The sequence below is a fragment of the Anaerocolumna jejuensis DSM 15929 genome (assembly GCF_900142215.1).
Lineage (GTDB): Bacteria > Bacillota > Clostridia > Lachnospirales > Lachnospiraceae > Anaerocolumna > Anaerocolumna jejuensis.
This window is the reverse complement of the sequence record NZ_FRAC01000012.1, coordinates 173,015-230,685: the sequence shown is the minus strand read 5'-3', so window position 1 is coordinate 230,685 and position 57,671 is coordinate 173,015. Positions and strand designations below refer to the sequence as shown.

Sequence of the window (57,671 nt, the reverse complement as noted above, 5' to 3'; positions counted from 1 at the left end):
TGCCACCCCATGCTCCTGCAAACCTCTCAGATAAGCAGAAGACAGAGTTGAAACTATCTTCGGGTCAGAGGATAAGCTTTCATAGGTTCTTCCCCATCTGGGGTCCTGACCCACAGCCACACAGGGAGCAAAATTCCAAAGAGTGCCTGTAAGCTTCATCTCCTCCGCAACAGCAGCTCCCATCTGGTACATCAGATCCGCATCATTGGCAGCTCCCAGGCCGATATTATGAGGATACACCACAGCACCCTTTATGAGATTCTGCCCGTGTACTGCGTCTACACCGTATAAAAGCGGTATGCCCAGTCTTGATTTCATAGCCGCTGCCTGAATATTATGTATCATGCTGTTCCAATCTGACAATGTATTTTTACCGGGATAGGATCCGCCGCCGCTGAGGACGGAACCAAGGGCAAGCTTTGTTACTTCACTTTCCTTCACGGTGTTCCTTTCGGCTTGCAGCATCTGCCCGGCCTTTTCCTCTAAGGTCATCTGGCTCAATAATATCTCAACTCTGACTTCTATGGATTTCGTAGTATCCAGATAGCCCCTGTCAATAGAATCCGCTTTCGTGGGTTCCGCCGCCTTGGTTGTTGCCGAAGGTCCTTCCTCCGTAATATGCTTTGCTTCCTGCTTCCTGGTTTCCTTATTTTGAAAGCCGGTACAGCCTGTCAACAGACATATAAAAGCTAAACAGAATAAAGCTGCCCCACTTATCTTGCTCTTCCCCATATTCTTCTCCTATCCTGATACTTACAACCATTATAGTAAAAAGAATCTGTCATTTCAAGTAGGCAGCCCTATGAATATACCTTTATATAAAATATTCAATGGATTTCTCCGGTGTTATTCTGGATTTTGCATTATATAAAAGCATGGCTTCCCTGTTTGAGATATTGCCAAATGCATAAGTCCTTGTACTTTCCTCATTAAAAATATCCATCCTGACCTTACGGTTCATCCTTCTGGGTTCATTATTTACCTTTATAATATTTACGCCGTCCACAGAACTGTCGTAATCATAGGGATCAAACAGGCAGACATACTCTTCCTCTATCCCGGTCAGCAGAACATAATGCTGATAGCCTTCCAGCCAGCATCTTATAATTACAGTTCCGCCCTGCTGCAGGCAGCCGATAATCCTGCTGTTCTGCTTTATCCATACCAGCTCATTCAGGAGCATTTCCGTATAGATTGGAAAATGCTTGGTCTCACCGAATTGGTTGAACCATTTGGATAAATACATCATTGCCATTCTTGAGGTACCGCTCTTACCGGATTCTCCTTCGCTGTTATATTCGTCCAAGGTGTATAAGGAGATTGCCTTTAATATGTCCGGCACAATTTCTTCCCGCTCAAAGAGATATCTCATAGCATTTAAGAGCGTGGTCGGTCCGCAGTCATATTCCGATGTCTGATAACTCAATACATTTTTCATGTTAACCCCTTTCACGGATGTCGATTCATATTTGATATTCCTTGAATTCCCGGTGAAAAAATTGCCGCAGCTGCAACCAGACACGGCATTTGTTTCTTTATTATTTACTGGAAGGATCAAATGCATCCCTTAACGCATCCCCAATAAAATTAATACTGATGACCAGAAGGATTATCACAATGCCGGGGGGCAGCCAGAGCCAGGGTTTGGAGGTTAGAATGGATAAGGACTGGGCACCGTTCAGCATATTTCCAAGACTTGCCTGGGGCGGCTGGATACCCATTCCTAAAAAGCTCAGGGCAGCTTCGTCCAGCATGGAGATAGCAATGACGGAAGTTGCATACACCAGTATGGGTGCTATGGTATTGGGAAGTATTTCTGAAAACAGTATATACCTCTTTGGCATTCCTGCTACTATATCGGCCTGAATATAGGGCTTTTCTCTGATGGAAAGCACATTGCCCCTTACAAGCCTTGCTACTCCCGGCCAGTCTACAAAGCCAAGGATTAATATAATCGTATTAAGACCCGGCTTAAAGATTGCTGCTGCCACAAGCACCAGCAATATGTAGGGAAATGACATGACCATGTCCGTAAACCGCATTATAATCATATCCAGCACTCCGCCAAAATACCCGGACAGCAGGCCAAGTATTACTCCTATTACTGTTGAGACCAAGGTTGCCGCCACTCCTACAAAGAGTGATATTCTCAAACCGTATAACAGCCTGCTCAGAACGTCCCTTCCGACCTGGTCCGTTCCAAGAAGAAAGGATTTTGTCGGCGGTGCGCCAAAATCGCCCACTACCTTATTGGGGCCAAAAGGGGCAATCAATGGTGCGAGCACAGCACAAACTACGGCAATGACAACAAACACCAATCCTGCTGCCGCAAGCCTGTGTCTGAAAAACCGTTTTAATACCCTTCCGCGAATGGCCTTTTTGCCACTGTTATCTGTCTTTTTATTCTTCATCCTGTTCCTCTTTCATACAGAGATTTATTCTGCTTAATGCTTCCTTTTAAACCACTTAATTCTGCTATCCCGCTGCTATTTATACTGAATCGTCGGGTCCGCAATGGCATAGAGGATATCTGTAAGGAGATTAGCCGCCAGAACCACAAGGGCCGATATCAGGCACACTCCCATAATCACAGGGTAGTCCCTGTTTATAATTGCGCTCATGGTCATAAGTCCAAGACCCGGCCAGCTAAAGACCTGCTCAATAATAATGGCTCCTCCAAAAAGGATGGGAATTTCCATTCCAAAGACTGTAATAACCGGAAGCAGGGCATTGCGAAGCCCATGCTTGTTAATCACCTTAAAGTTCCCGATTCCCTTGGCCTTTGCAGTCCTAAGATATTCTTTGTCCAGAATTTCCAGCATGGAGCTTCGGATATAACGGATATTATTCCCTGCCATGGAAGAGGCCAGCACAATGACCGGCATAACCATATGCTTTGCCACATCCAGGAAGCCTGCCTTTGTTCCCAGGGTGAACATACCGCTGGAAGGCAGTATTCCAAGCTTGATGGTGAATACATATATAAGCAGCAGTGCCAGAAAGAATCCTGGTACACTGGTTCCCAAAAAGGAAAGGGTCACTACCGTATAATCCCCGGGTGAATACTGCTTGACCGCACTGTAGATACCGGCTGGTATTGCAATAATCATACTGACGATCAGAGAGGTTCCCATCAGCAAAAGGGTGGGACCGATGTAAGTCTTAATCATATCGGCTACCGGCTGGTAATTTTTCATGGAAACTCCGAGATTTCCATGGAGAAGCTGTTTCAGCCACACAAAATATTGGATATATACAGGTTCATTAAGGCCAAGGGCAATCCTCTTAATCTCCACCGCTTCCTGGGATACTCTGGCTCCCTGGAGCATCTGCAGAGGATTTCCCGCAAGGCTCATCAGAAAAAAATCAATTATGGTAATGCCAAACAATACCGGAACAGCAATAAGAAGACGTTTTATAATATACTTAAGCATCCTCAGCCTCCTTTCTTACTGGTTCTTTCATTAGAACAGGGCAGGCTGCAAGATGACTGCTATCCCCGTTAAGGACAAGAAGCTCCGGCTCTGTTCTGCTGCATTCCTCCGTAGCAAAAGGACACCTGGGGTGAAAGCGGCAGCCGGAGGGAATATGGTTCAAAGAAGGAATCTCTCCCTTTAATACAAGCCTTTCCCTGTCTCTTGCTTCAGGATCCGGCACCGGCGCAGCACTTATGAGGGCTTTCGTATAGGGATGCACAGGGTTTTTAAAGAGCTCACCGGCCTCTGCTATCTCTACAATCTTTCCTAAATACATTACCGCTATCCTGTTGCTTACATACTTTACCGCATCCAGGCCGTGACCTATGAAAAGATAGGTAAGCTTAAGCTCCTTCTGCAGTTCCTTCAGGAGGTTAAGTACCTGTGCCTGAATGGATACATCCAGCGCGCTTACCGGTTCATCACATAGAATTATGCTGGGCTTGAGGGACAGTGCTCTTGCGATACCAATTCTCTGCCTTTGTCCGCCTGAGAATTCCAACGGATATTTATACAGGGCATTCCCCGGCAGTCCGACCATATCCATAAGCTCACGCAGTCTGCCGTCAAGCTCTGACCTGCTTATCAGCCCGTGATACAGCATGGGAGCCGCAAGGATATCCCTTACGCTTTTTCTTGGATTCAAGGAAGAATAGGGATCCTGAAAGACCATCTGTATTTCTCTGCGAAGACTCTTTGTAAGCCTGTTCCTGTCAGAAGCAATATCCATCCCTCTATAGTATATTTCGCCCTCCGTAGGCTTTTCCAGCGCTGCCAGCTGCTTGCCTATGGTGGATTTTCCGCAGCCGGATTCCCCCACTAATCCAAGAGTCTCTCCTCCATATATTGAAAAGTCAACCCCATCCACAGCCTTGATTACATCTACCGTGTGAGGAATGATTCCTCCCCGGACAGCATAATGCTTTTTTAAGTGGGTTACCTTCATAAGGGGCTGTTCCTGTAATTCCATTGATATGTTCCTCCTGTCCGCCTGACAAGTTCAAATAGACCTCAATCCGGGCATACCGCAGTCCTGCCTGCGGCGCTGCCCGGATCTGGGTGATAAGTACTTATTTTAAATAGTATAAATAATAAGATAATCTATTATGCGTGAAAAATCCAGTCGAAAATTATAATTTTTCATATTTCCAGCATCGGATGGAATGAGCCATCTCATCCTCTGCCTGCCTTAGCTTCTGGGGAAGACTGCAAGCCTCCTCAGCAAAGGCACAACGGTTGGCAAAACGGCAGCCCCTGATACGGTCATAGTCCTCCGGAACGGAGCCTTCTATAGGAACCAGCTTCTCCTCTTCCTCTTTCCTGACACCGGGAATGGAACGGAGCAGTGCTTTGGTATAAGGATGCCCCGGGTTATGAAAGAGCACTTTCACAGGTGCCTCCTCCACCACCTCACCGGCATACATTACCAATACCCTGTCCGCCATTTCAGCGACCACACCCATATCATGGGTTATCAGAATAACAGACATGGCAAGCTCCTTATTCAGGCTTTTTAACAGCTCCATTATCTGGGCCTGTATCGTTACATCAAGGGCGGTCGTAGGCTCATCCGCTATTAAGAGCTTCGGCTCTCCGGCAAGAGCCATGGCAATCATGACTCTCTGCCTCATTCCACCCGATAAAGTATGGGGATATTTCTGAAGCAGTGCTTCGGTATCCGATAACCCCACCTTACCGAGGAGATATTTTGCCTTTTCCTCCGCTTCCTTTTTCGATGATTTTGAATGGCTTTGAATGGCTTCCAGCATCTGGTTCCCTATGGTAAAGACAGGATTCAGGCTGGTAAGGGCATCCTGAAATATCATGGTTATTTTACTTCCCCTGATGTTATCAAGCTCTTTCTCCTTTTTTCCGAAAAGCTCTTCCCCGTCAAAAAGGATACTTCCTTTGTCAACCCTTCCGTTCTTTCCAAGAAGCCCCATAAGGGAAAGGGTCGTTATGCTTTTACCGGAGCCTGACTCTCCTACAATGCAGAGAATCTCACCCTTATCAACGTGAAAGCTGACATCAGAGGCACCGGTAAAGACTTCCTTTCCACTGCGAAAGCTTACTTCCAAGTTCTTTACTTCCAATAAATGTGTCATTCTGTCACATCCCATTCATTTACGTTAATAAAGGAGCCGTATACATCCGGTGTTGCATTTACCAATCTCTTATTTACAGCACCCATGGCACTGATTACATAGGCTGAAATCATTGGCACATCCTGCTGTACGGCACTGTCAATGGTCAGGTATTGCTTTTTGATCTCGCCTGCATCGCTGGTCTTCTGTGTTGCTGCCAAAGCATCCGTTATCTTGCTGTTGGCATAGCCGGTCCATCCGTCTGCTGATAACAGCCAGTTAACGTCTGGATAAGGGTCCACCGGCGCATAGGTATACTGTACTGCCATAAGGTCAAAATCCTTGCTTCCGGCCTTGGACATCAGGGTTGCTAAATCTACCGTATTTACCTGAAGCTTGATGCCGATATCCGCAAGACTTGCCGTAATATAATCCGCTGCCTGGGTAAAGGTGGTATCACCGCTGTTAACATAGAACTGCAAAGGCTTGGAGGAATCCCAGCCAGCACTTACTGCTTCCTTCACCAGTTCCTTTGCCTTATCCGGGTCATAGGCCGTAGGTGTCAGGGATGCATCGTAAAAGGGACTGGCACTGGATAAAAAGCCGTCAACTACTTCTCCCTTGCCGTTCATAAAACCGCTTACAAGCTTATTTCTGTCAATACCATAGAGTATTGCCTGGCGGATACGGACATCTGTTACAGCGGTTGTATTAAAGAATATGGACTGGTTGGTAACCGGAGCTCCGTAATTTACCGTTACATTGGATAAGCCTTCCACGCCCTTATAATCCTCTTGCAGAATACCGCCTGTTGTCTGCTGTACAAAATCAATCTCACCGGACTGAAGCCCTGTTAAGAGCTGTGCGGCGGTTACAATCTTAATATTGAGCTTATTGATTTTAGGTGCACCCTTAAAGTACTTATCATTGGCTTCATAGGATACATAATGCTGTAAATCCACATTTGCAATTTTGTAGGGGCCGTTTACAACCGTAGGTGCATTGAACCAGCTGTAGGAAGCCAGCTGGTCCTCCGGTACATCCTTTAATATGTGTTTCGGAACCGTAAGAATATATCTTCCATAGGTATTTTCAAAGGTCGTAAGTGCCATGTCATATTTGGTGGTGAACTGAACGGTTTTGTCATCAATTGCCTTTACGCCCTTAATTTCGGTAGCGCCTTCCTTTACAAAGCCATCGTCCCCTACTCCCTCAAAGGCATAGAGTGCCATACTGGCATTGGCAAGTTTAGGGCTTGCAAGCTTTAATACCGTATAAACCACATCATCGGCCGTAACCGGTGTTCCATCGGACCATACCGCATTCTTATCAATATTTACGGTAAAATTTCTATTATCCTTTGTCGTAATGGAAGATGCTAACATTCCCTGGAATTCCAGCTTGCTGTTAAGCTCTACCAATGGAAGGAATTCAAAGGCTACGGCATACTTTAAGATTTCTGTCGCATCCATAAGAAGGGGATTTACACTGGTCAAGGTATCTGTCATACCGATATTTACAATTTTCTCTTTGTTTCCCGCATCCTTACTGCCCTCTGTTACTCCTGCCTTATTGTTGTTTGTCTTACTGTTGTCTGTCTTGCTGCCGCAGGCTGTCAGAGTAATGATCAGCAGAAAACTTAATAATAATGCCGCCGCTCTTTTGGTTAATCCTCTTTTCATAAAATATCCTCCTGATTAGTATAGTTTATTGTATTCAATAATTCATATATGTTTACTATAAATTAAACTGTACTTGATTTTACTACCAAGGGAAGTTTTTGTCAATCTATAGAATAAAACGGCACAGTTTTTTTTAAGCCACTGTGCCGTATTTTTCCAAAATATTAATCGAAAATCTCATTTAATACTTTCCTGCTTGTTTCATCCGTTAAGAAGAGTATATCGTCCTCTGCCTGGATTACAGTGTCGCCCTTTGGTATAATGGTCTTATCCTGCCGGTTTACAGCAATTAAAACCGATTTTTTTGGAATTGGCAGGTCTTTTACCAGTTTATTCACTGCCTTTGCATTCTCTGATACCTTTATCTGAACAATGGCATAATCTCCTCTGCTTAGTTTAAAGAGGGTGAACATGCTCTTTAAATCCATTTCCTCTACTACGAAATGTCCCATCAGGTCAGCCTGGTTTACTCCGACATCCACTCCCATACTGCTGTTATAAAGCCATGCATTCTTAGGATTGTTCACACGTGCGACCACACGGGGCACTCCAAATTCCATCTTCGCAAGAGTTGAGACCACCAGGTTTACCTCATCTGCTCCTGTAACTGCTGCTACTACCTGCGCATCCTCTATCCCTGCTTTTTCCAAAACGACAGGATCGGAACCATTACCAAATATCAATGCCTCAGCGGGAAGTTCTTTTTCCAGCTTTTCAAATACACGGTCCCTGTGCTCTATGACCTTTACCTCATGACCGTTTGACAATAAGAGGTTGGCAAGATAAGAACCTACCTGTCCTCCGCCTATGACTACAATTTTCATCCTTACTCACTCCTTTCAGCCCAGACCAAGCATTGACTTCAGTTTACGAGTTGCATTGCCCATCACTGAAAGGTAAAGAATATCCTCAGATTCCAGTACGGTTCCAAGGGTCGGCATAAAGGTTTTACTGCCACGGCTGATGGAAACCACCTGTATCTCACCGATTGCGCTGATTTCCTTTACCTGATGCCCTACCAAAAGAGCAGGAACCTCAATTCGAACCATATTTACACTGCCATTTCCCATTTCATACACGCTGTCCAGATGGTTGTGGGTAATAAATTCCGTAGCCCTTTCTATTCCCCAGGTAGTAGTGGATATGGTCTGTATTCCAATTCTGTGGTATATTTCTGCTTTTCTTGCATCATAAAGCCTTGCGATTACTCTGGGAACATGATAGATATTCCTTGCAATCCTTGCAATTACAGCATTTGCTTCGTCACTGGCAGTACAGGACACTACGGCATCTACCTTATCAATTTTCGCTTTGCTAAGAACATCCTTGTCAAAACCAATACCTACAACCTTTGTTCCATTAAAATTCTTCCCCAAGCCTTCAAATGCTTCCGGATTCGAATCAATTACGGTAACTGTATGGCCTTTTTTCACCAGGTTCAAGGTCAGTCCCGTACCCATTCGTCCAAGTCCCACTACAATAACTTTCATGTCCTTCACCTCTCTATTTATGATTTTTTACGAAGAAAGTATTTCCTTATTTCCTCCACCACCAGAATAATCGGCGGCCAGATGCACAGGAACAGCCAGTCTGTGACATTTAAGGGAGCCGTATGGAATACCTTCTGTAAAGGCGGCAGATAGATCAGTAATATAATCAAAATAACTTCAACTGCAATACCCAGGTTAACGCGCTTATTGGAAAAAATTCCGTTTCTAAATACCGACTGCTTTTCTGTTCTGCAGTTAAACACTGCACCAATCTGACAGAATACGATTGCCGCAAGGCTCATGGCTGTTGCTTTGATATAGACAGGGTCATTTCCTCCTGCCAGGGGTACATTAGGCCATCCATTCTGTATATTCACAAACAGATAAGACAGACCGGAGCCCAGGGAGCCCAATAAACCATACCAAAGAAAAGCTTTCGTAACAAGCTTTCTGTTCAGCAGCGGTTCCTTCAGGTTTCTCGGCGGTTTGTCCATAATTCCCGGTTCCGGTATTTCTGTTCCAAGGCCCAGCGCAGGCAGCATATCTGTTCCAAGGTCAATGGTAAGTATCTGCATTACCGTCAGGGGCAGCGGAATAGCACCTCTTGAAAATAAAAACAGGGCTGATGGTACTGCTTCCGGCATATTGGAGTTTAGAATGTATAACAGGAACTTTCTGATATTGCTGTACACGGCCCTTCCTTCTTCAATAGCATGAACGATGGACGCAAAATTATCATCTGTAAGTATCATATCCGCAGCTTCCTTTGCTACGTCTGTTCCGGCAATACCCATTGCCACACCGATATCCGCCTTTTTGAGGGCAGGGGAGTCATTAACACCGTCTCCGGTCACCGCTACGATCTCACCCATTTCCTGAAGGTTGGTTACTACTCTTAATTTCTGCTCCGGCGCAACTCTGGCAAAGATGATTTCATCCTTTAAATATTCCTTTAAGGTATCATCAGAAAGCTGCTCCAATTCAAGTCCCGATATAACTCTTGGATTCGGTCCTTTTACAATGCCGATACGTTTTGCAATGCTTTCAGCCGTTAATCCATAATCTCCCGTAATCATTATAATACGGATTCCGGCTCTTCTGCACTCTTCCACCGCAGCGGCCACCTCTGGTCTCGGGGGGTCTGCCATAACTACAAGTCCGATAAACACCAAATCCTGCTCAATAATTTCCGGAGTGTAGGCACTCATGGCCTTGGGCAGATTATCCTCTTTACGGAGAAGCCTGTAAGCAACCGCAAGAACTCTGAGGCCTTCCCTTGCGTACCTGTCATTGGCTTCCATAATCCGGCTGCGCATTTCCTCTGTCATTGGCTTGGCCTCACCGTTAATGCGTATCCACTGGCTTAATTTCATAACTTCCTTAGGGGCACCTTTGGTGTAGGCAATACGGTTAGTTCCGTCCAGGGGCTTTTCCAGCTGATGTATTGTTGTCATTCTCTTACGTCTGGATTCAAAGGGAAGCTCCCTCAGTCTTGGCATCTGTGTACATAATTTTCCGACATCAAGGCCTGCTTTTCTTGCCACTACTCCAAGGCATGCCTCTGTAGGGTCACCAAGTACCGTATAGCGTAAATTCTCCTCGCTGGGAGGAAGAAGCCTTGCGTTGCTGCAAAGAGCAGCTGCCGACAGGAGCAGCTTGATATCCGGATTATTATCCGCTGCTATCTTCTTATTATCATCCAGCAGTTCTCCCTTGGGCTCATAACCCACTCCTGTTACCTGGATTTCTTTTTCTGCCAGCCACAAATGGCTTACTGTCATTTCATTCTGGGTCAGGGTACCTGTTTTATCGGTACATATTACAGAAGTACTGCCCAGGGTTTCAACAGAGGAAAGCTTCTTTACCAACGCATTTCTCTTTGACATACGCTGCACTGCCATGGCAAGGGCCAGTGTAACCGTGGGAAGCAGTCCCTCCGGTATAAAGGCTACAATCATACCAAGTGCAAAAATAAAAGATGCGGCTACCTTTTCCTTTACAAAAAAGATTGCGGCAACAAAAAAGAAAATACCAAAGCTGATTGCAATGACGGATATCTGTTTCGTCAGCCTGTCAAGTTCCTTCTGGAGCGGGCTCTCGTCTGCTTCCATGCTCTGTGTAAGGTTCGCTATCTTGCCAAATTCCGTTTTCATTCCGATTTCTGTTACAATAGCCTTACCGTTTCCTTCCGAGACATTCGTTCCGGCAAAGATAAGATTTGGTGTTTCTGCCTTTGTCAGATCCTCACGAAAGATTGGATCGTTTATCTTTCTGACAGGATTTGATTCTCCTGTCAAGGTAGACTGGTTGACCTGTAAATCGCTGCATTCCAGAATTCTTGCATCGGCGGATATTTTATCGCCTTCTTCCAGCAGAATAATATCTCCAATAACCAGATCCTCTGCTAGAATTTTCTGCTCTTCCCCGTCTCTTATGACTCTGGCATAAGAGGGCAGCATATTCTTAAGTGCTTCTGTTGCCTTTCCTGCTCTGTGCTCCTGCATAAAGCTGAACACACCATTAATGATATTGACCAGCCAGATTGCTATGGCCAGCTGGGGCATACCTGCAAAAAAAGCCACGGCACCGCCTATCCATAATAATATGGCCATCAAATGGGTAAAATTCCCCAGGAATATCAGGATGACCGATTTTTTCCTTTTTTCTTCAATCAGGTTCTTGCCCTGTTTTTTCTGGTAATCTATCGCCTGACCGCTTGTAAGTCCTGCCGGCGATGAGCCAAGAAGCTCATATACCTTTTCCGCAGGCAGCTTCGATACATCTGCCTTGCTTTCTTGTGAGTTTGCTGTTTCACTCAATGTAAAAATCCCTCTTTTCAATAGTACTCATATCTTTATCAGTCTTTTGGTTCTGACAGCTACATTATATGTCTTCCGGTTTAAAAATACAATCCTAACCTTTACATTAAGTATTTCTCTCTTTTATCCAATTCAAACACCTTAATTCTCTTGTTTTTAAAAAGAGAAAGTACTATAATTGTCTAAAACTCTTACAAAGGAACTGAATTGCTATGACTGCCGATGCAAAAAAGAAACAAGCACTGCTGCTTGCTGTTGTAATATTATTCTGGTTTGCCCAATATGTGTACATCCCTTATCAAACGCCTTACCTTCTGTCCATACAGGTTTCCGAAGCTTTTCTTGGAAGCATCCTCGGTGCCTACGGCGTCACCCAGATGCTGATGCGGCTTCCCATCGGGGTAATGGCTGACTCCGTCGGCAGGCATAAAATCTTTATACTCTCGGGAACTCTGGCGGCAGGGGCAGCTTCTCTTATCCGCTTTTTGCTGCCGGGAGGCACTGGATTTCTGGCTGCTAACCTTCTATCCGGCATGGCATCTTCCATGTGGATATCCTTTATGGTTATGTACACCGGTTTTTTCCCGGAGGAAGAACAGCAAAAGGCAACCGGAAGAATTATTTTATGCAATAATTTTGGAATTTTACTGGGATTCCTGATGAGCTCCCTTCTTTATAAAAATTTTGGAATGAGCCTGTTATGTATCTTAAGTATAGCAGCAGGTGTCTTAGCTACCCTCCTGGCCTTCTTTTTAAAGGAAGAGAAAGGAACAGGCGCATTTTCACATATTTCCTTTGCTTCCCTAAAGGTCTGCTTACATAAACGTCTTATATTGTTCAGCCTGCTGGCGTTAATCCAGCAGGGAGTCCAGATGTCAACCGCAATGTCTTTTACCGCGCAGATTTTAAAGGAAAGAGGCGCCTCCGCGTTTCTTATTGGATTTTCCTCTATTATCTATATGGTGTCCGCCGTGCTGACCTCCGCTTTTTCCTCCTCGAAAAAGGCTGTTAAGATTGGATCGGGAACTTTGATACCCATAGTATTTTTTACCTTGGGCTTATACTGCATTCTGATTCCCATTACCCCTTATATCCCTCTGCTCCTTGCCTTACAGCTTCTTCCCGGTATGGCAACGGGAATATTATTCTCCAATCTGACCGCAGAGGCCATGAAGGGAATTCCTGCGAAAATAAAATCCACTGCTATGGGCTTTTATCAGGCCGTGTATGCTCTTGGGATGACTCTCTTTCCCATGTTCACTGGAAGTCTGGCAGCGGGCCGTTCCTATCTTGCTGCCTATATCCTGTTAGCCCTTGCAGCCTTTGTTGGCACGGCAGTATCCTTGATTTATTACTGTCTTAAGAAACCTGCGGCTTAGTACTCAGGGAAGCTGCCCTTGTGAAATTTTCCCGGAAGAATTCCCCTGGAAACTCCACGTAAGACTACTCTGGAAACTCCGCATAAGACTACTCAGGAAACTCCGCGTAAGACTACTCAGGAAACTCCGCGTAAGACTACTCAGGAAACTCCGCGTAAGACTACTCAGGAAACTCCAATTTAGACTCCCTCAGATACTCCTATCATTAGAAAAACATATCAAAATCTTTTTTCTCATAATTCTTTATAATACGTCCGTCTTCCATCAGCATCATCCTGTCGGCGATGGATAAGCTGTCCGCAACATTCAGTGACAGTATGATAATTGTGATTCCTTTTTCTTTTAATTGGTAAAGCAGCTCCACGATATGTCTTCTCAGATACATGTCTGCGTCAGCAAAGGGCCGGATACATATCAGCAGGTCAGGGTTATATAAATGTACTCTGTAGTATACCAGATTATACAAAGACGCCGGCTCCAGCTCCTTAAGATTACCCGTATAGATTTCCCTGCCGACATAGCTTTGATACTCCTCTACAATACTCTCCAGAATCCGGGGCTTTATAACAGAACACCCCAGTTTCCTGTCGGAAAGGAAGGTCAGATTTTCCAGATAATTCATATCCCAAAAAAGCATGGTCCTGATCGGATTTTTATTAATTGTCATAATTCCCTGCTGCAGGGCTTTTCTGGCCTCTTTGTGGGTATATGGTTTTCCCTTGTAAATAATACTTCCGCTTAACACCTTACTTCTTCCATATATTAAATCCAAAAAATCCTCGTGAATATCACTCCCTTTATCCAAAAGGACAACGCATTCCCCTTTTTGTACGGAAAAGGATACCCCCTTCATATTCTTTGAACTGACCTGTTTAAAGGTAAGTATTCCGGCTGCTTCTCCCGGTATGGGCTCTCCCACCTCAAAAGGAATCGTATAAGGTAAAATATGTTCCTCCACCATTTCCTCTTTTGACAGTATCTTGATGATTCTGGCCTCACTCACCAGTGCAACCCTGTCACTGATTAAAAAAACCTCTTCATGATGATTTCCTAAATACAAAAAAGCAACGCCAAGGCTGCTGTATTCACGAATGTATTCATAGTATTTCATAAGCTCCACCCGGCTTAAGAAGCTTGCTAAATCCCTTAATACAATAAGCTTGCAGTCAGCTACCACTGCACGGTATAATTCTACCAGGCACCTTTCGTAATGTGTCAGCTCATAAGCAGGCTTCTCCGGGCTTATACCGGAAAGTCCCTCGGGAAACAGGCGGTAAAATTCCTTATTCAGCCTGCTTTGGTTTATGATATGCTTCTTTAATCCCTTGCGCATTACAAATATATTTTCCGCAACCGAAAGATTCCCTATTAAACCGTTGTTGTGGCTTATCACATAAATCTGATTCATGGACATACTGCTGTATTCATAATAATTTACCAATTCCTCTTTGTAATAAATCCTGCCGTATTCAATGGGATAATTATTGCACAAAAGCTCAATCAGTTCGTCTTTTCCGCGGGAAGTCAAAAAAATCATACCCATAATCTCACCCTTAAATATATGAAGGTTGATATTATCCAGGCAGACTACGCCATCTTTTTTCCTTGTCACATTTTCAATTCTCAGGATTTCCTCTTTCATGGCTTTCCTTCTTCCAATCTGCTATTCTGTATGAAAAGGTATGGTAATCTCAACATCTGTTCCTTCGTTTTGTGTGCTGTAGATATATAACCCGTATTCGTCTCCGAAGAGGAGCTTGATTCTGCTGTTAACATTGATTAGTGCTATCCCGCTTTTTCCGGTGTCTTCCTGCTTCATTCCATCAAGGGAAATTGCCCTAAGCTTCTTATTTAATGCAATTACCTTCTCCTCCGGCATCCCAAGGCCGTTGTCCGATATGGTTATAATCAGCCGCTTTCCTGTACCCTCAATTTTAATGCGCACGATTCCTTTTCCTATTTTTTCTTCCAGACCGTGATAAATAGCATTCTCTACCACAGGCTGAAGCGTAAGCTTTGGAATCCTGGCGGACAGCAGCTCCTCTTCTTCACTGCCGGTATCAATGGATATGCTCAATCTGTCTTCAAAGCGGAACTGCTGGATAATAAAGTAGTTCTTTACGTTGTTCAGCTCCTCTTCCAGGGTGACCAAATGCTCCACGTGGGATATGGTGTAACGGAAAAAGGAAGAAAGTGCCTCCGTCATACGGGCTACCTCGGATATACCTGCACACAGTGCTTCGCTTCGTATTCCTTCCAGCGTATTGTATAAAAAATGCGGATTGATCTGATTCTGCAAGGCCAGATATTCTGCCTGCTTTTTGGATGCACTGATCAGTTCCTTGGTATTTAGCATTTCCCGAAATTTATTATTCATTTTTTCCGTTGCCGGGCATAAAGGATAACGCAGTTCGAATATCCCCTGTAAGATATAGCCCTTTGAAAACAGCTCCATCATCTTTTTTGTTTCCCGGTAAGGCTTAAACACCAGCCGGTAGTATCCATATAAAATCATAAAATAGATGAAAAACAGGAATAAAAGTATGGTAGGAAATATGTCAAGGCCCGAGGCTGCCGGCAGCCCTAAGAGCAGCCCCAGGGTAAAGACTGCCAGAAATACAGTTAGTATGGTCTGACGGTATATAAGATATTTTCTGCCTTCTCTTTTCATCATGACCCCTTTCGTAAATGCGGAACCTTTTATTGCTCCGATAAAATGGACTAAAATCCCGAATATTTTTCCTAGGCATACAGCTTCCTGAATTCATTTGGTTTTAGTCCCGTATATTTTTTAAAGCACTTTGCAAAATGCTTCATATCACTGTATCCGATTTCCTCGCAAATGCTGGCAATACTCTTATCCGTTTCTCTTAACAGCCTCTTGCATTCATTCATCCGGAGCATTGTTACATATTCTAAAAAGGTAAACCCGGTTTCCTTTTTAAAAATGGTGCTGAAATAGCTGGTGTTAAATCCTACCTGGCTGCTGACCTCCTCTAAGGTAACGGAATTTTTAAAATTACTTTCAATATACTGCTTTGCAATACGGATGGGGCGGATACTTGCCTGCTTCTTATCCTCCAAGACCTGTTTCATGGAGTCTTCCAAAGTTTTTTTAAGAAGCCCGAACAATTCCTGTATACTAACGCAGTCATCCGCATTCTCATTGAATTCCGGCAGTAATTTCTCTCCTCCTGAAATCAGAATGTTATTTTCCTTTAAGGTCAGCAGATATATATTCAGTACCTCCTTTGTCATCTGTAAAATCTCATGCCCGGTAATTCCCGGATATTCAAGAAGAATTCTTCGAAGGCCGTCTATTTCCTTTCTCACCTGTTCCAGCTCCAGCTTCTCTATACTGCTTATCATCCTTCGATTGAAATCCCCGAATTCTCTGGATTCCGTAAAAGGACGGCTGTCCTTCTGTTCATATTCCAATACCTTCAGGCTTCCCGGAATAATCCTCTGCTGGATAGCGTACAGGGCTTTCTTCAAGGATTCTTCTGCCTGCTCCATGTCACTTACCGCATTGCCTAAACCGACGGTAACCTCGACCAGGTTCAGAATGACATCCTGTGAGATCACCTCATTGACAAAGGCTTTTAGATTCCGTTTAACCGTAAGCTGGTTTTCTTTCCTGTAATTGATAAGGCCAAAAAGGATATTATTCTGAAAGCTGCAGGCATAATCATATGTAAGCTCATGGAACAGGCGGTAAAACCATTCTCTGGCCTTTCCCTCCAGGGCAGGATAAATTTCCCTTTCCGCCGCTTTTACATGGTAGAATTTCAGGCATACCACCTGAAAGACACCCTCCTTAAAATTATAATTAAACTCGGAATTAACCGTTTCTATCTTCAGCTTCTGCTTCTCCACCAGGTTCTTAAAAAGCATGCTGGAAAAGCTGTTGCGAAGCCTGCCTTTATTAGCCGCAAGGTCCGTTACGATCTGCCTGCTGGTAATCTGTGAATCAACCCTTGCCTGCAGTTTATCCCTCATCCGTGAAAGGGTGACCTGCAGCTCTTCCCTGTTTACAGGCTTTAAAATGTAATCGTTGACGCCGAATTTGATTGCCGTCTGGGCATACTCAAAGTTCCTGTGCCCGCTGATTATTATAAATTCCAGCTCCTTCTCCACTTCTCTGGCTTTTTCAATCATCTCCAGGCCATTGAGGCCGGGCATGCGGATGTCTGATATAATTAAGTGTGGTCTATATTCCTTAATCCTGTCAAGTACCTCCATCCCGTCTCCGGCCGTAGCAACTACTTCCATACCGTATTTATCCCAATCAACCAACATACGAATTAATTGACATACTTTTTTCTCATCGTCTGCTATGATTACTCGAAACATCCCTACACCTCTTCAGCAATTTTAATTTTGAATACCTTTTACAGACATAATGTTTAAGCTATTTTGTATAATACTCATTCTGTTTTATGTATATGTTTTATAAATATTTTACAATAATCATACTATAATTTCTAAATAATGGCAAGCTTCTATCCGGTCAAAACCCTTTCTTCCCCAATTAATTTCCAGGCTGCTTTCTTCTTTTCCATACGAAAGAGCTAGCGTATCATAATACACCTGTCCTGCAAAAAGGTATTATAATACGCTATCTCTTTATTGTTATATTATTTATGAATTCTGACTATTTTTTATAATCGGCTACATTATCCTTTGTTACGGCTGTAACACCGGTATCCAGATTCTCGCCTGCCTCTTCTCCCTTTATTGCTTTAATAGCTGTTTTCACGCCTTCATATCCCATTGTAGAAGGGTTCTGTGCCATAGCTCCTAAGAGATTTCCCTGTTCAATCAAATCCAATATAGCATCGGAGGTATCAAAGCCAATACCGATTGCCTTGCCTCCTGCCTCTTTGATTGCATTTCCTACACCGACGGTGGAGCCTTCATTGCAGCCATATAATCCTACACACCCCTGAGCCAGGAAGTTGGATGCCGCATTCTGGGACTGGGCAGCTTCTCCTTCGCAGTACTGGGTTTCCAGAATTTTAAACTCTGTACCATCAAAAGCGCTGCGAAAGCCGTTCTCTCTCTTCATGGTGGAATCTGTTGAGGTATTAACACTGATAATTCCGATATCACCGGAGGTAATATTCTTTGCCTTTAATGCTTCGATCAGCTTTTCTCCGGCTGTTTTTCCGGCTGCTTCATTATCGGTGCTTAAGGTTCTGACAGCAGGATAATCTGCCGGTGAATCCACATAAACAATCTTTACGCCTGCAGCTTCTGCTTCTTTTAAGGATTCGTTCACAGCTGTGGGTCCGTTTGCCGCCAATAGAATTGCCTGGGCACCGTCTGCTACCGCATTGTTGATTTTCTCAATCTGCTGGGCATCATCCTTCTTATCCGGTGCGGACCATTTGTAATCCACTGTTACACCGCCGGATTTCAGTTCATCCACTGCCTTCTTGCAGCCCTTATCCACGTTGGCCCAGTACTGGTCCATCTGATCCATTGTTATGAGATAAACCTTATAGCTGTCACCCTTTTTACCGCCCTCTGTAGCTGCAGTCTCCTTATCCTTACCGCACCCCGTAAGCATTGCTGCCACCATTGCCGTACATAATAAAACACTTAATACCTTCTTTTTCATCGTAAACCTCCCATTTTTTATAATATAAGCAGTTTATAGCACTGCCTTATACCTTAATTGCTTTATTGTGGAACTTTCCGCTCCGGACAATTACATCGAGCAGTACGGAAACAATTACGATAATACCTATTACAATATTTCTGATTGCTACCGGTGCCCCGACAAATTGCAGTCCATTCTGCAGTACTCCCCAAATGGCAGCACCTATAATGGTTCCTAAAATATTACCCTGCCCTCCCAGGGTCGATACTCCGCCGATAACCGATGCTGCTACGGCATACAGTTCATAACTGTTTCCGGCATCCATGGTACCCATTCCGCTGGTGGCGCAGATAATCAGGCCTACCGTACAGGCACAGATACTGCTGACAATATATGCCTTAATCGTTGTTCCCACGATATCCACACCGGAGAGCTTTGCTGCTTCCAGATTACTTCCTATGGCGTAAATATGCCGTCCTGACCTTGTCTTGCTTAAGATAAAGTCAAAAATCACCCATAAGACCAGGGCTATCCATATGGTATTGTAAAGTCCAAGGGATTTACCGTAATAAAAGAAATTCCGGAAGCCTTCCGCCTTTTCCCCGATGGAATCCGTATTATAATTATTGTTAACAATCTGTGCGATTCCTCTGGCAATGGTCATGGTACCAAGGGTTGCAATAAAGGGCGGAAGCTTGAGCTTAGCCACCAAAAGTCCGTTGGAGATACCTACCAGTATACAAAAGAAAAAGGTTAAAAGCACCGCTGTCCAGGGATTCATTCCCTTTGTCATAAGGGTTGCCGATACCATACAGCTCATACCTACAAGGGAACCTATGGATAGATCAATGTTTCCGGTTATCAGGACATAGGACTGCCCTACGCCGATTAATAGTACGGGAGCTATCTGCCGGAACAGGTTCCCGGCATTTCTCCCTGAAAAGAAGTTCGGATTTAATATGCCAAATACAACACAAAGTATGATAAGTCCTATTGTAACCGTTATTACCTGCCCCATGCCACGGGATGCTTTCATTTTTTTTGCTAAATTCATACCTGCCTCCAGTCTTTCTTGTCTGCTTCCTTCTCTTCGAGTTTGTTATCAAATTTCGTAGCATAGGATAGAATGATATCACCGGTTGCATCCTTTGTATCAAGTTCTCCGGTAATTCTGCCGTCACACATCACCAGTATCCTGTCACTGATTCCCATTACCTCCGGCATTTCAGAGGATATGAACATTACCCCGACCCCCTGCTGCTTTAACTCATTCATGATATTATATATCTCAACCTTGGCAGCTACGTCAATGCCTCTGGTAGGTTCATCAAAGATGACTACTCTTGAACTCCTGGCCAGCCACTTACCTACCACGACCTTTTGCTGATTACCTCCCGACAGGCTTTCTGCCCTTACGGTATCTTCCGGAAGCTTTATCTTCAAGCTCTTAATTGTCTTGCTTACCATCCCGTTTTCTTTTGACTTATTCACTACGCCCAGTAAATTACAAAGCAAATCCAGATTTGGCAGGGAGATATTTTCTTTTACGCTTAATTTTGTGCACAATCCGTCCTTTTTTCTGTCTTCCGGGGCAAGGACAATCCCGGCCTTTATTGCATTCTTTGGCTTATGTATTATCACCGGCTCTCCATCCAGTATGATGTCACCGGAATCCTTGCTGTCGATTCCGAAAACCGCCCTTGTCATTTCTGTTCTCCCGGCTCCCATAAGGCCGGCCACTCCCACAATTTCCCCTTCACGCAGCTGAAAGCTAATATCCTTTACCATCTTACCCGCGTTCAGATGCTTTACCTCAAGAATTGTTTTGCCCCGCCGGCTTTCCACTCTGGGGAACTTATCCTTGATTTCTCTTCCCACCATGTAAGTAATGATTTCCGGCAACGTAGTACCTGCAAAGTCCATACTCTTGATATACTGCCCGTCACGGAGGATGGTCACCCGGTCAACGATATGGCTGAGCTCCTCCAAACGGTGGGATATATAGATAATGCCGCACCCTTCCGCCTTTAACTGCTTTATTATATGAAATAATTCATTAATCTCCTTGGAGGTCAAAGCCGAAGTCGGTTCATCCATGATCAATATTTTAGCCTGGGTTGAAAGTGCCTTGGCAATTTCAACCATCTGCTGCTTGGATACGGACAAATCTCCCACAATGGTATCGGGGCTGATATCCATTTGAAACCTCTTTAATATCCTTTCCGTTTCACGCTTCATTTCATTATCTGAGAGTATTCCGGATTTTAACTTTTCTCTTCCAAGGAAGATGTTCTCTGCCACCGACAGGTGGCTGCACATATTTAATTCCTGATGAATAATGGCGATTCCAAGCTCTCTGGCCCGTTTGGCTGTCATATCTTCCACTTCTTTGCCATAGACCTTAATGCTTCCGTCATCCTTCTGATATACACCGCTTAGTATTTTCATCAGTGTTGACTTACCGGCTCCATTTTCACCAAGTAATGCAAGTACCTCTCCCTTATACAAATCCAGTGATACCTCAACAAGCGCTTTAACTCCTGGAAAGCTTTTATTCATATTTCGTATTTCCACCAGTTTTTCCTGCATTTTTATCCCTGTCTTTCCTGCTTACTTTTCTTGTTTGTTTCTGAAGAAAGTATATCATTTCCATGTGAAGGAAAACAGGGGTATCCCTTTGGATTTTAAGGGGCATTTATTGTATCTATTCTATCCTGTAAAAAAATAAGGACCTGCCGCAAAAAGAGCAACAAAGAGGCTGTAGCAAAATGAACTTTTCATACAAAATATGGATGCTGACCAAGTGGTCAGGAATCATATCTTGTTGAATTTTAGTGTTTTGCGACAGCCCCTGAAGCTTTTTTTTGCAGCAAGCCCTTTTAAACCAGCTATCCATTTTTAATTTTTAGTACCAAGCTCAAAATCACACCAGAATACCACGCCGCCTTCCCTATTATAGACCCCATAGGAAAAGCCCTGGGATTCCTGGATAGCCCGGACAATGGAAAGTCCAAGTCCCGTTCCGGTATCCTCTCTTGTCCTGGCCTGATTTAATTTATAAAAGCTCTGCCACAGCCTTGGAAATTCCTCCTCCGGAATGGGCGGGCTGCTGTTATACACAGAAAGCACCGCTTTCTCTTTGCAGGTGTCCTGCATAAGGGATACCTTAAGCTGCTTTTTTTCATCCGCATAATTTATTGCATTCATGACAAAGTTCGTTATTACCTGTCCGCTTCTTTGCCTGTCGGCCTCAATAACAACACCATCCTGTATATCAGTCTTAAGGCAGAGTCCTTTTTCCTTTAATACTTTTTGATATTTATCAAGCTGTTCCTTTAAGTCCTCTGAGAAGTCAAAGCTTTCTTTTTCTACGGCAAAGCCCTCCTGCTCCAGCCTGGACAAATCCAGCAGCTCCTTTATCAAAGCATCCATTTTATCCGTTTCTTCCATAATAACATCACAGTAGAAGTCTCTTCGTTCCGCATTGTCCGCAATATTTGCCCTAAGCCCTTCCGCATAGCCCTGTATTAAAAAGACCGGCGTCTTTAGCTCATGGGATACATTGGCAACAAATTCCCTGCGGAGTTTTTCCATATGCCTTTCCCTGTCGATATCCTGACTAAGCTTTCCGATTGCTTCTCCCAGTGCGGAGGACAGCTCATTGATACTTTGGGAAAGCTCTCCCAGCTCATCTTTTGTATGAATCTGCAGGGTCTTTGAAAAATCAAGCCTTGACATTCGTCCTGTAATGTCGTTCATTTCCTTTATGGGCTTTGTGAATTTACCTGATATCAGCAGAGTAAGGAGTGCCGTAAGGAATACTGTAAATAAACCGATAAAAAATGTAAACCGGTTCGACAGGGAAGCATTTTCCGATATTTCTGCCATTGGAACCCATATCAGCAGAATCAGCCCGTCCTCTCTCTGAATCTGGTAACGGAGAGTGTTAATGTCATACCCTGGGTCCTTTGTTATCATAAAAAAGGAATTCTCATCCTGCCTCTTCCATTCCTCAAACTTACCATGGGGCGGAATTCTCATATCATAATGAACCGGTCCGGCTATCATTCCGCCATGCATGTTCTCCGCAGGGTAATATACCTCTCCCCTGCCATTGCCGATAACAATGGTCCCTCCCAGCTTCTTTTCCAAGGAATTTATTTTATTGACCAGGGAAGTCTCTTTAAAAAATTCCCTGCCTTTTTTTATTCCCGATTCCTGTCCGTAATCCTCTATGTAAGCTTCCAGCTCTTTGCTGATTGTCATTAAGGTATTCTTCTTATGATGGATATAGTACTTTTCCGCGAAAAAGGTATTAAACCCCAATAGAAGTGCTGCAAATATAAGAATCGTAGAAAGCATATAGGTAAACAGCTTCATACGTATCGATCTTCTGAAATTAACACCCATGCTTATCCCTCAAATTTATAGCCAAAGCCCCTTATAGTGGTAATGGCATCTCCTTTTGTCTTCAGCTTTATCCGCAGCCTGTTGATATGGGTATCCACGGTCCTTAACCCTCCGTAATAATCATACCCCCATACCTGCCGGATTAACTGCTCCCTGGATACAATCTGCCGGCTGTTTTGTACCAGCGTGATTAAAATACTGTATTCCGTGGGACTTAAGCTTATTTCCTCCATTCCGACCTTTACCTGATGACAGCCGGTGTCTATCATTAATTCCCCGAACTCCAGGGGCTTCTCCCTAAGACTTCCTTTATCCTGCCTGCGAAAGAAGGCTTTCAGCCTTGCGACCAATACAGTGGGTTTTACAGGCTTTTTAATATAGTCGTCCGCTCCGATTTCAAAGCCGTGGACTTCATCAAAGTCCTCCGCCCTTGCTGTCAGCATGATAATCGGAACCTGTGAGACCTTGCGTATTTCCCTGCAGACTGTCCAGCCGTCATATTCCGGAATCATTACATCCAGCAAAAGCATATCAATTTCCTGTATTCTGCTGTGAAACAGCTCCAGCGCCTGCCTGCCGTCACTGGCTTCCATTATCTTATACCCTTCTTTTTCAAGAAAATCCCGAAGAAGAATCCTGATTTTAGGTTCATCATCCACAAGTAATATGGTTTTATCCTGCAGCATATCGGTACCGCCTTTTCCCTTCGTAAATAACCTGTTCTAAACTTTCTATAGCAGTATAACAGGAATATGTGGTCAAAGTATGAAAAGGATGCTGTACTTTATAATCCATTCAGTACAACATCCTTTTTTACATCACATATGCTCCTATTGCATACCCCAGACCTGTCTGCGGTACTGCTAAAATAATGGAGTGTGAAAATGCTTATCTTTCAAATATGCCAATTCATAAGGTGAGCATGCTTTTACTATTAATTGCGTTACTAAATTTCACTGCTCCATCCGCCATCCTCATCACCTTCCAGATAGCGGTAACTGTTCTCATAAGAGTTCATTGCCTGGAGCCTTGCAGCGGCTGCCTGTGACAGTACTGCATTTGCTTCCTCCGCACTGATTTCTCCGTCTCCGTTGGTATCATACTGGGAGAAGAAATCCTCTGCATCCGGTGCATCCTCAATTCCCAGTGACGAAACCAGCTTTTCATATTCATCAGAGGAAAGGCTGCCATCACCATCGGTATCAATCTCGGAAGGAAGGGAAGTCTTGGAAGGCACATCCTCTACGCCTGCATTTGCTGCTCCCTGCCTTACTTCATCAACACTGATTTTTCCATCCTTGTCCGTATCGTAAAGATTGAAGAAATCCTCTGAACTTAAGGCATCCGTAATGTTATTATTCTTAACAAAAGCCTCATATTCCTCCACAGAGATTACCCCGTCACCATTGGTATCCGTGCTGGAGGAAAAGCTATCCTCGGAATCCTCATCTTCAACAGAAGGCGGAGGCGGCATCATTCTGCCGGTATTCCCGGCACCCAATTCTTCCGAAGTGATTTCTCCGTCTCCGTCAGTATCATATTTTGCAAAAAAGTCCTCCGCACTTAAGGCATTCTTAATTCCAAGCTGTGAAATGAGGTTATTGTACTCATCTTCTGAAATGGTACCATCTCCATCTGCGTCTAAAGTGCTGCTATCGCCATCCTTGGCATCTTCCTTAATCTCCTCTTGTTTGGCAGAGCTGCTGTTCTGCATTAATCCCATGATATCCCTAAGGGAGAGTGCTCCTTTTCTTACGGACTTACCTTCCTCCGTAACAAGCGTATCGTCAGTTACCGTACTATCGCTGCTCTCTGTTTTCTTTACAAGGCTCCCTGTTTTCTGATACCAATGGTTTGAACTGGAACTAATTGATTGGATCATATTTTTGCTCCTTTCAGTAATGTTTATTACTCTACATACATCGGAGCCCAATGTTACAGTTGTGTCACAGGTATATACCAGTTTTATTACAATTTATAATTGATTCGCCCAACAAATGCCCTGTTTCAATATCAGCAGGCAGTTTGTACAAAATAGAAGGCATGAATGCGCCTATGGAAATGTATTAGAAGTCCTTTTCTCTGAAGCTTTTGTGCTATATCCTCAAACAGATTGTCTGAGCAGCAGCGAGTTATCTGCTTGAGGATATGTCCAGCACAAAAGCTTCAGAGAATTAGGACTTCTTATACATTGTAATCGAAGCATTCATGCCTTCTATTTTGTACAAACTGCCGTCCCCTTGTGAAAATCTGCCTTTACCCAGGCAAATCACAATTATTTTGAAATCTCCAAATGAACAGCCCCAATCCCATCCTTCTCATTTGGAAAACTGCATTGATGGTAAAAAATCTTTTCCTTTCCAAAGCTGTATGCACTTCTCTGTACATAATCCCCCGTCCTATTATTATGCAGCGTCTCCTCCACAATCACATAATCCGCTTCCGGTGCCGCCTTATATCGAATCGTAGTACTGCCGTTATTTTTAAGCTCTGCGGACGCTATGACCTCATCCTTCCTGTTCATTTCCTTTATCACAATTTTCTTTGCCGGGTCAACAGTTTTTAAGGTAAGCTTTATGGATTGCTTCGTATACTTTTTAGTAAGCCCGTCGTTGCGCATTTCCATGACATTGTCAAATTTGGTACTTGTAGAAGTATTCACCGTATCTCCGGTAAAGGAAGTTCCCCTGGCATTTTCCAGCATGGTATAATAGGTTCCATCCCCTTTCCTGTAAACCGGATAGATATAATAGCTTTTTGTACTATCAGTCGGAACAAGGAAGGTCGCTTCCGAAATGGTTTCTGTCTTCCCGTCGTTATCCTGCACATTCTGCCCTACATTCGTAAAGCCGTCATCTGCCATCAGTACGGAATTTTCCACATTTTCTTTTTTCTCGGATATAATTCCAAAAAAGTACCCCTTTACTCCCTCAAACCTGACGGTATTGTCTTCCTGCACTCCTTTCACAATGTCCTTTCCTTCAAAAAGCGCCTTGCCGCTGATTTTTACCCCGCCCCCCATAGAAGGTTCCATGGCCGTATTATCTGCTTCTTTATTGATTTCTTCTCCGTTAAAGGCTAAAAAAGCTCCGCAGAGAACGTCATTTACAGAAAGCTTTCCGCCTTCTTTATCCACAGCCAGCCGGCAGCCAGTAAGTCCTGACAGCAAAGCGAAAATCAGGATGCCAGCCGTGTACCGGTAAAATCTAACTCTCTTCTTCATAATTATCCTCCTTCAGTTCTCCGTCACAGTCCAGAATATCCCCGACATTGCAATGAAGATAATGACATATTTTATTCAGTGTTTCAAACCGGACACCCTTTGCTTTTCCGCTTCGTAATACGGACAGGTTTGCCTCTGTTATCCCAATAAGACTGCATAATTCCTTGGATGTCATACGGCGTTCTTTTAAGATATCTTCCAAATGAACCTTTATAGCCATACTATTCCTTTCCTGCTTTCTGCTCTTTATATAAATAACTCATCATTTTCCTTCAGTTCCTTTGCCTCTTTAAAATAGGAAGCCAAAATCATAGAAAAAAGTGCTGTTATCAGAGGAAAAAATGAAATGTTCACAGTAAAAATAATGTTATTCAGCTGCTTCGCCAAAAGAAGCTGTAGGACGTTGAACAGGATATTGCAGCCGACCGTAGCATAGATACACCTTTTGCCTGCTTCCCCCAGGTTTATGGCGGCTTTCTTCTCTTCTTCCGTTAAGTGCTCCTTCTTCATGGCATCCGCCAGCTCTGCTCCGCTAAGAAAGATCATTACTGAAAATACCACCGGAATTCCTGATAAGATATAGTCTATAAGGGGATAAATCTGCGCTGTTTGGGAGAAGGCTTCCCCTGCTGCCTTTTCAATTGCCTGGAACATTTTTACCGTATTATAGTAAAAATACAGCACCGTATAAAATCCTGCTCCCGCCAGCAGGAGCTTTTTCAGCAGCCCATTCATGGATAAGCTTTTATGGTAGGAAGCGGGTAAAAATGCAGCTTCCGCAAAGCGGATAAATAAATAGCCCAGCCAGAGGCTGATATAGAATACAACCAGTGATACCTTTAGAGCCGGAAGCATTTCCGTATTATCCGTATAGGAAAAAAATCTTCCTGTCATTGTTAGCGGATTGATAAAAAAGTAAAATAAATAGAACTGGTAAGCTGTTATCAAAAGCAAAATAATATCTGCCTTATTCTTCTTTCCCCTTTTCCTGTTAACAAGCAGGAAAACCAGCGGAATCAACGATAGTCCAAAGTACAGGATAAAGGCAATTACATTTGTAAAAGCAGAATGAAAGGACAGCCGGCCAAGCCCCCTTCCAAGCAGATTAAAGGGCAGAATCAGCAGATATGCCCCGTCTTCAAAGGAAAATCCATAAAATATAATGCATGCCAATACAAATGATAGAATAGCCGTTACGACCAGCCCTATGCGAATTTTCTTCATTGCGACCCCCTTATTTTACCATAATTATTGTTTTGCAATAATTATATACTTAAAATTATTGTTTGTCAATAATTATATGAAAATAAATTATCGTTTATCAATAATTTAAATACTTCTGGAACTTTTTCACAGGTTGATTTATAATATTTACAATTACTTTATTTCATTAGCTGGCGGAAAGGATTTGTTATGAGTAGCAATTTTAAGATAAAGCCGATTGTAAAGACTGTCATAAAAAATGTTAAAAAATTATTTGGAAAGCTTATAGAAAAAATAAAATCCTGGGAGCATCGTAATTTCAGAGGAACCGGGAAACCGCTTGCTCCTTTTACAGATATCATTACCGGTATCCTCCTGGCATTGATGTTTCTGGAGTCCGGTTTGCCAAAGTTCCTGGGAGTCTTACTGGCTTTTGCTGTTTTCTTTCTTTTACTGAACCTGCTGCGGGTTATTTTACTCCCCTTTTTAAAGATAGCTCAGAAGCTTTCTGCCAGAAGCATCTATCTCCTTGTGGAGCTTTTTCTGGTGCTTTCTTATTTATGGGAGATTTCCTCCGGCAGCGGCGGCGATTCCGCTTACAAGCTCTCCCAGGTCCTGGCTGTTTTTCTGGCATTGGCTTTTCTCATTTTTATAAGAAGCTTCTATGCGGTATTCGGTTTACATAGAAAGAGCCCCTCCCTCCTGATAATACTTACCTTTTCCTTCCTGATTACAGCAGCAGGGACCTGGTTTGCAGCAGGCAGCGGCTTTTCCTATCCTTATGTCAGTAACTACCTCTCAATCCAGAAGGACAAACAAGCATCGGGAACGGAAGAAGCGCCTGCCTTCGGTCCCCTGGAAACAGCCTCCATCGAATACGGTATCGGAGGGGAAGAAATAAAATCCCGAAATACCAATCTTTCCAGTTATGTTGATTATACAGGCTTCTCCAAGAAATTAAGGGATTTCTACTGGGGGTACAGCATCGATACGGTCCCCTTAAAGGGTAAGGTCTGGTATCCCAGGGAGGGACAGAATTATCCGGTTATGTTTATTGTTCACGGGAACCACATTATGACAGCAGACTCCTATCTGGGTTATTCCTATCTGGGAGAATATCTTGCCAGTTATGGCTATGTTGTGGTATCCGTAGATGAAAGCTTTCTAAACGGCTATCTTGACAAAGGCCTTTCCGGGGAAAATGATGCCAGAGCCATTCTTCTGCTAGAAAATATGAGGGAAATGGAGAAAGATAATAACCAGAAAGATAATCCCTTATATAATAAAATGGATTTTGAGAAGCTTACCCTGGCAGGCCACTCCAGAGGGGGAGAAGCGGTTTCCATCGCCGCACTCTATAACACCCTGAAGGTCCTTCCGGATAATGGAAATATACGTCTAACCTACGATTTTGATATTAAGTCCCTGATAGCCATTGCCCCCTGCTCCGACCAGTACCGCCCTTCCGGCAGGGATGTGGAACTGAAAGATGTCAATTATCTTCTGATTCACGGCTCCAATGACCAGGATGTTTCCTATATGATGGGGGAAAAGCAGTATCACAACATTTCCTTTACCGGTGTCAATGATTATTTTAAGGCCTTTCTTTACATAGCAGATGCCAACCACGGGCAATTTAACTCTGAATGGGGAAGATTTGACCTTAGCACTCCCTTTCATATGATGCTTAATACAAAAAATCTGATTTCTGAGAATAAGCAGCAAAACACTTTAAAAACAGCGGTGAAAAATTTTCTGGATGCCACTATAAAGCAGGATAATGAGGCAAGGAGCTTCTTTAGTGACTACAATAAGCTGCGCTCCCAGCTGCCGGAAAACCTCTATTTGAACGGTTATGAAGCCAGTACCCTGCAGAACCTATGCAGCTACGAGGAGGATACGGACCTTACAACAGCCACCGTAGAAAATGTCAGCCTTTCTTCCCTGGGTGCTTCCTACTGGTATGAGACCAGGCTGTTTTATGAACTGGACGGCCCGGACAGGGATAATTATGCTCTGGCCTATGCCTGGAAGAATTCTCTCAGTTCTTATTATGAAATGCAGTTCACCCCTCCCTATGAGGAAAAGGGCAGCTTTTTTCAGTTTGATATCATGGATGACAGGGAATACCCCAAGGGACAAAAAAAGATTTCTCCCCTTGATCTGACCGTAAATATTACGGATACAAAGGGAGAAACCGCTCATGCCCTGTTATCTGATTTTGCCAGGGTATATCCTTCACTGCCGGTGATAACCACTAAGCTTCAGTTTATTACAAACAGCCCGGTTTATAAGCATTATTTTCAGACGGTGCGTATTCCCAAAACTGCCTTTCAAAAAAGTAATGAGAAGCTGGACCTGTCTTCCATCAAGAGTATCAGCTTTCATTTTGACAAGCTTAACACCGGGAATATCAAACTGGATAACATTGGCTTCACCAATTAATATTACTATTTGCCTGCACCATACTGCCGGAGTTCAGCTTCCAATTCTAAATTAGTGCTGTTTTTAACTACGATGGTAATTTGGCTTCCTATGCTTCAAGTATCATAAATCCCACAATGACCTTGAACAAATCTCCATCTGTTAATACATGGAAGCTTCCTCCCTGGAGTTCGGTAAAGCTTTTCGCAATGGCCAGACCAAGGCCTGAGCCTTCGGAATTCCTTGCTTTGTCACCTCTGACAAAACGCTCTACGATCTCTTCTCCCGTAAAGTCCAGTTCTGCCTGAGATATATTACGCACAGTTATCGATACCTGTTTATCCAGCACTTCCATATCCAGGTACGCCCTGGAACCGGGAAGTGCATATTTGCACATATTTATTATTAGGTTTTCGAATATCCGGTAGGTCTTATCACTATCAAGCCATGCAATGATCTTATCCTCGGGTATCCTTACCCGAAAATCAAGACCGGCTCCGGCAATTTTGTCACTTAATTCAAAATGAATCTGCTTTATCATTGCCGTTAAATCCACTTCCACCGGATTCATGGTTATGGTATTGCTGGCCGCCTTACTCATTTCAAACAGGTCTTCAATGAGGATTTTCAGACGGAGAGCTTTTCTATCCAGGGTTTCGACATAGGAATCTCTTTGTTCCTCTGTCAGCTCCTTATTTTTTAGCAGATCCACATAGGTTATAATAGCCGTCAGAGGGGTCTTTAAATCATGGGATACATTGGTAATCAGCTCTGTTTTCATCTTCTGGCTTTTGGTCTCCTCCAGCACTGCCTTACGGAAGCCCTGCTGTACACTCATGAGTTCCTCTTTTAAAGGATTAAAGACTCCCAAATTCTTCTCAATTGTTATATCCAGATTTCCCTCTGAAATCCTGCCTGCCGCTTGTATAATTGCCCGATAATCGGAGGTTATTTTGTTCTTATATTTAGTAATAAAGTATAATAGCACACAGGTATATATGATAGCTCCTATTACACCAACTCCCCCCATGGCGCAGAATAACATTATCAGCAGCATATTGGCTCCCAGAAGCATTACAAGCTTCCTATCGTCCTTCCTGCTCATATCAAAGGTAATTGCATAGCCACAGCCTTTCTTTATGACTCTTCCAAGCCAGAACAGAAAGCGAAAGGTAAGAGTATTTTCTTTCAGAAATTTGACCGGCCTTTTGATGAAAAACTGCCGGATGGAAAGAGCTGCCGCAAACCAGATAATGAAGATTCCAAGCCAGATCAGGACATTAAAGGAATTTACAACTACTCTTGCCATCCCCTCTGTCATGATATGATTTCTGTTTAAGTCGAACAGGTCTCCCGATACGGTTTCCTTTATTAAAGAAGTAATTCCATCTTCATATATTGTAACAGTAAACCCTATTCCAAGTCCCCATATTTCTGCTGGAATCTTCGCTTCTATTCCCTTTCCGATCCTTAAGGGCTTGATTAACGGAAGCACAAATCCCAGCAGCATAACTAAGATAAAGCTGGCTGTATATAAATAGGCTGCACCTCCTCTGTTATAGGCTTCGTTTATTATATGGTAATTCGTATCGCCAAACTGGTCAATAAAATAATTTTGCAGAGAATCTTCCGACTTAATTGCATACACCACCTTCATACCGGCCAATGGCTTTACCCTGCTGGCATACCATGCGGCATTGTTCCAGCTTCTGTTCACCATTTCCTGGGTCAGGTTAAAGCCCAGATAGCTATTTGCCTTCTCCTTAGAAATCCCCTGATAATAAGGAATACTAGGATTTCCATTCTCATCAAACTGTATCACGGCATAGAAATAATATTCCTTCTTTAATTTATCAGCTTCCTCCATTTCCTCTTTCCCAAGGAATGCAGAAAGCTTTGCTCCGGTATTGGTTAAGTAAGTCCCGGTCTTATTGTCCACAGCATAATATTCAAGTCCATAATTTGACAGGATATAATAAAAAAAGTTGTAATACCAATTATTCATAAGCTCTGAAAAGTCACTTTTGAAGGTCTCAAAATTCTCTCCGTCATCCGTATTGATGTCATCAATGTCCGTACTCTGGTTTTCATTCAGGAAAAACTCGCTTGCATTCAGTTTCTTATTATTTATCTGCCGTTCCAGTTCCCATCTCAACACATAGTTTCCCTTAAACAATTCTTCCAGAAAGCCGGCCTCTGCCGAATCCTTATATTCTGCCAGCTCCTTTTCCTTGTCCGACTCGTCAAGCTTTATAAAGCCTTTTGCATTTTCAACAATCGGCTTGTAAAACAGCAAAACGGCTGCTGCCAATAATACAAGAATAATTATGCTTACAAATAATCCGGCATATTTTCTATCGCTGCTGTTTTTCAATTTTGTATCCAACACCCCACACCACCTTTAAATATTTTGGTTCCTTCGGGTTATATTCGATTTTTTCCCGAAGATTGCGAATATGTACCATAATGGTATCGGTATTCACCGCACGCTCGTTCCAGACCTTTTCATAAATTTCCTCTGCCGAAAATACCCTTCCTGGATTCTTCATTAAAAGGGCAAGTATCTTAAATTCCAGAGGTGTCACCTTTACAGGATTACCGTCCACATGTAAGGTAACGGTATTCTCATTCAGTTCCAGGCCTCCTACCTCATATACATTTTCCTTTACTTCTTCCTTATCACTTATGGCATCCAGATACTTTCGATATCTGCGCAGCTGGGAATTCACCCTTGCTAAAAGCTCTAAGGGAGCAAAGGGCTTGGTTACATAATCATCTGCACCGCACTGAAATCCCGTCAGTTTATCAATCTCTTCCGATTTGGCTGTCAGCATAATAATAGGGAAATCATATTTTTCCCTGATTTTCATAGTCATGGTAATTCCATCCATCCCAGGCATCATAATATCTACAATTGCCAGATGGATTGTTTCCTTTTCCACTATGGAGAGCCCTTCCCTTCCGTTTTCAGCTTTGAACACTGCATATCCCAGATTTTTAAGGTATATTCCAATCCCCTCTAAGATTTCTTTATCATCTTCCACCACTAATATACAATAAGCCTCCATAGTTCCTCCCAAATAATTTCATTTTCTTAATCAGGCTTATTATACAACATTTCAGGAAAGAAAAGAAAGACTTCCGGGCAACATTCCTTGTAGATGAGTTTCTTTTTAGAATTGATTTTTTATAGCATCTTACTCTCACACCGCTATTTCCCATTTCACACCTCCGATTGTTTTTATTATTGTAGCGGATAAAAATAAAAGATTCCGGCAGATAAATTGAAAGAATTTCTAAAGAATCATTGGGCGGCTGAATGTATGTACATTGAATGTATATTTGCAGTATGAAAATGCAATAAACTCCTGTGAGAATCTCTTCGCTGCATTTTTTACCTCAAATATACATAGACGAAAGCTGAGATTAATTTATGTCACAAATCAATATTTCTATTTAAATAAGGAATATAAAAACTGCCGCAAAAAGCTTTGAGGAAGAAGTGATATTCCATTCAAGCAATCTGTGGCAGTTTTAAATATTATTTTTATATTATAATTCCTAACCTGCTATTTTTACCTTTTCCTGTACCTCCAGTACCTTATCGATCTTAACCTTTAATTCCTCTGAAATCTCCGTTAAGGGAAGTCTCAGCTCCGGTGAATCAATAAGTCCCAGGCTGTTCAGGCAATATTTTATCGGTGCCGGATTCGGTTCTTCAAACAAAAGCGGAATTAAGGGGTACAGCTCCTTCCAGGTCGTAAGAGCCTCCTCTGCATTATTCTCCCTGATATTCTTATAAATCTTAACGAACTTCTCTGTGTTAACATGAGCAGAGGCCATAATACCGCCTGCTCCTCCCAGGGTAAGCGTCAGATAAAACAATAAATCTTCTCCGGTAAGCACCGAAAAATCCTTCGGTGTATTAAGAAGCAGGTTCATAGTCTGCTTAATATCCCCGCAGGAATCCTTAAGCCCTACAATATTTCTGAATTCCGCCAGCCTGTGTATGGTGTCGTTGGTGATATTCACACCAGTACGGTAGGGAATGTTATAAATAATGATATCAAGTGAAGTTTCTTCCGCCAGATTCTTAAAATGGCTGTAGATACCATTCTGATTAGGTTTATTATAATAAGGACAGACAGACAGGATGCCTTCTATCTTATATTTTTCAGCCAGTTTTGCCCTCTTAACTACATTGGCTGTACAGTTTCCTCCTATTCCTGCGAAAACCGGCAGACGTCCATTGTTGTACTCCAGGGTCTTATCCATCATCTCCTCAAACTCATATTCGCTTAAGGTTGGAATCTCACCTGTTGTACCAAAGGGGATAAAACCGGATATTCCGGTTTCTGCGTAATGATTTATCAGCTTTTCATAGGATTTATAGTCAATCTCCCCTTCTTTAAAGGGCGTAATGATGGGCAGCCATACACCGTTAAGTGACATAATATTACCTCCTGAATTCGAATTTCTTCTCACTATTATTCTATCGAAAATGGAAAGATGTGTTACTTAAACTGTTGCTTAAGTAAGAGCCTTTGTTCATCTTTTTCTCTATTATACAAAACATTATTTCATAAAAATATTATTATAATGCTTCCAATATTGCATATAGTGCTGTATACTTGAAATATCCACTAAGATTAACACCAGCATTGTTTCAGGGAACAACGGAAGGAATAGTAACTGGCCCTTGAGTAAAAGGAGGAAGGAGAAAGGAGAAAGAAATGGGAAATTTTGAAAAGCTTGGCTATCTGAATGATGATTTTCGAATATTTCACCTGGTTGACAATGAGAAAAAGGAGTTCAATTTCCACTATCATGATTTTAACAAAATCATGATATTCTTATCCGGTAATTTGAATTACTCCATTGAAGGCAGGAACTACCGTCTTAAGCCCTATGATATCCTGCTGGTCAACGCAGGGGAAGTGCACCGTCCCGTGTGCCTTGATAATTCTGTTTATGACCGGATCATTGTATATGTGTCTACGGAATTTCTGGCTTCCTACAAGGGTGAGGATTATGACCTTAACCATTGCTTTGAAAAGGTAAAAAAGGAACATTCCAATGTTCTCCGCATTCCTTCTTTGGATAAATCCAAGCTCTATCATGTATGCCGTGAATTGGAGCTTTCCTTTAAGGACAATGATTTTGCAAGGGAACTCTACCAGAAGATTTTATTCCTGGAATTTATGATTCAGCTAAACCGTACCGTATTAGCCAATCATGTAAACTATCTGGACAGCGATATGGCAAATGACAAGCTCCTTGCCATCATAGATTATATCAATGCTCATCTGACAGAAGATATTACCATTGATACCCTGGCAAATACCTTTTACCTGAACCGCTATTACCTGATGCACTTTTTTAAGGAGCACACCGGCTATACCGTTGGAAATTATATTACGGATAAAAGACTGCTCCTTGCAAGACATTATGTGCAGGCAGGCTGCACTTCCACACAAGCCTGCTACCAGAGCGGCTTTAAGAATTATTCCACCTTTTCCAGAGCTTTTAAGAAAGCCTTTAAGACCATGCCAAAGAATGCCCAATATATAGATTAATTTGCAAAAAGCTCTGAACCAGCATCACATGTTATTGCTTCAGAGCTTTTTGTTACAGAATCTTTCAGAGCTGCCTTTATTTCACCAAAACATTACTTGTAGCTATAATAGGAATCCCTGTTTCTCCGGCATTATCTAAGATAATATCTCCTATATAAATCGGTGCTTTTACGGTTAAATTCTGTAGCCCTTTCATACACTCAAAGATTTTACTCTTTGGAATATCCTCTTTTGTTTTTACTGACACATAAGGTTTCTCTCCGCCATCTACCTTAACAGTCGAGGTTACAATCCTGGTCGGGTTAATTATCTCCTTTTCCCCATATATCTTACCTCTGTTACACGTATTTCCAACAGTTTCTATTACCTTCCCATCTTTAATGGTTACTGCCATCTGGCACCCGAGGGGACAGCAGATACAAATAAGTTCTCTTTTTTCCATCGTCATTCTACTCCTTCTCAATCTTCACAGTGATATTATTTAGATCAGGATACGCTTTTACTTTATCTTTTAATAACTTGACCTCTTCCATTTCTCCTGGTGCCATTACCTGCTTCTTTTTGTGAAGTACTCTCTCATCATTATAATAAACACTAATATATGAATTTTTATATACGGCTCCTACACGAAAGCGAACAGTAAGCGTATCAGCCATACGATTTAGATTTATAAACTTAGGCACGGTGTATCTAACTCCCTCTGTTGCGGTAATAACAATTTCTTTACTATCGCTTACCTTATTTGCTTCTTCTATCTTTTTATCTGTCACTGATTTAATGTATCTTGCTGCATTTGCTCCTGCAAGAGCCGCTTCATCTGAAACATAGTCTACCAGATCATGAACGTGAAGTACATTACCACACGCAAATACTCCTTCAATGTTGGTTTCCAAGCTTTCATTAACAATAGGACCAGAGGTGATTTTGTCAATTTCTACGCCCATATCACGCGATAATTCATTTTCAGGTACTAAACCAACCGATAATAATAGTGTATCACATGTAATATATTCCTCTGTACCAGGTATAGGTTTAGCAAATTCATCAACCTTTGCTATTGTTAAGCCCTTAAGTCTTTCTTTTCCATCAATATTAATTACCGTATGGCTGAGTTTCAATGGAATATTAAAATCGTCAAGACACTGTACTATATTTCTTTTTAAGCCTCCTGAATATGGCATTAATTCTGCGACTAACTTGACCTTTGCCCCCTCTAAGGTCATTCTTCTTGCCATAATAAGTCCAATATCTCCGGAACCCAGGATAACCACCTCCCGTCCTGGCATATATCCTTCCATATTAACCAGTCTTTGAGCAGTGCCGGCAGAAAAAATTCCGGCAGGCCGATAACCCGGAATATTTAGAGCCCCTCTTGACCGCTCTCTGCATCCCATGGCTAAAATGATTGCTTTAGCTTCTATTGTAAACAATCCCTCCTCGCCGTTCATAGCAGTTACTACTTTTTGCGGACTGATATCCATAACCATAGTACTTAATAGATACTCAATCTTTAGCTGCTTCACTTTATCAATAAATCTGTTTGCATACTCGGGCCCTGTTAATTCTTCCTTAAAGGTATGAAGACCAAATCCGTTGTGAATACACTGATTTAATATTCCACCCAGTTCTTTCTCTCTTTCTATAATAAGAATACTGTCAACACCACACTCTTTTGCTTTGGCGGCGGCTGCCAGACCAGCAGGGCCACCCCCAATTATTACCACATCATATTTTTTCATTAACTTTCGCCCCCTTATATGGTTTCTTTGCTATGGCCCATTACAATATAAGACTTTCCTCCGGATTTTGTAATTTCCTCCATTGGAATACCTAATTCTCTTACCATAATCTCTAATGTTCTTGGAGTACAAAATCCAGCCTGACATCTTCCGGAACCGGCTCTTACTCTTCTTTTTATTCCATCTAAAGACCTGGCTCCGAGGGGCCTGCGAATAGCATCTATGATTTCACCTTCTGAAATCATTTCGCATCTGCAAATAATATTACCATAGGTGTTATTTTTCTGAATAAGTTCATTTCTTTCTTCCATCGTAAGGGTACTGGGATCCAAAATACCTTTTCTTTTTGAAATAAAATTTTCTTTTTTAGATAAATGATTTAAATCCCTCAGCAAATCAGCTACCATAATTCCAATTGCAGGAGCACTGGTCAGCCCGGGAGATTCTATACCAAGCACATTAATAAACCCCTTGGAATCCTCCAATTCTTCGATAATGAATTCATGGCCTTCTTCATGGGCCCTTAAGCCGGAAAATGATGTTATAACCTGTTTGATCGGAACACCTTTCACTGAGATTCCCACTTTTTTTATTAATTCTTCCAACCCTTCCTTCGTAGTATTTGTTCCTTCTTTATCTTCTATATCTATTGCAGTTGGACCAACAATTAAATTGCCATGAACAGTTGGAGCCACTACAACACCTTTTCCAAATTTCGTTGGTAAAGTAAAAATTGTCTTAGAAACATAATCTCCAACTGATTTGTCTAATAAAAAGTAATCACCTCTTCTAGGGGTAATTTTATACTTTTTCCTGCTTACGAAACTGTGAATTTCGCCTGCATGAACGCCTGCTGCATTCACTACATATTTCGTCTCAATCATTTCACCATTGGTCTGAAGCTGATAGATATCATTCTTTTTTGTTATATCAATAACTTCTGTGTTAAATTTAAACTCTACTCCATTGGCATTTGCATTTTCTGCTAAAGCAATTGTTAAGTTGAAGGGACAAACTATTCCCGCTGAAGGCGCATATAAGGCACCTTCCACCTCATCCGTAATATTGGGTTCCATTTTTTTAACTTCTTCTTTTGATAATATTTGAAGCCCCTTTACTCCATTGGCAGCTCCACGTTCATATAGTGCTTCAAGCCTTGGCATTTCCTCTTTATTTACACACACAACTAAAGATCCATTGCGCTTAAAAGGAAAATCTAACTCTTTTGATAATTCCCCCATTAATTGATTCCCTTTGACATTTAATTTTGCCATCAGTGAACCTTCTGCTGCATCATATCCTGCATGAACAATGGCACTATTAGCCTTCGTGGTCCCGCTGCAAACATCCTCGCATTTGTCAATCACACAGGCTTTCACTTCATATCTGGATAATTCTCTGGCCACTGCACAGCCTACCACTCCTGCTCCGATTATTATTACATCATACATCACTATCTCTCCTTTTGCTTTTATTTAAAAAAGAGTCAAGCAAAGAGCAATACTTTTTAAGTATGCTATTGGTTGACTCTCCATCTCATTCAACAATAATATGAAATTGTAACTGCTCTATCTATAAAATTTTATTGCTTTACCATGGAATTGCTGAGAAAACTAAGACAGCAGCAATAGCTCCGATAAAAGGACCAACTACTGGAATCCATGCATAGCCCCAATTGGAATCTCTTTTCCCTTTGATTGGAAGAATTGCGTGAGCAATACGAGGACACAAATCACGAACCGGGTTAATGGCATATCCTGTTAATCCACCAAGTGACATACCAATTGAAGTGATAGTACCAAATACCAGTAATTTATCAACTCCAGGTGCCAGGTCAGCTATATTTCCAATACCTTTAATTGCGAATACTAATAGAAAGGTTCCTACAGCTTCACTCAATATATTCAGCCCTTTATTGGGAACAGAAGGACTTGTTGCAAATACACCAAGTTTTGTATTAGCATCTTGTGTTGCATCGAACTGACCTTTGAATAAAATATAAACCATAACTGCACCTATAAATGCACCGGCAAATTGCCCGGCAACATAGGTAGGTACCAAAGACCATGCAATGGAACCATCAATTGCTAAAGCTAATGTAATTGCAGGATTAAAATGTGCTCCTGACGCTGCTCCAAAGATAAATGCAGGAAGTAAAACAGCAAAGCCCCATGCCAATGTAATTTGAATAGAACCAGCGCCTTTCATGCCAGACTTATTTAATGAAACATTGGCTACGACCCCATCACCGAGTATTATCACTATCATAGTCCCTATTAATTCCGCTGAAAAAATTAACATAATTATTCTCCCCTCGTCCGATATTATTCTTCTTTGGACCAATTAAAGGAACATTTCACTGCTTTGTTCCAACCTTTTATCAAGATTGCTCTATTCTTTTCTTCCATCTCTGGTTCAAACACTCTATCGATTTTCCAGTTCTTAATAACGTCTTCTTTGCTTTTCCAATATCCAACTGCCAGACCAGCTAAATAGGCAGCACCCATTGCAGTTGTTTCAGCACACATCGGTCTGTTAACAGGTGCATTGATAATATCGGATTGGAATTGCATTAAGAAGTTATTTGCACATGCTCCGCCATCCACTTTTAATGCACTTAAGGTGATACCGGAGTCAGCCTGCATTACAGAAATAACATCATTTACCTGGTATGCTAAAGACTCTAAGGTTGCTCTAATAATATGATATTTATTGACTCCTCTTGTTAAACCAACAATCGTACCTCGTGCATATTGATCCCAATGAGGTGCTCCAAGGCCGGTAAAGGCAGGAACTACATAGCAGCCATTGGTATCAATAACTTTCTTCGCCATGTATTCAGAGTCCGGAGCTGTATCTATCAATTTCATCTCATCACGAAGCCACTGGATAGCAGCACCAGCAACAAATATGGAGCCTTCTAACGCATAATTGACTTTTCCGTCTAATCCCCATGCAATCGTAGTTACCAATCCATTTTTTGAATATACTGGTTTTTCACCGGTATTCATTAATAAGAAGCAGCCTGTTCCATAGGTATTCTTCGCTTCACCTGCAGTAAAACAGGTCTGGCCAAATAAAGCCGCCTGCTGATCACCGGCTGCTCCGCCTATCGTAATAGGAGCGCCGAAGAATTGTGAATCTGCTTTTCCATAAACATCACTTGATGGTCTTGCTTCGGGAAGCATACATTCAGGAATATTTAATTCTTTTAAAATGTCCTGATCCCATTTTAATTCTTTAATATTAAATAGCATCGTTCTGGATGCATTCGAAAAATCGGTTACATGAACCTTACCCTTTGTAAGTTTCCATATTAACCAGGTTTCTACTGTACCAAATAATAACTTGCCTGCTTCACCTTTTTCTCTTGCACCTTTCACATTATCCAGAATCCATTTCAATTTAGTTCCTGAAAAGTAAGCATCAATTACTAGACCTGTTTTTTCTCTGAAGGAATCTGTTAATCCTTTCTCTTTTAAGGAATCACAATACTCAGAAGTACGTCTGCACTGCCATACAATTGCGTTATATACAGGTTCCCCTGTCTCCTTATCCCATACAATGGTAGTTTCTCTTTGATTTGTGATACCGATTGCAGCAATATCTGCTGCTGTAGCACCAATCTTTGTCATAGCCTCCACAGCAACCCCTAGCTGTGTTGACCAAATTTCATTAGCATCATGTTCTACCCAGCCTGGCTTCGGAAAATACTGCGTAAATTCCTTTTGTGCTACACTGCACATCTCACCCTTCTCATTAAATAGTATGCATCTGTTGCTTGTCGTTCCTGCATCCAGCGCCATAACGAATTTCGCCATGAACTTACACCCTCCTTTTTTTTACTTACCTTGTAATAAAAACCTTCTTCTTTTTTATAATCAGCACTTTTAGTATGTAAACTCCTTTACTATAGGATATTTCTATCCTGTAGTTAAGACCTGCGAAAAGTGCAGCTTATACAATATTTTTTTACAATACCCATACATTAGAATTTGTAGTTGAAATTGAAATTGCTCCGCTTGACAGTGCAGCCATAACGTCATCCTTATCAGATATTAAACCTCCCGCTATAATAGGTACCTTACTTGTTTCACTTATCTTTTTTAAGATCTTTGGCATAGCACCCGGTAATATCTCTATCACATCCGGTTGTATTAAACTGGATTGTTTTTCAATGTTGAAGAGTGCCATCGAATCAATTACAAAATAACGGAGCACTGTGTATAGTCCTAACTCTTTTGCATGCTTAATTAATGTCTGTTTTGTGGTAATTATTCCATCTGCTTTTGTATTCTGCTTAATGAAATCAATGCTCACATCTTTTCCACTCAGGCCGGTTATCAAATCAATATGTACTATAGCAATGCGTCCTTCTTCTTTTATTCTGCTGACAATTCTTTCTATATTGCAGATATCTCCATATAATACAAAGATAATACCTATCCCATCGGACTGAATGCTTTTTTCCAGACCTTCTTCATCTTTAACAGCAGCAATTACCGGATTATCTTCAATGATATTAACAAATCTTCGTTTCATATAAATTCTCCCACTTTTTAGAAAATCATAGATCTATTAAAACCCCTTTTTTAATTCATATTGAATTAGTTCTTAACATATTAGCAAATTACTTTATAACAATAAGAACTGTCTTATGTAAAAACCCAAATAAAAAAAGTGCACTAATAAACAACATTTAATGTTGTTCTAGCCCACTCTTTTCTCCACGGCACTTTATTATATTCTTAACATTATTATTATAACATAACTGTATATATTTTGCAATAATTTTTTAGCCTATATTAATATTGTACCTTTTTTCGTGAAATCAAGAAGCATCTTGGTTTCAATGATTATCAGATCAGAAACATCAATAACATAAAGTATCAATAGATGCTTTATGTTATTGATGTTTCCCTATGCTTACTATGAAAGGGAAAGGTGATTCTATTTTTACTGCCGGATATATATCATATCCCAATAGGTCAATGCCGGCAGGGTAAATTCAATAAAGCTTCCTTTATCATCCTTCCCTTTTTTCAGTTGAAGTCTGGTGCTTACGCCGCCCTCCCGGTCCGGTGATGCCAGCCAGGCATTGCTCAAAGCCTTTTCCGAATAATATCTCACCTTGAAATTGGTAATTTCCTTCGGCGCCTTCTTCTTTCCCCTTTCATCCCTCCATTGGTTGTCCGTCCCCAGCAGGTTAATCAGATGCAGGATGTCATAAGTCCCATCAGACTTTGTATAGGTCCATACCGTATCGGATTTGCCTTCTCTGCTTGCAGGATAGCCCTCCACCGTAACCGTATTTTCTGAGGATTTCTGCCCGTCTCTTAGGATGTTCTCGTAAGCCACGGTGAAATCAGAAAGACCCTTCATATATTTCTTCAGCCCGTCACTCATGGGAAGCTTGTCATCCGGATAATATTCCTTATGAAGCATATGATCCCCATTTCCTATTTCAAGCCTGGAACCTCCTGCTGCATATACAGAAGCTGCTGCCAGGATAACACCCGGCTCATTCATATTTCCCACGGTTTTATCATAATTAATGTATGCCTTTACCGCCAGGGATTTACCCTTACCGTCAAAGGACAGGGCTTTGCTGTCCTCAAAGGAACGCTCCACCTCTTTCACCAGAGAATAGTAGGTATCATAGGTATTGCCCTCTCTGTCCTTATCCCAAGGCCAGAATTCGGCATATAAAATATCCGTTTTGCTTTTATTTGCATTTTCAATTCCCTGGGCTCCTACGGGATTAAAGGAAAGATATTTGCCTCCCAGGGCTTCCTTGGCGGCATTTAAGAACTGGGTATAAGTATCCTTTACCAGATAGATAGGTTTTCCCGCTTCATCCCTTCCAAGAGGCTTTCCGCCGGCTGTCGTCATTTCTCCCCAGTCTCCCACCGTATCACCGTGCCAGCCGTCAAAGGAAAAGGCACCGAATATCTTATTTTCTTCCACAAATATGTATTTCTGCCAGGATGGATTCAAAGGATTCAGAAAATACAGATTACTGTTTCCGGAGGGGGAGGTTCCCATATGGAATTTGAATTCTCCCTCTCCCCTGTCATTACTGTTGGCAAAATAGAGCTTCCATTGCTCTGCCTGGGAAGAATATTTGCCTTCCTGAAAAAAGGTATCCGTTCCGGCATAAATCATATTGTAGGCCATATTTATCATATTTGCGTCATGGGCATACCGGATATAGTCTGCTATGACAGTTCCATAGATTTCTCTTCCCGACCAATCCTTCCATACTCCCGGATTCTTTGCGGTTATCCCCTCTGCCAGAGGCTGATGGTGGAGATACTGCCAATCGTAATACTCAATGGTATTGATGTGATACTCTGTCATTGCCCGAATCATGGACTGTGTATCCACTTCCTTACTGAAATCGGACAGATAGCCATATCTTGGGAATTTCAGGACCGTTGAGGATACATCAACACCTGCTGTTCCGGTACTCTTAATACCTCCAAGCCTTCCGGAAAGAGCCGCCTTGAGCAAATACCCACTATAATCCTTTTTTGGTGCCTGCCATTCAAGGTTCACCGTCTTCTCCCCCGGTGGAAGATGGGAAAGGGTAAGCTTTTTCACCTCACCGGTTTCTTCTCCCAGGTGGTATGCTTTCAGTTTCAATACCGCATTATTAACGGCCTTTTTATTTCCATTCCTGATATGAAGTGTTATTTTTATATTATCGCCCGGGTAATACCTAGCTTTATCCGTAGTGATTTTCTCGATGGCCAGCTTTGCTGCCATACTCCTTTCTTTTGATGCAAAGGTAAAAAAACCTGCACTTAATAAAAGGAGGCCGAGTATTATTGCAGTAATGGTCATATATCCTTTATATCTGCCCATCACCTTATACCTCCCAATCTTCATTTTATACACACAGCATTTTTTAGAATGCGTTGAGATACTATCCCCTTAATGCTTTTTAGTAGATTCTTATTTTATAAGGCCTAAGCTTTTCAGTAAATTCTTGCCTCATAGGGCCTAAGTTTTTCGATAGATTCTTGTCTCATAAGGTCTAAGCTTTTCGATAGATTCTTGCCTCATAAGGTCTGAGCTTTTCGATAGATTCTTGGCTTATTAGGTCTAAGTTTTTCGATAAATTCTTGGCTTATTAGGCCTAAGTTTTTCGATAAATTCTTGGCTCATAAGGTTTAAGCTTTTCGATAGATTCTTGCCTCATAAGGCCTGAGCTTTTCGGTCTCCGCTATTTCATTGTAATTCGCTATCAGAATCTCTTCCTTTCCCGACCAGCCCTCCGGCAGAAGGAAGGGAACCTCCTTTTCATGAAAATTGCAGATTATAAGAAGCTTTTCGCCCTCAGAAGTTCTGGTATAGGCAAAAATATCCTTATCTTCTTCCAGTAAAAGTTCAAATTTTCCATCTGCAAATACTTCGTAAGTCTTTCTGAGCCCAATCAGTTTTTTATAATAATGAAATACGGAACCTTTATCTGCCATTTCCTGCTTTGCATTTATTTCCCTGTAATTTCCGTTAACCCGTATCCAGGGAGTGCCCTCGGAAAATCCTGCATTGGGGCTGTCATCCCACTGCATGGGAGTCCTGGCATTATCTCTGCCCTTGGCATGAATGGAGTTTAGAATATCTTCCTTCTGGTATCCTTTTTCCAGACGTTCATGATATACATTAAGAGTCTCTATGTCTCTGTAATCCTCTATCTCAAATTCTGCATTGGTCATTCCAAGCTCTTCTCCCTGATAGATATAAGGCGTCCCCTGCATGCCGTGAAGAAGAGTTGCAAGCATCTTGGCAGACTTCTCCCTGTATTCCTTGTCATTTCCCCATCTGGAGACAATTCGGGGAAGGTCATGGTTGTTCCAGAAAAGGCTGTTCCAGCCCGTCCGGTACAGCTCCCTCTGCCATTTTGCAAATACCTGCTTTAATTTCAGAAAATCAAGGGGAGCCAGGTCCCATTTCTCCTTATCCGGCTGCTGGTCCAAATTGATGTGCTCAAACTGGAATACCATGGAGAATTCACTGCCGTCGGGATTGCTGTAAAGCTTTGCAAGCTCCGTATTGGCACCCCAGGCTTCCCCCACCGTAATCAAATCCCCTTTACGAAAGGTCTCTTTACTGAGCTCCCTGATATATTCATGAAGCCTTGGACCGTTATTGGTTATCTTTAAATCCGGCTCTTTGGCAATCTGGTCGATAACGTCCAGTCGGAAGCCTCCCACGCCTTTCTCCATCCACCACAGAATCATATCATAGATTTCCTGCCGCAGCTTTGGATTCTCCCAATTCAAGTCCGGCTGCTTCACGGAAAACTGATGGAAATAATACTGGGACAGCTCCGGCACCCATTCCCAGGCAGAGCCGCCAAAACATGCCCTCATATCATTGGGCGGCAGCCCTTCTGTGCCATCCCTCCACACATAGTAGTCATGATAGGGATTTTCCCTGCTCTTTCTTGCCTCTATAAACCATAGGTGCTCATCAGAGGAATGGTTTAATACAAGGTCCATGATAATACGGATGTTTCTCTCTTCTGCTTCTTTTATCAGCTCCTCCATATCCTTTAAAGAACCAAACATCGAATCAATATCCCTGTAATCCGAAATGTCATAGCCATTATCATCCTGGGGTGACCGGCATACGGGAGACAGCCATATGGCATCTACCCCCAACTCCTTCAGATAATCCAGCTTCCTTATAATTCCCTGCAAGTCACCGATTCCGTCACCATTGCTATCCTTAAAGCTTCTTGGATATATCTGATAAACAACTGCATTTTTCCACCATTTACTTTCCTGCATACTCCTGCACCTAACGTATCCCAAGGTAAAAACACCGGGGATACGGCCACCTTACCGGCTGAAAGAAATAACTCCGTGGCTTCCTCTTTTCAATTTTTCTTTCAGCTTCGTTTTCCTATAGCTATATATTATTCCTTCACAGACCCCATTACAATACCGGTAATCAGATATCGCTGCAATAATGGATAAATTAACAGCAAGGGTATGACCACCACTACAATTTTAGCCGCATTCAGATTCTGGTTTGAAACCTCCGTAACACTTGCCAGGGAACTGGAACTCATGCCTGCCTTTAAAAGCTCTTCAATATTTACACTTAAGGACTGTATGTAGGTCATTACAGGGTAATTCCTGATTTTTGTTATGTAGATCAGGCCGCTGTAAAAGTCATTCCAGCTTCCGACAATGCTGAACAGGGCAACCGTTGCAAGAGAAGGTTTCGATATGGGCACATATACACGGAACAGTATCTGAAAGGGTGTGGCACCGTCAATCATGGCCGCTTCTTCCAGGGATTTTGGAACCCCGACAAAGAAATTCATTACCAGGATTACACTGAATATGGGAACAGCCCCGGGCAGTATCAGGGACCATATCGTATTCAGAAGGTGCAGCTGCTTTACTATCAGGTATGTCGGTATCATACCTCCGTTAAAGAGCATGGCAAACACCAGCAGATTCATATAGATGTTCCTGCCCTTAAACTCCCTGTTTGATTTCGACAGAGGATATGCCATCAGTATAATCAGCACAATGTTGATAGCAAGTGCCAGTACTACCCTCATGGCCGAAATGCCAAAGGACCGCCAGAACTGTGCATCTCCCATAATTTTTTCATAGGCTGCCAGGGTAAATTGTTCCGGCAGCAGCCCTACACGCTGTGCTGTTACAGCCGCACTGCTGCTGAAGGATATGGCAGCAATATTCCAAAGGGGAAGCAGGCACATAAGTGCCAGCAGGATTACAATGGTATATATTATAAAATTTCTAAGCTTTGAGCCAAAGGATTTATTTTCTATCATAACCTGCCTCCTAAAATATCTTTCTGTCTGTGAATTTCTTGGAAAATCCATTAGCACTCAGCATCAGTACCATACCGATAAAGGATTTTAACAGCCCCACAGCCGTTGCAAAGCTGTACTGCCTTCCGATAAGGCCGATACGGTACACATAGGTATCCAGCACATCCCCGCTCTGGTATACCATCGGCGTATACAGATTATAGATTTGATCAAAGCCCGCACTTAAGATACTGGTAAGGCTCATGGCTGCCATTAATAAAATAATCGGCAGCATGCCGGGCAAGGTAATATGCCATATTCTTTTGCGCCAGGCAGCACCGTCAATAGCCGCCGCTTCATGAAGGCCCGGGTCGATGGAAGTAATGGCCGCCAGATATACAATGGAGTTATAGCCGAATTCCTTCCATACATCCGTTGAGACTAACAAAGGCTGGAACCATTTATTGCTGCCCAGGAAATTAATTTTCTCCATTCCTAAGCTTGTCAGTATCAGATTTACACTGCCGTCCAGGTTGAACATATTTACGATTACCGCCGCCAGTACCACCCAGGAAAGGAAATGGGGCAGATAAACAATGGTCTGAATCCATTTTTTTAATACTCTTTTCCGGATTTCATTTAACAGGATGGCAAACGCTATGGCCATAAAGGTTCCAAACAATATTTTCCCAAGTGCTATGGTTACCGTATTTATAACCACTTGTGTAATATCCGGCAGCATCAGCATGTATTTAAAATGCTTTATGCCCACAAAGTCAGAATGCAGAAGTCCTTTGGCGGGCACATAATTCTGGAAGGCCATTATTATCCCAGCCATCGGGATATAGCTGAATATAATAAGGAATATTACTCCGGGAATCATCATGAGATGATAGGTTATTCCGGAACGTAACTTATTTCCCAGGGTGCGGTTTCTTTTATGCATGAAATTCTCTCCTTTGACAAGGGGCTGTTGCATTTTCTTTCGCAACAGCCCCCAGCCGCTTCCATTATTTTATGTTTGCTTCAATTTCTGTGATAATCTGGGAGCCGCCCTGATTATTCCAATCCTTCACATACTTATCAAAGTCATCCAAAGGAACGGAACCGGTAACAATCTTTATAAAAGTCTCTTCTTCAAGCTTTTGTAAATTAGCCCAGGAGCTCTTCATGGTTTCAGTGGTTCCCCAGAAGACGGGGTCAACCCAGTTAAAGCTGCCCTCCTTGGTCAATTTATCAATTAATGCAATACCCTTCATTCTGGAATGATATTTAGACCAATCCGTCACATCCTCGGCAGCCGGATTCTTCAGATATCTCTTAACGCTCTGGATTACATTCCTGGATTCCAGGGTACGTGCATCTTCTATGGCAATCTTACCGTCCACTCCCTTTTTGATATCAGCGTAATCGTCTAAAAGGGAGGTATATTTGTTGATTTCCACATTAAAGGGCCTTGTGGAACCATCCACGCCGTCTGCCTGGTACTTAGCCACCTCGGGGTAATCCTTTTCAAGAGTCTTTGTATTTGCCAGCTCATCATAGAACAGGTTTGCAATCTTTATCGCAAGCTCAGGATGCTTATAGCCCTTTCTGACTACAATATAACCGCTGGAGGCATTGTTATGAAATACATTTGCCTTTCCGTTTTCCCCTTCTACAACATAGCTGGTAAAGGCAGCCTTCTTATCCATGGCTCTTACGTTATTTAACAGCCAGTCGGGAATATGCCATACACCAAAGGTGATGCCTGTCTGTCCATTGCTTAACAGCGCTGTAATATCATCCCAGGTTCTGGTACCGAACTGGGGGTCCAGGATTCCTTCCTTGAACCAGTCTGCCAGGAGCCCGAGGGTTTTCTTATTTTCTTCGGTATTGGAGCCGTAATATACGCTTCCGTCCGTATTCTTGAACCATAATTTCGGATAGGCGCCAAAGGCATTTGCAATACCGGTGGCACAGTAGGTGGCGCCGCCGTAATCATTGGCGCTTAACCAGTATGCCAGGGAAATACCAACGGGATTTTTACTGCCGCCGGGGTCCTTTTCCATGAAGGCCTTGGCTATGTTCTTAAGCTCGTCAATGGTAATCATACCGTTGCCGTCTTCATCCACCTTTAATCCCAGCTTATCCACCCAGTCCTGCCTTATCCATACTTCATTGGGCGCACTGTCTACATTCGTTCCGGGCAGAGCCATTATCTTCCCGTCATAGGTCGCAGTAGAAAGGCATCTTCCGTCATAGGATTCATAGATTTCCTTCAAATAATCACTGCCATAGGTGTTATAGGCCTCTGTCAGATCCGCAACCATATCATTTTCCACCAGCTCATTCAGGATATCTTTACTGCCTATCTTCATGATGTCCGGCAAATCCTCGGAGGCTATTGCCAGGGACACCTGTCTGTCATAATCCTCTCCGTTTGCTTCAAAGGCATCTGACGCAACTGCATTGAGCTTCTCCTTTACGAAACGGGTATAAGCATTGTTCTCATAAGTATCTCCGTCAGGCAGCTTGGGATTTTGTATGGTCTGCCGTCCCATAGTATAGGTTACTGTCTCCGGATAAGCGCCAAAAGGACCGTCCTCTGTCTGGGTTCCTTTTTCTTCCCCCTTATTACTGCTGCTGGTCTCCGTATTTTTTCCGGCAGCGGCATTATTCTTTGTATTGGTTCCCGAACAGCCTGCCAGCGACAATACCATAACTGCCGACAAAGTTATTGCAATATGTCTGAACAAATAATTTTTTCTCATATCAATCCTCCATGCATTCCGCAAGTTCACTTGCGGAATTACTAATTGTAAAGACCCTCTCAACGGCCGTTGATCAGCTTACTTTTAGTATAACCGCAGAAGCTTTATGGGTAAACGAAAGAAATTCATGTTTTATAACACTTTTTCCGGAACCTTATGGAAGGAGCCTTTCATCCATTGAACACCTTATGCCAGGATGATATAATTCACTTAAACAACACACACAGGAGGCTGCCCATGTACCGTATTTTAATTACAGACGATGAAAAGGATGAAAGAGATGCTATTCGGTTTCTGCTTCATAAATACCGCTTTCCCCTTACTGTCATGGAGGCCGCTAACGGAAAAGAAGCCCTTGAGCTCCTGACTGCGCAAAAAGCGGACATCTTATTCACCGATATCAAAATGCCTTTTTTAAACGGAATCGAACTGGCAGGTAAGGTGAGGGAACTGCAGCCTGATATTCAGATTATATTTTTCAGCGGTTATGATGATTTTGAATATGTGAAAGAAGCCCTGTCCCTTCGGGCTGTAAACTATATTCTTAAGCCGGTAAACACAGAAGAATTTCAGAAAACCATCCTTACCGTTCTCGATGCTATCAGCCGGAAGGAACAGGAGGCTTTAAAACAAAAGGCCAGTCTGGATTTTATGAAAAATCATATTCTCTACCAGCTTATTAACAATACCTCTCTGGTGAATATCCTAGAGGCTTATAAGGACGTGGACATTACCTTTTTATATACTTACAGGCAGATGCTGCTGATACAATATGAATCCGACTTCTTCGGCAGCAGGCTTACAAAGGATACCACTCAGGAATTTCTATCCCCAGTCTCCCCTGTTCTCTCCCGGGATACCTGCTATATTAACCTGAACCCTTCACAAGGCCTTTTGTTATTTACCGAAGCTGCTGAATTAAAGAAAATGGAGGCTATTGCAGAAGAGCTGCACAAACGCCTTACAGAGCAGTATCATCAGGTATGCTATCTTGCCATCAGCAAACCTTTTTTCTCACCGGAGGATATGGGGAAGGTGTTTAACGAGACAGAAATGTATCTGGAGAAGCGCTTCTTTTTCCCGGGAAGATATCTTTATACCCAGGGCTCCGATACCTGCGGTATAATAGACCCGGAAGAAGATGACATACTTTTAAAGAGCATTGAAAAGGACATCCAGTTAAAGGATGTGTACAGTTTAAAACAGAATATTGCCATGCTGATACAGAAATATGAAAATCAGGCAACCTTTTCCCATATTTACGTCCGCTATCTCTTTACCGGCCTGCTGCAGACAATGCTGCAAAGCCTTACTACTTATGAAGAATCTGCTTTTTGGCAGATTTCCGAAAGAATCTATCATTTTAAATATTTTTCGGATATACGCTCCCTCATTGACGAAACACTGGATAAACTGGTAGCTCAGATAGAGCAGGAACAGCAGTCTCCAAAACATGCTATTAACCTGGTAGACCAATATATCAGAGCCCATTATGGGGAAGAGCTCAGTTTAAATATTCTGGCAGATAAGGTCTATCTGACGCCAAGGTATCTCAGCAGCCTGTTCATACAGGAAACAGGCTTTGGTATTAACAGGTATATCAAAAACATCCGCATGGAAAAGGCAAAAGAGCTGCTTATTACAACAAATATGAAAATAAGTGATATCTGTCCCTCGGTAGGCTATTCCAATATTTCTTATTTCTGTAAGAGTTTTCAGGAGGACTTTGGAACCACACCGGATAAATACAGGCAGAACCACAGGCAGCTTCGGAGTGAGGTGTGAATTATGAAACATATGCTGGAATACTTTAAGAATTTAAGCTTTCGTAAAAAGGTTACTATCATATGCCTCTTTGTAGGACTGATTCCCGTCATCCTTCTGGGCAGCTTTTCCTACGGGCAGGTACGGAAGCTGTTAATCGACAGGGAAAAAACGGCGCTGAAGGAATCCTTAAAGCAAGAGGTATATAACCTGAACTATAAGATTGATTCCTATCTAAATGCCATGAACCTGATCCTATGGGATGAGGATGTCCGTAACAGCCTCACCCATACCTTTACCAACAACTTTGACATGTATAAGACCTATATGTATGAGCTTGACCCCTTGTTTACCACTGTCAGGTCCCTTCACGGAGAAATAAAGACTCTGACAATCTATACGGATAACCCAATCTATCCCCATGGCAGCACCCTAAGACCCTTAGGAGATATCAAAAATCTGCCCTGGTACCGGGAGGCCCTGTCAAAAACCACACCTTTTTTTGCTGCCTCCAAGGATAAAAAATCTCTTTCCCTAATCTGCCGGCTGTACTTGTCAGGCAGTAATTATACCAGTATCCTGTATATGAATATCAGCTATGAGAAGACCTTTTCAACTCTGTCCTCCCTGTTCAACAAATCCTATGGGGTATTCCTGGAAAACGGGCAGGGTGAGGTTCTTTACTCCTTTCATGACTTTAAGGAAAAGGATTTAAGCTATGCCCTTTCCGATCAGTCACTTTCTGCTTTAAAAGGCGGGAAGCTCAATGAAACCTACGTCATACAGTCTGTTTCCCTTAAAAATTCCGGCTGGAAAATATATGTCTACCGCCCGGTAAGCACTGTTTCAGAAGCTGCAAATCAAATAACTGTCATCGTAATACTAATCGTCCTTTTGTGCCTCCTGCTGCTTTTTGTATTGAGTGCCCTATTATCCAAAAGTCTGGTCCGCCCCCTGGAAGAATTGTCAGAGGATATGGATAAGCTGGAGGACAGTGAAATGGCAGTCCGTGTAGTATATGACTCTTCCGATGAACTGGGCCATCTGGTCAAAAGCTTCCGCCGCATGGTATCCCGTATTCAATATCTCATTGATGAGGTCTATAAAAGTAAGATTACCCAGCAGGAATATGAAATGAAGGCCTTGCAGGCACAGATTAATCCTCATTTTCTCTATAACAGCCTTTCTCTGATAAACGGAAAGGCAATTATGGCAGAGCAGGAGGATATCAGCCGCATGGCACAGCTGCTCTCCACCTTTTACCGTACTACCCTAAACAAAGGGAAAAACCTTATATCCGTACATGACGAACTGGAAAATACCAGGTCCTATATCAATATCCAGAGTATGATGCACTCCAATTCCTTCGATGTGGTATATGAGATTGATGAAAGTGCTCTTTCCCTGGTTATGATAAACCTCCTGCTCCAGCCCCTGACGGAAAATGCAATTATCCACGGGATTGACCATAAAGAAACTCCCGGCAGAGGCCTGCTTACCATATCCTTAACAAGATCCGCTGCTCTTCTTATCTTTACGGTATCCGATAATGGCTGCGGCATGCAGGCGGAGACCCTCACCAGGCTTCTGACCTCTGAAACCAACGGCTACGGCGCCCATAATGTCCATCAGCGGGTACAGCTATACTATGGAGCTGAATTCGGATTAAAATATGAAAGCAAGGTAAACGAAGGAACAACGGTATGGCTTACACTACCTGCTGCACAGTAGCTGTGCAGCAGAATACACTACAGCAACCCTGGGACAGGTACTTCTTTTTTGACTTATCCCAGCAGTTCACTGCTTATTTCCAATACCGAGGTATTCTTTGCCTGAAATTCTCTCATTTTCTCAAAAGGCGTATTGGTAATATAACACCGGAGGCACATGATAACCGCACCATGGGTTACAACTGCGGCATCTTCGCTGTTTGTTTCAATAATCCTGCGCAGGGCGGCAAGCACACGCTCCAGCATTTCCTGATAGGATTCTCCCTCAGGTGCCTTGGTATACCTGAGGTCTTGGCGCCACCTTTTATATTCAGCTGAATATTTTTGTATTACCTCCTCCCAGGTCAGTCCTTCCCACGCTCCAAGACTGATCTCCTCCAGCCCTTTTACTGCTTCAAGAGGCTTTTTCGTAATTCCGCTAATGATTTCTGCCGTTTTAAAGGCTCTCTTTTGTGTGCTGGAATATATTTTAGAAAATTTCAGCCCGGAATCCAATAATTTGGCTCCCAAGGCTTCTGCCTGACTGATTCCATTCTCATTTAGCTCACTGTCATGGCTTCCCTGAATTCTTCCTGCTACATTCCAGTCCGTCTGCCCATGTCTGATTAGATATAATTTCATACATTCTCCATTTCTGTACTGCTTGTCGGTCTTCAATATTAACTACACCAGTTTAATCAGAGGGATATACCTGCCTTCCTCTTCCCTTATATCGCTGGTATACTTCTCCCATATTTTTAAGGATGCTATGTTATCCTTCCATATGTTTGCTGTTACATATTCAAAGCCGGCTTTCTCTATAACCGGTAAAAACCCGGCAAAGGCTTCTTTACCATATCCTTTCCCCCAGAGGCTGCTTTTAATCCAATAACCGCACCCTGCTGTTAAATGGTTAATCTTATGATAAGATATGGAGCCTATAAGCCTGTCCTCATCCAGAATAACAAAATTATTCCCGTTCTTTCTTTTCTCCCATGTCTTACAGCCATCATAATATTCTTTCCCGGTAATATTTATATGGAGACTATCGGGAGAAAGCGCCAGATGCAGTTTTTCATCGAAATTAAGCAATTCAGCCATAGCATTGCAATAAGCGGTATCCAGCTCTTTTATTGTGATTTCCATTCATCCACTTCTCCTGACTTCTCTCTTTCATTCCCCATAGCAATAAATTGCGAAACCTACAAAGAATTATATTCCTGCGGAAAATATCCCTTTCTAACAAAGGCGGTTGAAATTCTTTAATAAAAGGACCTTTTCAATAGCTTTCTCTGCTTTCCACCAGTTTTCACTAACGGCAAATTCCTTTTGGTATTTTTCATTGTTTTCAAACCAGCTCCAGGTTATATTCCAGACATTATTTTTCTCCCTTGTTTCAATCAGATAATCAAGCTCCTTTTGAAGGATGTCCTCATTACCCGGATAAAATATGCTGTCAGGAGTAGTTATATAGTTAGAAGGACGGACGCCATAGGAAGACCATTTGGCAGTGTCCCTCTCTATTGAATGATATACCAGTTCCTTAACCGTATCCTGCATTCTGTTAATATCATACTGCTCTACTAAACCAGTCTGCCTGATAGCATCTAAAAGGACACAATATCCCCCAATGCCCATATCTCCAAAGCCATCCTGGGAATCCAGCTTCTTTATAAGGTTATTTATGATTGGTATGACACATTTATATAGCTTAGTGCTTTTAGGGAAACACTGTAAAACAAAACCGCATAATTCTGCAGTAACACCAATGCTTTCCACTTCATTTGCTTCACTATTATATGTCCACCAGGGTGCATGTGCATAACCATTATTGGATGGTATACTAAAAAGCCATCCATTCTCTAAAAAATACTTTCCGCTCTCCAGAAACCTGAATATGCCTTGCAGCATAGGGTGAGCCGCATCCTTAAAGTCGATGGCTTTTAATATATTTATGGCATATAAAGTTGTATAAGGTGAAGATTCCGGATTCCAGCAGTCGGCCTCCAGTGCATTTCCAAATCCTCCGTCTTCATTCTGGTAATAGGACAAAGCTGATAGTACCGCTTCCTTACTCCCGTTTTCAAAGAAATACTGCCATACCGCCAGTTCAACGGGCCTTGCATTTCTATGCATCCATACTTTTATTTCCTGATATGCTTCTAACCCCAGCTTCTTCAATTTTTATCTCCAATCTGTTTTCAAATTTGATCTGGATTTCAGAATTTCAATAAACATGACATTCTGGCACCCGATTTAAACTTCCAAGTTTAATAATTATTAGATTCCCCTGTCTATGGAAATATTTTTTGGTTCTGCCATAAAGGCAGGCTGCTTTTCATTTATTTATCCAGCTATCTTTCTGTCTGCTCTGTCATCAGCCCCCAGCGAAAACCGAATTTATCGATAAATACTACCACACAGGAGCTGTAGGTCGTAGAATGGGGGGCATATATTGTCGTACTGCCTTCCTTTAAAATTTCATAAGCCCCAGCTACCTCCTCCTTTGTATCGAGGGTCACGGTAAGAGACAGTGCGGTGCTTTTCACGAATTCCACATCCAGATTGTCGCACAGCATCATTCTTTGATTCCCCAGGAACAACTCTGCATGGTAGATATAGTTTTCCTGCTCTGTGGTTAAGTCCTTATCCCAGTCACTTTTATCTGCCTCAGAATACCGCAGCATACAGCCTATCCTTCCCTGAAAGGCTTTTTGATACAGATAAATTGCCTCTTCACAATCTCCTGCAAAATTAAAATTCGGTGTAAAAATGGCCATACTTTACACTCCTCTCTTTTGACATTATTGGTATTATTATACAATAATCAAGCATTAAATTCTACTTATATCTCCCTTTTTTCACTGAATATTCAGGCTCCAAAAAAGCAGACTTCTGCCTCCTAAAATGTTAGGCTTCTGTCTGCTTTCTATATAACCTTCACCTTTTTGTTTCAATACCGAATGGGGATTGTTTAAACTATTATGTGAAGGTTAAGGGATTTGTATTTTCAAATGATTGATACAGTAAAAATTAGCCTGCTAAAACATCTTACTTATAATATTTTATTTTTCATCAATTCAATGTCATAAATAAGTATTTCTTTCGCATATTCCAGATTTTTATTTTCAATGGAATTTACAATTTTAAAATGGTCGCCATCTTCCGCTTCATTGCTCTCCCATACTTTTACAAAATATTGGTTTGCAATACGTGTACAAAAATTTAATGAATCATCCAAGGATTTTTGAAGATACCGGTTTCCACAAAAGCTGCAAAGCTTCCTGTGAAACATTTGGTTTGCTTCCCAATGGACTTTAATATCCTGGCTTTTGCTTATATTTTCAGCCTGCCGATTCAATTCCTTTAATTCTTCCAAATGGCTGGCTGTCAGCCTGTCAAAACTCATTTCCAGAGCCCCGACTTCTATTATCTTTCTAAATTCAATCATTTCGATAATTTCACTTGGTGTAATCATAGACAGCTGATAACCAAAACGGGGAATATTCTTTAGTATTCCTTCACTGCACAACTGAACAAGTGCTTCTCTTACCGGTGTTTTACTGACATTGTATTTATCGATCAGGGCCTTTTCATTGATAATCGCATTCGCCTGATAAACACCGTCTAAAATATCCTTTAAAATTCCCTCATATACTTGGTTTTTAATTGACTGGTTCTTCATATATACTCCTCTTTAACTCATCATGATTTTTATAATTTCTTCATTTGTAGCCCGCATGCCTTCCCTTCCAAGGCGTCCGATATTCTTAATCGTATTATCCGCCCCCTTGGTTACCAGTCCGTCACCGTCCCTGAACTGCTGTCCCCGGACATACATTTCATACCCAAGCAATCCCGCATTGACGGAAAAGGCAATTTTTGCGGCACAGGAGGCTTTTGCTCCGTCGCAAACCATGCCTGATACGATGGAAAGGCCGTTAACTACCGTATGAACGATTTCCTTCATACCTCCCCCTTTTAGATAGGCAATTCCGGCGCCGGCGGCAACTCCGGCACAGACAGCCCCGCAGAAGGCCGACAGTCTGCCGATACCTGTCTTTTGGTGTATTGTTATCAGATTGGAAAGAATTAAAGCCCGATACAAAGTTTCATTCCCTGCCTCCAATTCCCTGGCATACTCAATCACCGGGACCGAGCAGGTAATTCCCTGGTTCCCTGAACCGGAATTGATAACGACCGGCATTTCACAGCCGTTCATTCTCGCATCGGACCCAGCAGCCGCCATGGCAACTGCCCGGTTCCCTGAACGATTGTCGTATGCGTCCAGCATGACCTGCCCGATATTAGCCCCGTAGGATTTTTTCAGACCTTCTTCCGCAATTGCCATATTGCATGCTATCTGCTGATCCAATATATCTTTTACTTCCATTATATCACATGTCGTTGCAAAATCCCAGATGCCTTCCATATCCAGAAGCCCCCTGTCTGTCAGGTCCTCTTCCTTGTCTCCGGTAACAGGCTTTTCCAAAAGTATTTTACCATTCTTTTCTTCCAGTACAATATTGGTATGAT

The 57,671-nt window shown here is 42.3% G+C and carries 47 protein-coding genes (2 of these 47 running past the window's edge); 5 read left to right on the top strand and 42 right to left on the bottom strand.

What is annotated here, in order from left to right; genetic code table 11:
• The 10 genes from BUB77_RS13290 to BUB77_RS13245 form a co-directional block, all read right to left on the bottom strand.
• On the bottom strand, positions 1 to 732 hold the 5' end (the start) of the coding sequence (locus BUB77_RS13290) for a glycoside hydrolase family 3 protein (RefSeq protein WP_084124203.1). It extends 1,209 nt beyond the left edge of the window; the window shows 732 of its 1,941 coding nt (coding positions 1-732); it begins with the start codon at positions 730 to 732; its stop codon lies beyond the left edge, outside the window.
• A gap of 82 nt (positions 733 to 814) precedes the next feature.
• Complete coding sequence (locus BUB77_RS13285; RefSeq protein WP_073276705.1) at positions 815 to 1,438, bottom strand: cysteine peptidase family C39 domain-containing protein; 624 nt, start codon at positions 1,436 to 1,438, stop codon at positions 815 to 817.
• Between the two features lie 100 nt (positions 1,439 to 1,538).
• Positions 1,539 to 2,411: an ABC transporter permease gene (locus BUB77_RS13280; protein WP_073276658.1), complete on the bottom strand. Its 873-nt coding sequence runs from the start codon at positions 2,409 to 2,411 to the stop codon at positions 1,539 to 1,541.
• Positions 2,412 to 2,486: 75 nt separating this feature from the next.
• The gene (locus BUB77_RS13275) at positions 2,487 to 3,434 is read right to left on the bottom strand and encodes an ABC transporter permease (protein WP_073276656.1); all 948 of its coding nucleotides are present in this window, start codon (positions 3,432 to 3,434) and stop codon (positions 2,487 to 2,489) included.
• Positions 3,427 to 4,446, bottom strand: a complete 1,020-nt coding sequence (locus tag BUB77_RS13270; RefSeq protein ID WP_073276654.1) for an ABC transporter ATP-binding protein — start codon at positions 4,444 to 4,446, stop codon at positions 3,427 to 3,429. Before BUB77_RS13270 ends, BUB77_RS13275 begins: the two co-directional genes overlap by 8 nt.
• A gap of 160 nt (positions 4,447 to 4,606) precedes the next feature.
• The gene (locus tag BUB77_RS13265) at positions 4,607 to 5,581 is read right to left on the bottom strand and encodes an ABC transporter ATP-binding protein (protein WP_073276652.1); all 975 of its coding nucleotides are present in this window, start codon (positions 5,579 to 5,581) and stop codon (positions 4,607 to 4,609) included.
• Complete coding sequence (locus tag BUB77_RS13260; RefSeq protein WP_073276650.1) at positions 5,578 to 7,242, bottom strand: ABC transporter substrate-binding protein; 1,665 nt, start codon at positions 7,240 to 7,242, stop codon at positions 5,578 to 5,580. Before BUB77_RS13260 ends, BUB77_RS13265 begins: the two co-directional genes overlap by 4 nt.
• Positions 7,243 to 7,406: 164 nt before the next feature.
• The gene (locus tag BUB77_RS13255) at positions 7,407 to 8,066 is read right to left on the bottom strand and encodes a potassium channel family protein (RefSeq protein ID WP_073276649.1); all 660 of its coding nucleotides are present in this window, start codon (positions 8,064 to 8,066) and stop codon (positions 7,407 to 7,409) included.
• Positions 8,067 to 8,081: 15 nt separating this feature from the next.
• Entirely contained in the window at positions 8,082 to 8,741 is a 660-nt protein-coding gene (locus BUB77_RS13250) for a potassium channel family protein (protein ID WP_330392569.1), read from the bottom strand.
• Between the two features lie 8 nt (positions 8,742 to 8,749).
• Positions 8,750 to 11,551 carry a cation-translocating P-type ATPase gene (locus BUB77_RS13245; RefSeq protein WP_073276646.1) on the bottom strand — a complete coding sequence of 934 codons (2,802 nt, stop codon included), beginning with the start codon at positions 11,549 to 11,551 and terminating at the stop codon, positions 8,750 to 8,752.
• Positions 11,552 to 11,763: 212 nt separating this feature from the next.
• Here BUB77_RS13245 and BUB77_RS13240 point away from each other — a divergent pair, with 212 nt between their 5' ends.
• Complete coding sequence (locus BUB77_RS13240; RefSeq protein ID WP_073276644.1) at positions 11,764 to 12,930, top strand: MFS transporter; 1,167 nt, start codon at positions 11,764 to 11,766, stop codon at positions 12,928 to 12,930.
• 205 nt (positions 12,931 to 13,135) lie between these two features.
• On the opposite strand, the gene BUB77_RS13235 is transcribed toward BUB77_RS13240, so the two are convergent.
• The 12 genes from BUB77_RS13235 to BUB77_RS13180 all read right to left on the bottom strand — a co-directional run bounded on the left by BUB77_RS13235 (position 13,136) and on the right by BUB77_RS13180 (position 27,392).
• Entirely contained in the window at positions 13,136 to 14,572 is a 1,437-nt protein-coding gene (locus BUB77_RS13235) for an ATP-binding cassette domain-containing protein (RefSeq protein WP_073276642.1), read from the bottom strand.
• A 21-nt stretch (positions 14,573 to 14,593) separates the two neighbouring features.
• A complete protein-coding gene (locus BUB77_RS13230; RefSeq protein WP_242962496.1) occupies positions 14,594 to 15,604 on the bottom strand; it encodes a sensor histidine kinase in 1,011 nt (336 codons plus the stop codon).
• A 68-nt stretch (positions 15,605 to 15,672) separates the two neighbouring features.
• The gene (locus BUB77_RS13225; RefSeq protein ID WP_073276638.1) at positions 15,673 to 17,283 is read right to left on the bottom strand and encodes a response regulator transcription factor; all 1,611 of its coding nucleotides are present in this window, start codon (positions 17,281 to 17,283) and stop codon (positions 15,673 to 15,675) included.
• Positions 17,284 to 17,584: 301 nt separating this feature from the next.
• Positions 17,585 to 18,553: a substrate-binding domain-containing protein gene (locus BUB77_RS13220; RefSeq protein WP_073276636.1), complete on the bottom strand. Its 969-nt coding sequence runs from the start codon at positions 18,551 to 18,553 to the stop codon at positions 17,585 to 17,587.
• A 46-nt stretch (positions 18,554 to 18,599) separates the two neighbouring features.
• Complete coding sequence (locus BUB77_RS13215; protein WP_073276634.1) at positions 18,600 to 19,589, bottom strand: ABC transporter permease; 990 nt, start codon at positions 19,587 to 19,589, stop codon at positions 18,600 to 18,602.
• The gene (locus tag BUB77_RS13210) at positions 19,586 to 21,124 is read right to left on the bottom strand and encodes a sugar ABC transporter ATP-binding protein (protein ID WP_073276632.1); all 1,539 of its coding nucleotides are present in this window, start codon (positions 21,122 to 21,124) and stop codon (positions 19,586 to 19,588) included. Before BUB77_RS13210 ends, BUB77_RS13215 begins: the two co-directional genes overlap by 4 nt.
• A gap of 309 nt (positions 21,125 to 21,433) precedes the next feature.
• Positions 21,434 to 22,945: a sensor histidine kinase gene (locus tag BUB77_RS13205; RefSeq protein ID WP_073276630.1), complete on the bottom strand. Its 1,512-nt coding sequence runs from the start codon at positions 22,943 to 22,945 to the stop codon at positions 21,434 to 21,436.
• Positions 22,946 to 22,947: 2 nt separating this feature from the next.
• On the bottom strand, positions 22,948 to 23,631 hold the full coding sequence (locus tag BUB77_RS13200) for a response regulator transcription factor (protein ID WP_330392568.1): 684 nt from the start codon (positions 23,629 to 23,631) through the stop codon (positions 22,948 to 22,950).
• Between the two features lie 260 nt (positions 23,632 to 23,891).
• Complete coding sequence (locus tag BUB77_RS13195; RefSeq protein WP_073276628.1) at positions 23,892 to 24,827, bottom strand: EF-hand domain-containing protein; 936 nt, start codon at positions 24,825 to 24,827, stop codon at positions 23,892 to 23,894.
• Between the two features lie 393 nt (positions 24,828 to 25,220).
• Positions 25,221 to 26,168 (bottom strand): hypothetical protein, encoded by a 948-nt coding sequence (locus BUB77_RS13190; RefSeq protein ID WP_073276626.1) that lies wholly within the window; start codon positions 26,166 to 26,168, stop codon positions 25,221 to 25,223.
• Positions 26,152 to 26,388, bottom strand: coding sequence for a helix-turn-helix domain-containing protein (locus tag BUB77_RS13185; protein WP_073276624.1), 237 nt, complete (start codon positions 26,386 to 26,388; stop codon positions 26,152 to 26,154). Before BUB77_RS13185 ends, BUB77_RS13190 begins: the two co-directional genes overlap by 17 nt.
• Positions 26,389 to 26,414: 26 nt before the next feature.
• On the bottom strand, positions 26,415 to 27,392 hold the full coding sequence (locus BUB77_RS13180) for a hypothetical protein (RefSeq protein WP_073276623.1): 978 nt from the start codon (positions 27,390 to 27,392) through the stop codon (positions 26,415 to 26,417).
• Positions 27,393 to 27,581: 189 nt separating this feature from the next.
• Between BUB77_RS13180 and BUB77_RS13175 the strand changes: the two genes are divergently transcribed.
• Complete coding sequence (locus BUB77_RS13175) at positions 27,582 to 29,816, top strand: alpha/beta hydrolase family protein (RefSeq protein ID WP_073276621.1); 2,235 nt, start codon at positions 27,582 to 27,584, stop codon at positions 29,814 to 29,816.
• An 88-nt stretch (positions 29,817 to 29,904) separates the two neighbouring features.
• Here the strand turns inward: BUB77_RS13175 and BUB77_RS13170 are convergent, their stop codons facing one another.
• The 3 genes from BUB77_RS13170 to dapA all read right to left on the bottom strand — a co-directional run bounded on the left by BUB77_RS13170 (position 29,905) and on the right by dapA (position 34,247).
• The gene (locus BUB77_RS13170; RefSeq protein ID WP_073276619.1) at positions 29,905 to 32,184 is read right to left on the bottom strand and encodes a sensor histidine kinase; all 2,280 of its coding nucleotides are present in this window, start codon (positions 32,182 to 32,184) and stop codon (positions 29,905 to 29,907) included.
• Positions 32,150 to 32,863: a response regulator transcription factor gene (locus BUB77_RS13165; protein ID WP_073276618.1), complete on the bottom strand. Its 714-nt coding sequence runs from the start codon at positions 32,861 to 32,863 to the stop codon at positions 32,150 to 32,152. The genes BUB77_RS13170 and BUB77_RS13165 overlap by 35 nt, the downstream gene beginning before the upstream one ends.
• A 493-nt stretch (positions 32,864 to 33,356) precedes the next feature.
• Complete coding sequence (gene dapA / locus BUB77_RS13160) at positions 33,357 to 34,247, bottom strand: 4-hydroxy-tetrahydrodipicolinate synthase (RefSeq protein WP_073276616.1); 891 nt, start codon at positions 34,245 to 34,247, stop codon at positions 33,357 to 33,359.
• Positions 34,248 to 34,528: 281 nt separating this feature from the next.
• Between dapA and BUB77_RS13155 the strand changes: the two genes are divergently transcribed.
• On the top strand, positions 34,529 to 35,371 hold the full coding sequence (locus BUB77_RS13155) for an AraC family transcriptional regulator (RefSeq protein WP_073276613.1): 843 nt from the start codon (positions 34,529 to 34,531) through the stop codon (positions 35,369 to 35,371).
• Positions 35,372 to 35,447: 76 nt separating this feature from the next.
• On the opposite strand, the gene BUB77_RS13150 is transcribed toward BUB77_RS13155, so the two are convergent.
• The 11 genes from BUB77_RS13150 to BUB77_RS13100 form a co-directional block, all read right to left on the bottom strand.
• Complete coding sequence (locus tag BUB77_RS13150) at positions 35,448 to 35,813, bottom strand: DUF1667 domain-containing protein (RefSeq protein WP_073276701.1); 366 nt, start codon at positions 35,811 to 35,813, stop codon at positions 35,448 to 35,450.
• A gap of 7 nt (positions 35,814 to 35,820) precedes the next feature.
• Positions 35,821 to 37,110, bottom strand: a complete 1,290-nt coding sequence (locus BUB77_RS13145) for an NAD(P)/FAD-dependent oxidoreductase (RefSeq protein WP_073276606.1) — start codon at positions 37,108 to 37,110, stop codon at positions 35,821 to 35,823.
• A gap of 14 nt (positions 37,111 to 37,124) precedes the next feature.
• Complete coding sequence (locus BUB77_RS13140; RefSeq protein WP_073276604.1) at positions 37,125 to 38,561, bottom strand: NAD(P)/FAD-dependent oxidoreductase; 1,437 nt, start codon at positions 38,559 to 38,561, stop codon at positions 37,125 to 37,127.
• Positions 38,562 to 38,700: 139 nt separating this feature from the next.
• Positions 38,701 to 39,411, bottom strand: coding sequence for an MIP/aquaporin family protein (locus BUB77_RS13135; protein WP_073276602.1), 711 nt, complete (start codon positions 39,409 to 39,411; stop codon positions 38,701 to 38,703).
• Between the two features lie 23 nt (positions 39,412 to 39,434).
• Positions 39,435 to 40,931 (bottom strand): glycerol kinase GlpK, encoded by a 1,497-nt coding sequence (gene glpK / locus BUB77_RS13130; protein ID WP_073276600.1) that lies wholly within the window; start codon positions 40,929 to 40,931, stop codon positions 39,435 to 39,437.
• 151 nt (positions 40,932 to 41,082) lie between these two features.
• Positions 41,083 to 41,652, bottom strand: coding sequence for a glycerol-3-phosphate responsive antiterminator (locus BUB77_RS13125; RefSeq protein WP_073276598.1), 570 nt, complete (start codon positions 41,650 to 41,652; stop codon positions 41,083 to 41,085).
• Between the two features lie 414 nt (positions 41,653 to 42,066).
• Positions 42,067 to 43,977 carry a glycoside hydrolase family 66 protein gene (locus BUB77_RS13120; RefSeq protein WP_242962495.1) on the bottom strand — a complete coding sequence of 637 codons (1,911 nt, stop codon included), beginning with the start codon at positions 43,975 to 43,977 and terminating at the stop codon, positions 42,067 to 42,069.
• Between the two features lie 308 nt (positions 43,978 to 44,285).
• Positions 44,286 to 45,908, bottom strand: a complete 1,623-nt coding sequence (locus BUB77_RS13115; protein WP_073276596.1) for a glycoside hydrolase family 13 protein — start codon at positions 45,906 to 45,908, stop codon at positions 44,286 to 44,288.
• Positions 45,909 to 46,036: 128 nt separating this feature from the next.
• The gene (locus BUB77_RS13110) at positions 46,037 to 46,930 is read right to left on the bottom strand and encodes a carbohydrate ABC transporter permease (RefSeq protein WP_073276594.1); all 894 of its coding nucleotides are present in this window, start codon (positions 46,928 to 46,930) and stop codon (positions 46,037 to 46,039) included.
• A gap of 10 nt (positions 46,931 to 46,940) precedes the next feature.
• Complete coding sequence (locus BUB77_RS13105) at positions 46,941 to 47,855, bottom strand: ABC transporter permease (protein ID WP_073276592.1); 915 nt, start codon at positions 47,853 to 47,855, stop codon at positions 46,941 to 46,943.
• Between the two features lie 64 nt (positions 47,856 to 47,919).
• On the bottom strand, positions 47,920 to 49,662 hold the full coding sequence (locus BUB77_RS13100; RefSeq protein WP_073276590.1) for a type 2 periplasmic-binding domain-containing protein: 1,743 nt from the start codon (positions 49,660 to 49,662) through the stop codon (positions 47,920 to 47,922).
• A gap of 237 nt (positions 49,663 to 49,899) precedes the next feature.
• Between BUB77_RS13100 and BUB77_RS13095 the strand changes: the two genes are divergently transcribed.
• Together BUB77_RS13095 and BUB77_RS13090 are read left to right on the top strand one after the other, a co-directional pair.
• Positions 49,900 to 51,447 carry a response regulator gene (locus BUB77_RS13095; RefSeq protein WP_073276588.1) on the top strand — a complete coding sequence of 516 codons (1,548 nt, stop codon included), beginning with the start codon at positions 49,900 to 49,902 and terminating at the stop codon, positions 51,445 to 51,447.
• Between the two features lie 3 nt (positions 51,448 to 51,450).
• Positions 51,451 to 53,157, top strand: coding sequence for a sensor histidine kinase (locus BUB77_RS13090; RefSeq protein WP_073276587.1), 1,707 nt, complete (start codon positions 51,451 to 51,453; stop codon positions 53,155 to 53,157).
• Between the two features lie 53 nt (positions 53,158 to 53,210).
• On the opposite strand, the gene BUB77_RS13085 is transcribed toward BUB77_RS13090, so the two are convergent.
• From BUB77_RS13085 to BUB77_RS13060, 6 genes are all read right to left on the bottom strand, one after another.
• On the bottom strand, positions 53,211 to 53,777 hold the full coding sequence (locus BUB77_RS13085) for a histidine phosphatase family protein (protein WP_073276585.1): 567 nt from the start codon (positions 53,775 to 53,777) through the stop codon (positions 53,211 to 53,213).
• Positions 53,778 to 53,819: 42 nt separating this feature from the next.
• On the bottom strand, positions 53,820 to 54,281 hold the full coding sequence (locus tag BUB77_RS13080; protein WP_073276583.1) for a GNAT family N-acetyltransferase: 462 nt from the start codon (positions 54,279 to 54,281) through the stop codon (positions 53,820 to 53,822).
• 93 nt (positions 54,282 to 54,374) lie between these two features.
• The gene (locus tag BUB77_RS13075; RefSeq protein WP_073276581.1) at positions 54,375 to 55,316 is read right to left on the bottom strand and encodes a prenyltransferase/squalene oxidase repeat-containing protein; all 942 of its coding nucleotides are present in this window, start codon (positions 55,314 to 55,316) and stop codon (positions 54,375 to 54,377) included.
• A 173-nt stretch (positions 55,317 to 55,489) separates the two neighbouring features.
• Complete coding sequence (locus BUB77_RS13070; RefSeq protein WP_073276579.1) at positions 55,490 to 55,915, bottom strand: VOC family protein; 426 nt, start codon at positions 55,913 to 55,915, stop codon at positions 55,490 to 55,492.
• A 275-nt stretch (positions 55,916 to 56,190) separates the two neighbouring features.
• Positions 56,191 to 56,820 (bottom strand): GntR family transcriptional regulator, encoded by a 630-nt coding sequence (locus BUB77_RS13065; protein ID WP_073276577.1) that lies wholly within the window; start codon positions 56,818 to 56,820, stop codon positions 56,191 to 56,193.
• Positions 56,821 to 56,832: 12 nt separating this feature from the next.
• Positions 56,833 to 57,671, bottom strand: the 3' portion of a protein-coding gene (locus BUB77_RS13060; protein ID WP_073276575.1) for an L-cysteine desulfidase family protein. 436 nt of this gene lie beyond the right edge of the window; only the last 839 of its 1,275 coding nucleotides appear in the window; the start codon falls outside the window, past its right edge; its stop codon occupies positions 56,833 to 56,835.

Excerpts from the sequence above, each read along its gene's own strand:
- BUB77_RS13080 (WP_073276583.1), bottom strand. The coding sequence starts at position 54,281 with ATGGAAATCACAATAAAAGAGCTGGATACCGCTTATTGCAATGCTATG.
- BUB77_RS13135 (WP_073276602.1), bottom strand. The coding sequence starts at position 39,411 with ATGTTAATTTTTTCAGCGGAATTAATAGGGACTATGATAGTGATAATA.
- BUB77_RS13185 (WP_073276624.1), bottom strand. The coding sequence starts at position 26,388 with ATGGCTATAAAGGTTCATTTGGAAGATATCTTAAAAGAACGCCGTATG.
- BUB77_RS13195 (WP_073276628.1), bottom strand. The coding sequence starts at position 24,827 with ATGATCCAATCAATTAGTTCCAGTTCAAACCATTGGTATCAGAAAACA.
- BUB77_RS13070 (WP_073276579.1), bottom strand. The coding sequence starts at position 55,915 with ATGGCCATTTTTACACCGAATTTTAATTTTGCAGGAGATTGTGAAGAG.
- BUB77_RS13215 (WP_073276634.1), bottom strand. The coding sequence starts at position 19,589 with ATGAATTTAGCAAAAAAAATGAAAGCATCCCGTGGCATGGGGCAGGTA.
- BUB77_RS13180 (WP_073276623.1), bottom strand. The coding sequence starts at position 27,392 with ATGAAGAAAATTCGCATAGGGCTGGTCGTAACGGCTATTCTATCATTT.
- BUB77_RS13260 (WP_073276650.1), bottom strand. The coding sequence starts at position 7,242 with ATGAAAAGAGGATTAACCAAAAGAGCGGCGGCATTATTATTAAGTTTT.
- BUB77_RS13210 (WP_073276632.1), bottom strand. The coding sequence starts at position 21,124 with ATGCAGGAAAAACTGGTGGAAATACGAAATATGAATAAAAGCTTTCCA.
- BUB77_RS13220 (WP_073276636.1), bottom strand. The coding sequence starts at position 18,553 with ATGAAAAAGAAGGTATTAAGTGTTTTATTATGTACGGCAATGGTGGCA.
- BUB77_RS13105 (WP_073276592.1), bottom strand. The coding sequence starts at position 47,855 with ATGCATAAAAGAAACCGCACCCTGGGAAATAAGTTACGTTCCGGAATA.
- BUB77_RS13155 (WP_073276613.1), top strand. The coding sequence starts at position 34,529 with ATGGGAAATTTTGAAAAGCTTGGCTATCTGAATGATGATTTTCGAATA.
- BUB77_RS13115 (WP_073276596.1), bottom strand. The coding sequence starts at position 45,908 with ATGCAGGAAAGTAAATGGTGGAAAAATGCAGTTGTTTATCAGATATAT.
- BUB77_RS13125 (WP_073276598.1), bottom strand. The coding sequence starts at position 41,652 with ATGAAACGAAGATTTGTTAATATCATTGAAGATAATCCGGTAATTGCT.
- BUB77_RS13275 (WP_073276656.1), bottom strand. The coding sequence starts at position 3,434 with ATGCTTAAGTATATTATAAAACGTCTTCTTATTGCTGTTCCGGTATTG.
- glpK (WP_073276600.1), bottom strand. The coding sequence starts at position 40,931 with ATGGCGAAATTCGTTATGGCGCTGGATGCAGGAACGACAAGCAACAGA.
- BUB77_RS13145 (WP_073276606.1), bottom strand. The coding sequence starts at position 37,110 with ATGAAAAAATATGATGTGGTAATAATTGGGGGTGGCCCTGCTGGTCTG.
- BUB77_RS13100 (WP_073276590.1), bottom strand. The coding sequence starts at position 49,662 with ATGAGAAAAAATTATTTGTTCAGACATATTGCAATAACTTTGTCGGCA.
- BUB77_RS13120 (WP_242962495.1), bottom strand. The coding sequence starts at position 43,977 with ATGGGCAGATATAAAGGATATATGACCATTACTGCAATAATACTCGGC.
- BUB77_RS13190 (WP_073276626.1), bottom strand. The coding sequence starts at position 26,168 with ATGAAGAAGAGAGTTAGATTTTACCGGTACACGGCTGGCATCCTGATT.
- BUB77_RS13280 (WP_073276658.1), bottom strand. The coding sequence starts at position 2,411 with ATGAAGAATAAAAAGACAGATAACAGTGGCAAAAAGGCCATTCGCGGA.
- BUB77_RS13175 (WP_073276621.1), top strand. The coding sequence starts at position 27,582 with ATGAGTAGCAATTTTAAGATAAAGCCGATTGTAAAGACTGTCATAAAA.
- BUB77_RS13235 (WP_073276642.1), bottom strand. The coding sequence starts at position 14,572 with ATGAAAGAGGAAATCCTGAGAATTGAAAATGTGACAAGGAAAAAAGAT.
- BUB77_RS13225 (WP_073276638.1), bottom strand. The coding sequence starts at position 17,283 with ATGTTTCGAGTAATCATAGCAGACGATGAGAAAAAAGTATGTCAATTA.
- BUB77_RS13085 (WP_073276585.1), bottom strand. The coding sequence starts at position 53,777 with ATGAAATTATATCTAATCAGACATGGGCAGACGGACTGGAATGTAGCA.
- BUB77_RS13200 (WP_330392568.1), bottom strand. The coding sequence starts at position 23,631 with ATGCTGCAGGATAAAACCATATTACTTGTGGATGATGAACCTAAAATC.
- dapA (WP_073276616.1), bottom strand. The coding sequence starts at position 34,247 with ATGTCACTTAACGGTGTATGGCTGCCCATCATTACGCCCTTTAAAGAA.
- BUB77_RS13110 (WP_073276594.1), bottom strand. The coding sequence starts at position 46,930 with ATGATAGAAAATAAATCCTTTGGCTCAAAGCTTAGAAATTTTATAATA.
- BUB77_RS13090 (WP_073276587.1), top strand. The coding sequence starts at position 51,451 with ATGAAACATATGCTGGAATACTTTAAGAATTTAAGCTTTCGTAAAAAG.
- BUB77_RS13255 (WP_073276649.1), bottom strand. The coding sequence starts at position 8,066 with ATGAAAATTGTAGTCATAGGCGGAGGACAGGTAGGTTCTTATCTTGCC.
- BUB77_RS13140 (WP_073276604.1), bottom strand. The coding sequence starts at position 38,561 with ATGTATGATGTAATAATAATCGGAGCAGGAGTGGTAGGCTGTGCAGTG.
- BUB77_RS13270 (WP_073276654.1), bottom strand. The coding sequence starts at position 4,446 with ATGGAATTACAGGAACAGCCCCTTATGAAGGTAACCCACTTAAAAAAG.
- BUB77_RS13265 (WP_073276652.1), bottom strand. The coding sequence starts at position 5,581 with ATGACACATTTATTGGAAGTAAAGAACTTGGAAGTAAGCTTTCGCAGT.
- BUB77_RS13205 (WP_073276630.1), bottom strand. The coding sequence starts at position 22,945 with ATGGGTGTTAATTTCAGAAGATCGATACGTATGAAGCTGTTTACCTAT.
- BUB77_RS13150 (WP_073276701.1), bottom strand. The coding sequence starts at position 35,813 with ATGGAAAAAAGAGAACTTATTTGTATCTGCTGTCCCCTCGGGTGCCAG.
- BUB77_RS13240 (WP_073276644.1), top strand. The coding sequence starts at position 11,764 with ATGACTGCCGATGCAAAAAAGAAACAAGCACTGCTGCTTGCTGTTGTA.
- BUB77_RS13165 (WP_073276618.1), bottom strand. The coding sequence starts at position 32,863 with ATGGAGGCTTATTGTATATTAGTGGTGGAAGATGATAAAGAAATCTTA.
- BUB77_RS13230 (WP_242962496.1), bottom strand. The coding sequence starts at position 15,604 with ATGATGAAAAGAGAAGGCAGAAAATATCTTATATACCGTCAGACCATA.
- BUB77_RS13095 (WP_073276588.1), top strand. The coding sequence starts at position 49,900 with ATGTACCGTATTTTAATTACAGACGATGAAAAGGATGAAAGAGATGCT.
- BUB77_RS13065 (WP_073276577.1), bottom strand. The coding sequence starts at position 56,820 with ATGAAGAACCAGTCAATTAAAAACCAAGTATATGAGGGAATTTTAAAG.
- BUB77_RS13285 (WP_073276705.1), bottom strand. The coding sequence starts at position 1,438 with ATGAAAAATGTATTGAGTTATCAGACATCGGAATATGACTGCGGACCG.